General features: G+C 71.1%; 52 protein-coding genes (2 of these 52 only partly in view). 22 read left to right on the top strand and 30 right to left on the bottom strand.

Annotation, left to right across the window (positions count from 1 at the left end):
• The 5 genes from ACFVKT_RS26050 to ACFVKT_RS26030 all read right to left on the bottom strand — a co-directional run.
• Positions 1–316: the beginning of a 3-hydroxyacyl-CoA dehydrogenase NAD-binding domain-containing protein gene (locus tag ACFVKT_RS26050; RefSeq protein ID WP_385735465.1), read on the bottom strand. The gene continues 1,811 nt to the left of window position 1, outside the view; the window shows 316 of its 2,127 coding nt (coding positions 1–316); it begins with the start codon at positions 314–316; the stop codon falls past the left edge of the window.
• Positions 313–1,539, bottom strand: coding sequence for a thiolase family protein (locus ACFVKT_RS26045; protein ID WP_385735463.1), 1,227 nt, complete (start codon positions 1,537–1,539; stop codon positions 313–315). The genes ACFVKT_RS26050 and ACFVKT_RS26045 overlap by 4 nt, the downstream gene beginning before the upstream one ends.
• A gap of 309 nt (positions 1,540–1,848) precedes the next feature.
• The gene (locus tag ACFVKT_RS26040) at positions 1,849–3,126 is read right to left on the bottom strand and encodes a ribonuclease D (protein WP_385735461.1); all 1,278 of its coding nucleotides are present in this window, start codon (positions 3,124–3,126) and stop codon (positions 1,849–1,851) included.
• A gap of 330 nt (positions 3,127–3,456) precedes the next feature.
• Positions 3,457–4,119, bottom strand: a complete 663-nt coding sequence (locus ACFVKT_RS26035) for a LuxR C-terminal-related transcriptional regulator (protein ID WP_385735459.1) — start codon at positions 4,117–4,119, stop codon at positions 3,457–3,459.
• 369 nt (positions 4,120–4,488) lie between these two features.
• Entirely contained in the window at positions 4,489–5,115 is a 627-nt protein-coding gene (locus tag ACFVKT_RS26030) for a DUF3000 domain-containing protein (RefSeq protein ID WP_385735704.1), read from the bottom strand.
• 224 nt (positions 5,116–5,339) lie between these two features.
• Between ACFVKT_RS26030 and hemE the strand changes: the two genes are divergently transcribed.
• A complete protein-coding gene (gene hemE / locus ACFVKT_RS26025; RefSeq protein WP_385735457.1) occupies positions 5,340–6,407 on the top strand; it encodes a uroporphyrinogen decarboxylase in 1,068 nt (355 codons plus the stop codon).
• 4 nt (positions 6,408–6,411) lie between these two features.
• On the opposite strand, the gene ACFVKT_RS26020 is transcribed toward hemE, so the two are convergent.
• Entirely contained in the window at positions 6,412–7,227 is an 816-nt protein-coding gene (locus ACFVKT_RS26020) for a rhomboid family intramembrane serine protease (protein ID WP_385735456.1), read from the bottom strand.
• Between the two features lie 162 nt (positions 7,228–7,389).
• Here ACFVKT_RS26020 and ACFVKT_RS26015 point away from each other — a divergent pair, with 162 nt between their 5' ends.
• Positions 7,390–7,728, top strand: a complete 339-nt coding sequence (locus ACFVKT_RS26015) for a hypothetical protein (protein ID WP_385735454.1) — start codon at positions 7,390–7,392, stop codon at positions 7,726–7,728.
• Positions 7,729–7,756: 28 nt separating this feature from the next.
• On the opposite strand, the gene ACFVKT_RS26010 is transcribed toward ACFVKT_RS26015, so the two are convergent.
• Together ACFVKT_RS26010 and ACFVKT_RS26005 are read right to left on the bottom strand one after the other, a co-directional pair.
• On the bottom strand, positions 7,757–9,169 hold the full coding sequence (locus tag ACFVKT_RS26010) for an FAD-dependent oxidoreductase (RefSeq protein WP_385735453.1): 1,413 nt from the start codon (positions 9,167–9,169) through the stop codon (positions 7,757–7,759).
• A 27-nt stretch (positions 9,170–9,196) separates the two neighbouring features.
• The gene (locus ACFVKT_RS26005) at positions 9,197–10,201 is read right to left on the bottom strand and encodes a DUF4349 domain-containing protein (protein WP_385735451.1); all 1,005 of its coding nucleotides are present in this window, start codon (positions 10,199–10,201) and stop codon (positions 9,197–9,199) included.
• Between the two features lie 160 nt (positions 10,202–10,361).
• On the opposite strand from ACFVKT_RS26005, the gene hemG reads away from it, so the two are divergent.
• Positions 10,362–11,822 carry a protoporphyrinogen oxidase gene (gene hemG / locus ACFVKT_RS26000; protein ID WP_385735449.1) on the top strand — a complete coding sequence of 487 codons (1,461 nt, stop codon included), beginning with the start codon at positions 10,362–10,364 and terminating at the stop codon, positions 11,820–11,822.
• A gap of 4 nt (positions 11,823–11,826) precedes the next feature.
• Positions 11,827–12,546, top strand: coding sequence for a hydrogen peroxide-dependent heme synthase (hemQ, locus tag ACFVKT_RS25995; RefSeq protein ID WP_385735447.1), 720 nt, complete (start codon positions 11,827–11,829; stop codon positions 12,544–12,546).
• 24 nt (positions 12,547–12,570) lie between these two features.
• Here the strand turns inward: hemQ and ACFVKT_RS25990 are convergent, their stop codons facing one another.
• From ACFVKT_RS25990 to zapE, 17 genes are all read right to left on the bottom strand, one after another.
• Positions 12,571–14,214, bottom strand: a complete 1,644-nt coding sequence (locus ACFVKT_RS25990) for an alpha/beta hydrolase (protein ID WP_385735445.1) — start codon at positions 14,212–14,214, stop codon at positions 12,571–12,573.
• Positions 14,215–14,334: 120 nt separating this feature from the next.
• The gene (locus tag ACFVKT_RS25985) at positions 14,335–15,123 is read right to left on the bottom strand and encodes a TIGR04222 domain-containing membrane protein (protein WP_385735443.1); all 789 of its coding nucleotides are present in this window, start codon (positions 15,121–15,123) and stop codon (positions 14,335–14,337) included.
• Positions 15,124–15,232: 109 nt separating this feature from the next.
• On the bottom strand, positions 15,233–16,000 hold the full coding sequence (locus tag ACFVKT_RS25980) for a DUF4142 domain-containing protein (RefSeq protein ID WP_385735441.1): 768 nt from the start codon (positions 15,998–16,000) through the stop codon (positions 15,233–15,235).
• 252 nt (positions 16,001–16,252) lie between these two features.
• Positions 16,253–17,557, bottom strand: a complete 1,305-nt coding sequence (locus ACFVKT_RS25975; RefSeq protein WP_385735439.1) for a DUF692 domain-containing protein — start codon at positions 17,555–17,557, stop codon at positions 16,253–16,255.
• Between the two features lie 187 nt (positions 17,558–17,744).
• Positions 17,745–18,533, bottom strand: a complete 789-nt coding sequence (locus tag ACFVKT_RS25970) for a DUF4142 domain-containing protein (protein WP_385735437.1) — start codon at positions 18,531–18,533, stop codon at positions 17,745–17,747.
• A gap of 204 nt (positions 18,534–18,737) precedes the next feature.
• Complete coding sequence (locus ACFVKT_RS25965; RefSeq protein WP_385735435.1) at positions 18,738–19,346, bottom strand: TIGR03086 family metal-binding protein; 609 nt, start codon at positions 19,344–19,346, stop codon at positions 18,738–18,740.
• A 16-nt stretch (positions 19,347–19,362) separates the two neighbouring features.
• Positions 19,363–19,767, bottom strand: coding sequence for a hypothetical protein (locus ACFVKT_RS25960; protein WP_385735433.1), 405 nt, complete (start codon positions 19,765–19,767; stop codon positions 19,363–19,365).
• Positions 19,768–19,844: 77 nt separating this feature from the next.
• Positions 19,845–20,489, bottom strand: coding sequence for a TetR/AcrR family transcriptional regulator (locus ACFVKT_RS25955; RefSeq protein ID WP_385735431.1), 645 nt, complete (start codon positions 20,487–20,489; stop codon positions 19,845–19,847).
• An 82-nt stretch (positions 20,490–20,571) separates the two neighbouring features.
• Positions 20,572–20,901, bottom strand: a complete 330-nt coding sequence (locus ACFVKT_RS25950; protein WP_385735429.1) for an antibiotic biosynthesis monooxygenase family protein — start codon at positions 20,899–20,901, stop codon at positions 20,572–20,574.
• Between the two features lie 74 nt (positions 20,902–20,975).
• Positions 20,976–21,731 (bottom strand): peptidyl-tRNA hydrolase, encoded by a 756-nt coding sequence (locus ACFVKT_RS25945; protein ID WP_385735427.1) that lies wholly within the window; start codon positions 21,729–21,731, stop codon positions 20,976–20,978.
• Between the two features lie 91 nt (positions 21,732–21,822).
• Positions 21,823–21,999, bottom strand: a complete 177-nt coding sequence (locus tag ACFVKT_RS25940; protein ID WP_385735425.1) for a hypothetical protein — start codon at positions 21,997–21,999, stop codon at positions 21,823–21,825.
• Between the two features lie 35 nt (positions 22,000–22,034).
• Entirely contained in the window at positions 22,035–22,880 is an 846-nt protein-coding gene (locus ACFVKT_RS25935) for a polysaccharide deacetylase family protein (protein WP_385735423.1), read from the bottom strand.
• 81 nt (positions 22,881–22,961) lie between these two features.
• Positions 22,962–23,915, bottom strand: coding sequence for a PPK2 family polyphosphate kinase (locus tag ACFVKT_RS25930; protein WP_385735421.1), 954 nt, complete (start codon positions 23,913–23,915; stop codon positions 22,962–22,964).
• A 113-nt stretch (positions 23,916–24,028) separates the two neighbouring features.
• Entirely contained in the window at positions 24,029–24,952 is a 924-nt protein-coding gene (locus ACFVKT_RS25925) for a slipin family protein (RefSeq protein WP_385735419.1), read from the bottom strand.
• 112 nt (positions 24,953–25,064) lie between these two features.
• Complete coding sequence (locus tag ACFVKT_RS25920; RefSeq protein WP_385735417.1) at positions 25,065–26,519, bottom strand: SulP family inorganic anion transporter; 1,455 nt, start codon at positions 26,517–26,519, stop codon at positions 25,065–25,067.
• An 8-nt stretch (positions 26,520–26,527) separates the two neighbouring features.
• Positions 26,528–27,106: a carbonic anhydrase gene (locus ACFVKT_RS25915; RefSeq protein WP_385735415.1), complete on the bottom strand. Its 579-nt coding sequence runs from the start codon at positions 27,104–27,106 to the stop codon at positions 26,528–26,530.
• 557 nt (positions 27,107–27,663) lie between these two features.
• On the bottom strand, positions 27,664–28,803 hold the full coding sequence (gene zapE, locus ACFVKT_RS25910; protein ID WP_385735413.1) for a cell division protein ZapE: 1,140 nt from the start codon (positions 28,801–28,803) through the stop codon (positions 27,664–27,666).
• Here zapE and ACFVKT_RS25905 point away from each other — a divergent pair.
• From ACFVKT_RS25905 to ACFVKT_RS25885, 5 genes are all read left to right on the top strand, one after another.
• Positions 28,802–29,596: a pyrimidine reductase family protein gene (locus ACFVKT_RS25905; RefSeq protein ID WP_385735411.1), complete on the top strand. Its 795-nt coding sequence runs from the start codon at positions 28,802–28,804 to the stop codon at positions 29,594–29,596. The genes zapE and ACFVKT_RS25905 overlap by 2 nt on opposite strands.
• A gap of 133 nt (positions 29,597–29,729) precedes the next feature.
• Complete coding sequence (locus tag ACFVKT_RS25900; RefSeq protein ID WP_385735410.1) at positions 29,730–30,203, top strand: indole-3-glycerol phosphate synthase; 474 nt, start codon at positions 29,730–29,732, stop codon at positions 30,201–30,203.
• 253 nt (positions 30,204–30,456) lie between these two features.
• Positions 30,457–31,845 carry a UDP-N-acetylmuramate--L-alanine ligase gene (gene murC / locus ACFVKT_RS25895; protein ID WP_385735408.1) on the top strand — a complete coding sequence of 463 codons (1,389 nt, stop codon included), beginning with the start codon at positions 30,457–30,459 and terminating at the stop codon, positions 31,843–31,845.
• A gap of 31 nt (positions 31,846–31,876) precedes the next feature.
• Complete coding sequence (gene msrB, locus ACFVKT_RS25890; RefSeq protein WP_385735406.1) at positions 31,877–32,281, top strand: peptide-methionine (R)-S-oxide reductase MsrB; 405 nt, start codon at positions 31,877–31,879, stop codon at positions 32,279–32,281.
• Positions 32,282–32,397: 116 nt separating this feature from the next.
• On the top strand, positions 32,398–33,357 hold the full coding sequence (locus tag ACFVKT_RS25885; RefSeq protein ID WP_385735404.1) for an MHYT domain-containing protein: 960 nt from the start codon (positions 32,398–32,400) through the stop codon (positions 33,355–33,357).
• 16 nt (positions 33,358–33,373) lie between these two features.
• Here the strand turns inward: ACFVKT_RS25885 and ACFVKT_RS25880 are convergent, their stop codons facing one another.
• On the bottom strand, positions 33,374–34,438 hold the full coding sequence (locus ACFVKT_RS25880) for a YbhN family protein (protein WP_385735402.1): 1,065 nt from the start codon (positions 34,436–34,438) through the stop codon (positions 33,374–33,376).
• A 581-nt stretch (positions 34,439–35,019) separates the two neighbouring features.
• Here ACFVKT_RS25880 and ACFVKT_RS25875 point away from each other — a divergent pair.
• The 3 genes from ACFVKT_RS25875 (at position 35,020) to ACFVKT_RS25865 (ending at position 39,265) form a co-directional block, all read left to right on the top strand.
• Entirely contained in the window at positions 35,020–36,321 is a 1,302-nt protein-coding gene (locus ACFVKT_RS25875; RefSeq protein WP_385735400.1) for a YhgE/Pip domain-containing protein, read from the top strand.
• Between the two features lie 168 nt (positions 36,322–36,489).
• Complete coding sequence (locus ACFVKT_RS25870) at positions 36,490–37,503, top strand: alpha/beta hydrolase (RefSeq protein ID WP_385735398.1); 1,014 nt, start codon at positions 36,490–36,492, stop codon at positions 37,501–37,503.
• Positions 37,504–37,570: 67 nt separating this feature from the next.
• On the top strand, positions 37,571–39,265 hold the full coding sequence (locus ACFVKT_RS25865) for a helix-turn-helix domain-containing protein (protein ID WP_385735396.1): 1,695 nt from the start codon (positions 37,571–37,573) through the stop codon (positions 39,263–39,265).
• Here the strand turns inward: ACFVKT_RS25865 and ACFVKT_RS25860 are convergent.
• Entirely contained in the window at positions 39,243–40,175 is a 933-nt protein-coding gene (locus ACFVKT_RS25860) for a lytic polysaccharide monooxygenase (RefSeq protein ID WP_385735395.1), read from the bottom strand. The two genes, ACFVKT_RS25865 and ACFVKT_RS25860, sit on opposite strands and share 23 nt — an antisense overlap.
• A 479-nt stretch (positions 40,176–40,654) precedes the next feature.
• On the opposite strand from ACFVKT_RS25860, the gene ACFVKT_RS25855 reads away from it, so the two are divergent.
• From ACFVKT_RS25855 to ACFVKT_RS25845, 3 genes are all read left to right on the top strand, one after another.
• Positions 40,655–42,475: a S8 family serine peptidase gene (locus tag ACFVKT_RS25855; RefSeq protein WP_385735393.1), complete on the top strand. Its 1,821-nt coding sequence runs from the start codon at positions 40,655–40,657 to the stop codon at positions 42,473–42,475.
• A 125-nt stretch (positions 42,476–42,600) separates the two neighbouring features.
• Positions 42,601–43,764 carry a damage-control phosphatase ARMT1 family protein gene (locus ACFVKT_RS25850; RefSeq protein WP_385735391.1) on the top strand — a complete coding sequence of 388 codons (1,164 nt, stop codon included), beginning with the start codon at positions 42,601–42,603 and terminating at the stop codon, positions 43,762–43,764.
• Positions 43,765–43,854: 90 nt separating this feature from the next.
• Entirely contained in the window at positions 43,855–44,718 is an 864-nt protein-coding gene (locus tag ACFVKT_RS25845; RefSeq protein ID WP_385735389.1) for a TIGR03619 family F420-dependent LLM class oxidoreductase, read from the top strand.
• Between the two features lie 54 nt (positions 44,719–44,772).
• Here the strand turns inward: ACFVKT_RS25845 and ACFVKT_RS25840 are convergent, their stop codons facing one another.
• Complete coding sequence (locus ACFVKT_RS25840; RefSeq protein WP_385735387.1) at positions 44,773–46,020, bottom strand: endonuclease/exonuclease/phosphatase family protein; 1,248 nt, start codon at positions 46,018–46,020, stop codon at positions 44,773–44,775.
• A gap of 272 nt (positions 46,021–46,292) precedes the next feature.
• Here ACFVKT_RS25840 and cyc2 point away from each other — a divergent pair, with 272 nt between their 5' ends.
• From cyc2 to ACFVKT_RS25820, 4 genes are all read left to right on the top strand, one after another.
• Positions 46,293–48,476 carry a germacradienol/geosmin synthase Cyc2 gene (cyc2, locus tag ACFVKT_RS25835; RefSeq protein ID WP_385735385.1) on the top strand — a complete coding sequence of 728 codons (2,184 nt, stop codon included), beginning with the start codon at positions 46,293–46,295 and terminating at the stop codon, positions 48,474–48,476.
• 171 nt (positions 48,477–48,647) lie between these two features.
• Entirely contained in the window at positions 48,648–49,283 is a 636-nt protein-coding gene (locus ACFVKT_RS25830) for a PDZ domain-containing protein (RefSeq protein WP_385735383.1), read from the top strand.
• A 241-nt stretch (positions 49,284–49,524) separates the two neighbouring features.
• Positions 49,525–50,640, top strand: coding sequence for an aminopeptidase P family protein (locus ACFVKT_RS25825; RefSeq protein ID WP_385735381.1), 1,116 nt, complete (start codon positions 49,525–49,527; stop codon positions 50,638–50,640).
• Positions 50,641–50,698: 58 nt separating this feature from the next.
• Complete coding sequence (locus ACFVKT_RS25820) at positions 50,699–51,628, top strand: aminoglycoside phosphotransferase family protein (protein ID WP_385735379.1); 930 nt, start codon at positions 50,699–50,701, stop codon at positions 51,626–51,628.
• Between the two features lie 123 nt (positions 51,629–51,751).
• On the opposite strand, the gene treZ is transcribed toward ACFVKT_RS25820, so the two are convergent.
• The gene (treZ, locus tag ACFVKT_RS25815; protein WP_385735378.1) at positions 51,752–53,497 is read right to left on the bottom strand and encodes a malto-oligosyltrehalose trehalohydrolase; all 1,746 of its coding nucleotides are present in this window, start codon (positions 53,495–53,497) and stop codon (positions 51,752–51,754) included.
• A gap of 196 nt (positions 53,498–53,693) precedes the next feature.
• On the opposite strand from treZ, the gene ACFVKT_RS25810 reads away from it, so the two are divergent.
• The 3 genes from ACFVKT_RS25810 (at position 53,694) to ACFVKT_RS25800 (ending at position 56,374) form a co-directional block, all read left to right on the top strand.
• A complete protein-coding gene (locus ACFVKT_RS25810) occupies positions 53,694–54,245 on the top strand; it encodes an FHA domain-containing protein (protein ID WP_385735376.1) in 552 nt (183 codons plus the stop codon).
• A gap of 267 nt (positions 54,246–54,512) precedes the next feature.
• Entirely contained in the window at positions 54,513–55,880 is a 1,368-nt protein-coding gene (locus tag ACFVKT_RS25805) for a M14 family zinc carboxypeptidase (RefSeq protein ID WP_385735374.1), read from the top strand.
• A complete protein-coding gene (locus ACFVKT_RS25800; RefSeq protein ID WP_385735372.1) occupies positions 55,877–56,374 on the top strand; it encodes an SSI family serine proteinase inhibitor in 498 nt (165 codons plus the stop codon). The genes ACFVKT_RS25805 and ACFVKT_RS25800 overlap by 4 nt, the downstream gene beginning before the upstream one ends.
• A 4-nt stretch (positions 56,375–56,378) precedes the next feature.
• Here ACFVKT_RS25800 and ACFVKT_RS25795 read toward each other — a convergent pair whose 3' ends face one another.
• Positions 56,379–56,743, bottom strand: partial view of a M14 family zinc carboxypeptidase gene (locus tag ACFVKT_RS25795; protein WP_385735370.1) — the end only. It continues 886 nt past the right edge of the window; 365 of the gene's 1,251 nt are visible here — the last part of the coding sequence; its start codon lies beyond the right edge, outside the window; its stop codon occupies positions 56,379–56,381.

Below are 56,743 nucleotides of genomic sequence, written 5' to 3'. Positions count from 1 at the left end.
CGTCGTGGTTCTTGAGGAGCTCCACGCCCTTGAGGTCCGCGCCGACCGCGAAGATGAACGGCTTGCCGGTGACACCGACACCGACGATCTCGCCGGCCGCGGCCTCCGCCTCCACCTGGTCGATGGCGATGTCGAGCTTCGCCAGCGAGGCCGGGCCGAAGGTGGTCGGCTTGGTGTGGTCGAAGCCGTTGTCGAGCGTGATGAGCGCGAAGCGCCCGGCGCCGAACGGCAGGTCGAGGTGGCGTACGTTCGCCGAGGTCACGACCTCGTCAGGGAACAGCTCGGCCGCACCCTTCAAAAGCTCAGCGGTGCTCACTTGCTGCCTCCGGCGGACTCGAAGTGCGGGTTCTCCCAGATGACCGTCGCGCCCATGCCGAAGCCGACGCACATGGTGGTCAGGCCGTAGCGGACCTCCGGCTGCTCCTCGAACTGGCGGGCCAGCTGCGTCATCAGGCGGACGCCGGAGGAGGCCAGCGGGTGGCCGTACGCGATGGCGCCGCCGTACTGGTTGACGCGCGCGTCGTCGTCGGCGATGCCGTAGTGGTCGAGGAACGCGAGGACCTGGATGGCGAAGGCCTCGTTGATCTCGAAGAGGTTGATGTCCTCGATGGAGAGACCGGCCTTGGCGAGGGCCTTCTCGGTCGCCGGGATCGGGCCGTAGCCCATCACCTCGGGCTCGACGCCCGCGAAGGCGTACGAGACCAGACGCATCCTGACCGGCAGGTTGTTCTCGCGCGCGAAGTCCTCGGACGCGATGATCGACGCGGTGGCGCCGTCGTTCAGACCGGCGGCGTTACCGGCGGTGACCCGGCCGTGCACACGGAACGGCGTCTTGAGACCGGCGAGGTTCTCCAGGGTGGTCCCCGGGCGCATCGGCTCGTCGGCGGTGACCAGGCCCCAGCCCGTCTCACCGACCTCCGGGTTGGTGTTGCGCACCGAGATCGGCACCAGGTCCTGCTGGATCTTGCCGTTGGCGTACGCCTTCGCGGCCTTCTCCTGCGAGCGCACGGCGTACTCGTCGGCGCGCAGCTTGGTGATGTGCGGGTAGCGGTCGTGCAGGTTCTCGGCGGTCATGCCCATGAACAGGGCGGACTCGTCGACCAGCTTCTCGCTGACGAACCGCGGGTTCGGGTCCACGCCCTCGCCCATGGGGTGGCGGCCCATGTGCTCGACACCACCGGCGATGACGGCGTCGTACGCACCGAAGGCGATCGAACCGGCCGTGGCGGTGACCGCGGTCAGCGCGCCCGCACACATGCGGTCGATGGAGTAGCCGGGCACCGACTGGGGGAGCCCGGCGAGGATGCCGGCCGTGCGGCCCAGCGTCAGACCCTGGTCGCCGATCTGCGTGGTCGCGGCGATGGCGACCTCGTCGATCTTCTTGGGGTCGAGCCCGGGGTTGCGGCGCAGCAGCTCCCGGATGGCCTTCACGACGAGATCGTCCGCGCGGGTCTCGTGGTAGATGCCCTTCGGGCCCGCCTTGCCGAACGGGGTGCGGACGCCGTCGACGAAGACGACGTCCCTGACGGTACGAGGCACGATGGCTCTCCTCCAGATGCGGGATGGCACTGCTGCGCGACACACACGCCCTGAGCGCGCGCTCACCCCTCATGCTACTTGCGGGTAACCATGCTGCCCAGTCCCGGAGGCGGGAGCGGCGAAGGTCACACCCGGGATGGGTGTGCGTGAGGCCCCGGGAGGCCCGGGACGTCACGGTCTACGCCGACTTCGACACCCTCTGCCGCTCCGTTCCGCCCGATGATCTTGGCGTGATCTCGACGTCGCGGTGTGCCGCCGTACGGACCGGAGGCGGCCCTGGCGACCCGGCCGCCCCAGTTGTCGAAGCCGTCAGGCCTTCGCCGGAGTGAGCGCCGCCACGAGCACCGGGGTGACCTGCTCGACCTGCCAGGGCCGCGCCCCGTAACCGGCGAGCGCCGCCGCCACGGACTCCGCGTCCGGCTCGGCCGGCGGCTCCCAGCACACCCGCCGCACGGTGTCGGGGGTGATCAGGTTCTCCTGGGGCATGTTCAGCCGCTCGGCGAGTGCAGACACCTCGGCGCGCGCGGCGGAGAGCCGGGCCGCGGCGGCCGGGTCCTTGTCGGCCCAGGCGCGCGGCGGCGGGGGACCGGTCACCGGCTGGCCGGGCTGCGGCAGCTCGGAGTCCGGCAGTTCCTTCGCACGGTCGACGGCGGCCTGCCACTGCTCCAGCTGACGGCGTCCCATGCGGTGCCCGAAGCCGTTCAGCGCGGCCAGGGCGTGCACATTGGCGGGCAGGGAGAGCGCGGCCTCGACGATCGCCGCGTCCCCGAGCACCTTGCCCGGCGAGATGTCCCGGCGCTGCGCGACCCGGTCGCGGGTCTCCCACAGCTCCCGGACGACCGCCATCTGCCGGCGCCTGCGCACCTTGTGCATCCCGGACGTACGCCGCCAGGGATCCTTGCGGGGCGGAGCGGGATCGGCCTGCGCGATCGCGTCGAACTCCTGCCAGGCCCACTCCAGCTTGCCCTGCCGCTCCAGCTCCTTCTCCAGCGCGTCGCGCAGGTCGACAAGGAGCTCCACGTCCAGGGCCGCATACCGCAGCCACGGGTCCGGCAGCGGACGGGTCGACCAGTCGACCGCGGAATGCCCCTTCTCCAGTACGAAGCCGAGCACGCCCTCGACCATGGCGCCGAGGCCCACCCTGGGGAACCCGGCGAGCCGGCCGGCCAGTTCGGTGTCGAAGAGGCGGGAGGGGATCATGCCTATCTCGCGGAGACACGGCAGGTCCTGGGTGGCGGCGTGCAGCACCCACTCCACACCGGAGATCGCCTCGCCGAAGCCCGACAGATCCGGACAGGCCACGGGGTCGATCAGCGCGGTGCCCGCGCCTTCGCGGCGCAGTTGTACCAGGTAGGCGCGCTGACCGTACCGGTATCCGGACGCGCGTTCGGCGTCGACGGCGACGGGGCCGGATCCGGCGGCGAAGGCGGCGATCACCTCGGCGAGCGAGGCGTCGTCGGCGACGACGGGCGGAATACCGTCACGGGGCTCAAGCAAAGGGATCGGCGCCGGTTCGACGTCGTCCGGAGGGGCGCCTCCGGTGGTTCGCAGTGAGCTGTCTTCTGCGGTCTCTTGGGCGTCGGTCACGTGTCAAGGGTATCGGGATGTTCGAGCGGCTGACCTGCATCTTCCAGTCATTGGTCGGTTTACCTGGGAAAACACTGCTCAAGTGGATCTCGTGTCCGCCAGGTGCTTCCTGTCAGGTGTTCCCCCGCGTACTGCGATCGGGTTCCCGGCGTGCCGCGATCGGGCTCTCACGGCCCCCGCCCGGACCCGCAATGCCGCCCCGACAGAGAGCTCCTGGTCCCGTCGAGCCGGTCATGGAAGCGCCCGCCGACTGATGTCCAGTCGGCGGGCGCCGGGGTCGTGAACCAGTCAGGAGAGTGAAAGCTCTGGTTCAGAGGTGAGCGGTGTCGGTCAGTGGATGATTCCCGTGCGCAGGGCCACCGCCACCATCCCGGCGCGGTCGCCCGTGCCGAGCTTGCGGGCGATACGGGCGAGGTGGCTCTTGACGGTCAGAGCGGACAGGCCCATCGAGACGCCGATGGCCTTGTTCGACTGGCCCTCCGCCACCAGCCGAAGCACCTCGACCTCGCGTCCGGAGAGCTCGCGGTAGCCGCCCGGGTGGCTCGGGGAACCCGGGGGGCGGCGGTGCATCCGGGCGGCGGCCGAACCGATCGGCGCGACACCGGGCCGGGTGGGGAGCCCGACGTTGTTACGGGTGCCGGTGACGACGTAGCCCTTGACGCCGCCCGCGAGGGCGTTGCGTACGGCGCCGATGTCGTCGGCGGCGGAGAGGGCGAGGCCGTTGGGCCAGCCCGCGGCACGGGTCTCGGACAGCAGGGTGAGCCCGCTGCCGTCGGGCAGATGGACATCGGCGACGCAGATGTCGCGTGGACTACCGATTCTGGGACGGGCCTCCGCGACGGACGACGCCTCGATGACGTCGCGCACTCCGAGCGCCCACAAATGGCGGGTGACGGTGGAGCGGACCCGGGGGTCGGCCACGACCACCATGGCAGTCGGCTTGTTCGGGCGGTAGGCGACCAGGCTTGCGGGCTGCTCGAGGAGAACGGACACCAGGCCTCCTGGGGGTGCGGGACGGTACCGGCTCTGGGGATGAAGCCGGGACGAACCGTGCTTTCAAGGTCACAGACGTCTTCGGCACCAAACCCGTCCGCCTTTAGAGAATGATCACGATTTGGTGAGTAACAATCCGTGCAATTCGGACACGCGATCGATCATCCGAAGATCGAACCGAGTCGCTCGGCGTCATTCCTCGTCAATACGCGTCCGAAAGTGGGCGTATCGACAAAGAAGCATCGTGAACCGTGCGCGGGAGGAGACGGCGTGCGGAACGGCACGGCGCGCCGAGCCGGACCGCGTGCCGAGCCGGACCGCGCACTGAAGCTGAACCGCACCGCGTACTGAACAGGCAGGCCCGTGTGCTCAGCGGGACTGCGGCCCCCGGCGCTGCGGCAGGCTGACCACCGACGCCTCGCCCGGCGTCACCGGCGGAAGCCCGGCGACCTGGCACAGCAGATCGCACCAGGCGGCGAGATGCGCGGCCGCGTCCGGCACGCCGCCCATGCCCTCCCGTGGCGTCCAGGACGCCCGGATCTCGATCTGGGAGGCGGCAGGGCGCTCCGCGAGGCCGCCGAAGTAGTGCGAACTCGCGCGTGTGACGGTGCCGCTCGGTTCGCCGTACGACAGACCGCGGGCCTGGAGCGCGCCGGTCAGCCACGACCAGCAGACGTCGGGAAGCAGCGGGTCGGCGGCCATCTCCGGCTCCAGCTCCGCGCGCACCAGGGTCACCAGACGGAAGGTGCCCTGCCAGGCGTCGTGCCCCGCCGGGTCGTGCAGCAGCACCAGGCGGCCGTCGGCCAGATCCTCGTCGGCGGCGACAACCGCCGCTTCCAGGGCGTACGCGTGGGGGGCCAGCCGCTTCGGCGCGGGCGTCGGGTCGATCTCGATCTCCGGCCGCAGCCGCGCGCCCTTCAGCGCGTCGACGGCGGCCCGGAAGGGCGGCGGAGCCGTCGCCATCGCATCTCGGTTCCCCTCCTTCGAGTCGTCCATTCCGCCAGCGCCGTCCGACAGTCGTCCCTGAGCCGCAGCCATGCGGGGAAGATTAAGGGGAACGGAGCCTCCGCGCAGGGAGAGACACCCGTGCGTGGGACCACTGTCCGGATCACGCCGCACGAACATGCCTTCGTGCACCCAGGCGTACGGGGCTCTCGGGGCCCGCTCCGCACCGGGTGCCCGGGATTTGTCCGGCGGCGGGGCGTGCGAGACTTTCCGTCGTGAGTGCCAACGACCGCCCTGACGGGCAGCAGCCGCGAGCCACCTACGAATCCGCCTTCCTCAAGGCGTGCAGGCGCGAACCAGTGCCGCACACGCCGGTGTGGTTCATGCGGCAGGCCGGCCGCTCGCTGCCCGAGTACCTCAAGGTGCGCGAGGGCATCGCGATGCTCGACTCCTGCATGCGCCCCGACCTGGTCGCCGAGATCACCCTCCAGCCGGTGCGCCGGCACAACGTGGACGCGGCGATCTACTTCAGCGACATCGTCGTACCCCTGAAGGCCATCGGCATCGACCTCGACATCAAGCCCGGTGTCGGCCCGGTCGTCGCGAAGCCGATCCGCACCCGCGCCGACCTGGCCCAGCTGCGCGACCTGACCCCCGAGGACGTCTGGTACGTCACCGAGGCGATCGGTCTGCTCACGGCGGAGCTCGGCCCGACCCCCCTGATCGGATTCGCGGGCGCGCCTTTCACCCTCGCGAGTTACCTCGTGGAGGGCGGCCCGTCCAAGAACCACGAGCACACCAAGGCGCTCATGTACGGCGATCCGCAGCTCTGGGCCGACCTGCTCGACCGTCTCGCCGAGATCACCTCGGCCTTCCTGAAGGTGCAGATCGAGGCGGGGGCCAGCGCCGTACAGCTCTTCGACTCCTGGGTCGGCGCCCTGGCCCCCGCGGACTACCGGCGCTCGGTGATGCCGGCGTCCACGAAGGTCTTCGACGCGGTGGCGTCGTACGGCGTTCCGCGCATCCACTTCGGCGTCGGCACCGGTGAGCTGCTCGGCCTCATGGGCGAGGCGGGCGCGGACGTCGTCGGCGTCGACTGGCGGGTCCCGCTCGACGTGGCCGCCACGCGCGTCGGACCCGGCAAGGCCCTCCAGGGCAACCTCGACCCGGCCGTCCTGTTCTCCACGACCGAGGCCGTGGAGACGAAGACCTGCGAGGTGCTCGACGCGGCCGCCGGTCTCGAAGGCCATGTCTTCAACCTCGGCCACGGCGTCCCGCCGACCACCGACCCGGACGCGCTGACCCGCCTCGTGGAGTACGTCCACACGCACACCGCGCACTGAGAACTCAGGTGTGCCGCGCCTGTCTGCCCCACAGCAGGCGGCGCGGCTCCGGCGGGGCCGGGGTGCCCGCGCGCAGCGGCCAGGCCAGCAGCATCCCGGCGAGGAAGCCGACCACATGCGCCGCGTACGCCACCGTCCCGGCGTCGGAGACCCCCTCGCCGGACGAGTACACCGCCTGGAGCACGAACCAGAAGCCCAGCACCATCCACGCGGGCAGCCGCAAAGGCAGGAAGACCAGGAACGGGACCAGGACCCACACCCTGGCCTTCGGATAGAACACCAGATACGCGCCCAGCACGCCGGCGATCGCCCCGGAGGCGCCGATCAGCGGGTCGCCCGAGTCGTCGTTCAGGAACGCGAAGCCGTACGCGGCCGCGTAGCCGCAGACGACGTAGAACAGCGTGAACCGCACATGCCCCAGGCGGTCCTCTATGTTGTTGCCGAAGATCAGCAGGAACAGCATGTTGCCCAGCAGGTGCAGCCAACTGCCGTGCAGGAACATCGCGGTGAGCACCGACAGCGCCGGTGACTTGTCGTAGTCCGGCGGGCCCACCACACAGCCGGTGCCCCGCGGACCGGCTCCGGTCGCTCCCGTGGGTACAAGGCCGGGCATCCGATGGTGGATCAGCTCCTGCGGCACCACGGCGTAGTGCTCCAGGAACGCCTGCAGATGGCAGAACTGCGCCAGGCCGCTGTCACCCGCCACGGAGCCGGCCGCGCCGGGCGTGAAGAGGAAGACGAGCACGCTGGCGGCGATCAGCGCGTACGTCACATAGGGCGTACGCCGTACCGGGTTCACGTCATGGACGGGGATGACCACGAAGAAGTACTGCCCCCGATGGGGCGGGCGAATCCGCGGGTAGGCGGGGGCGCGTCGGTGTGGCCGGACAAGCGCGCCTCCACGCCGTTGAACACCTCCACAGCCCCGTGCGTATGTCTTCCCAACCGCCCGAAACGCGACGAAGACGTGAGGACACAGGCGATGAACGACCGAGTCAATCCGCCGATCCATGCCCTGCCCGACGGTGAGGCGGAGATCGCCCTGGTGCTGCACCTGCCCTGGGAAGATGTCGCCGCGCTCGGCCAGGAGGCCGGCCGGCTCGCGGCACGGATGCAGCGTCCGGTGACCCTCGACGAGGCCGTCAGTCACCGGCTGCGCTCCGCCCGGCCCGCCGCCACGCACGCGAAACCGGCCACGGCGATGCCCGCGGCCGCCTCGGCCTCCGTCTCCTCACTGCCCGGGCGGCCGCCCGCCGAGCAGGCCAGGCAGGCCATAGACCGGATCAACGGGTCGACGGCGCCCGGCCACGAGACGGCGTAAAGCGAGCTCCCGGGGAAGCGCCTCGGGATCACGCGCCACGCGCGCGTACCGCCGCGACCGCCTTGCGCGCCGCCACCAGGATGGGATCCCACACCGGTGAGAACGGCGGCGCGTAGCCCAGGTCGAGCGCTGTCATCTGCTCCACGGTCATCCCCGCCGTCAGCGCCACCGCGGCGATGTCGACGCGCTTCGCGGCGCCCTCCCGTCCGACGATCTGTACGCCGAGCAGCCGTCCGGTGCGGCGTTCGGCGAGCATTTTCACGGTCATGAGGTCTGCGCCGGGGTAGTAGCCCGCGCGGCTCGTCGACTCGATGGTAACGGTCTCGAACTGCAGGCCCGCCCTGTGCGCGTCCTTCTCGCGCAGCCCGGTGCGGGCGATCTCCAGGTCGCAGACCTTGCTCACCGCCGTGCCGACGACGCCGGGGAAAATGCCGTAACCGCCGCCCACGTTGGCGCCGATGACCTGCCCGTGCTTGTTGGCGTGCGTGCCAAGGGCGATGTGCCGTTCGCGCCCCGAGACCAGCTCGAGCACCTCGACGCAGTCGCCGCCGGCCCAGATGTTCTCGTGCCCGCGCACCCGCATCGCGAGGTCGGTCAGCAGCCCGCCGTGGTCCCCCAGCGGCAGCCCGGCGGCCCGGGCGAGCGTCGTCTCGGGGCGTACGCCGATGCCGAGCACGACCACGTCCGCCGGGTACTCCGCGTCCTCCGTGGCGATCGCGCGGACCCGCCCGTCCTCGCCGGTGAGCACCTTGGTGACCTCGGCGTCGTTCACCATGGTGATGCCCAGGCCCTCCATGGCGGTGTGCACGATCCGGCCCATGTCGGGGTCGAGCGTGGACATCGGCTCCTTGCCGCGGTTGACGACCGTCACCTCGTACCCGCGGTTGATCAGCGCCTCCGCCATCTCCACGCCGATGTAGCCGGCGCCGACGACCACCGCACGGCGGCCATCCGTCTCGGCCAGCGTGTCCAGGAGCGCCTGTCCGTCGTCCAGGGTCTGCACGCCGTGCACGCCCGGCGCGTCGGCGCCCGGCAGGTCGGGACGGATCGGGCGCGCGCCGGTCGCGATCACGAGTTTGTCGTACGGCGTCCACTCCTCGGCGCCGGACTCGAGGTCGACGGAGCGGACCCGGGCGCCCGCGACGTCGATCTCCGTGACCTCCGTACGCATCCTCAGGCCGATGCCGCGCTCCCGGTGCTCCTCGGGCGTCCGCGCGATCAGCTCGTCACGCTCGGCGACGTCACCGCCCACCCAGTACGGGATGCCGCACGCCGAGTACGAGGTGAAGTGCCCCCGTTCGAACGCCACGATCTCCAGCTCGTCCGGCCCCCGCAGCCGGCGCGCCTGTGACGCGGCGGACATGCCCGCCGCGTCACCGCCGATCACGACCAGTCGCTCTTTCGCCCCGCCGGTGGTACCGCTCGTACGGTTCATGCTCATACGAACACGCTACGGGGGCGCGGCATTTCAGTCCTGCTCGCGTCCCTCCTCGCGCTCCCGGACGGGCGGGGCGACCGGCAGCGTGCCGGCCGGGGAAGCCGCGGCCGGGGCCGGGCGGCGCGGCAGCCGGGTGCGCAGGAGACGTACCCACAGCACCCACAGCGCGAGGAGCAGCGCGGCGCCCGCCGCGAACGGGAGGATCGCGCCGAACGCCACGGCGATCCAGCGCAGCATCGTGACGAACGCGTTCCAGCCGCCCGTGAGCGCGTCCAGGAAGCCCGGGTCGTCGTCCTTCTCCACCTGCTTCACCGGGGTCTCGGACAGCGTCAGGGTGATGGTGGCCAGGCTGGTGCGGTCCTCCAGGGAGGCCTGCTGGGCGAGCAGGGACTCCAGGTCGGCCTGCCGGGTGTTCAACTCGCCTTCCAGGGTGACCACATCGCTGAGCTTGGTGGCCTGGTCCATCAGCTCGCGGATCCGGGCCACGCTGGCCTGCTGCGTCTTGATGCGGCTCTCCACGTCGACGACCTGGTCCGTGACGTCCTGCGCCTTGGCCGTACGTTCCAGGAGCTTGCCGGTGCCTTCCATGTCGGCGAGCACCTCGTCGTACCGCTCGGTGGGCACGCGCAGGACGACGCGGGTGTGCTCGTTGCCCTCCTCGTCCCGGGTGGTGGTCTCGTTGCCGACGAAGCCGCCCGCGTTCGCCGTGGTGGTGCGCGCGTGGTCCAGGGCGTCGGGTACGTCCTTGACCTGCACGGTCAGGGAGGCGGTGCGGATGATCCGGTTCGCGGTGAGGTCCGGGGCCTGGCTGGGAGCCTGAGCCCCGCTCTTACCGGCGTCATCGCCCACGGCACCCTCCTGGACCGCGGCCTTGTCCTGAGTGCCGGCGGCGGAATCGCTGGACGTGCCGCTGTCATCGGCGCCCGAGCAGCCGGTGAGCGCGAGGGCGGCGGCAAGAAGAATCCCGGCCAGGAGCTGAGCGGGGCGTGCGGGCCGTGCGAGACGTACGGGCCGTGCGGAGCTTTGTGTGCGCATCCTGGGCATCCCCCCGAGGGTCGTGACGACTGACGCTCCTTCGACGCCCGGAAGGGGCGGGACGTTGGGGGGATCCGGTCCCGATGCGGTCACGGTCAGGACTCGTGGAGGACACCGGGGGACCGGTGGGGGTGTCAGTGGGGTCTGCGAAAGTGGAGGCATGCGCGCACAGGACACTCGTACGGGTACGGGACACGTCGTTGTCATCGGGGGCGGGATCGCGGGTCTGGCCGCCGCCCACCGACTGCTGGACCGAGGCGTGCGCGTGACCGTCCTGGAGGCCTCGGACCGCGTCGGCGGCAAGCTGCTGCCCGGCGAGATCGCGGGCGCGCGCGTCGATCTGGGTGCCGAGTCGATGCTCGCGCGCCGCCCCGAGGGGGTCGCGCTGGCCCGCGAGGTGGGGCTCGCGGACGATATCCAGCCGCCTGCCACCGCGACGGCGTCGCTCTGGACCCGCGGCACCCTGCGCCCCATGCCCAAGGGGCACGTGATGGGCGTTCCGGGCACCGCCTCCGCCCTCTCCGGCGTCCTGTCGGACGAAGGCCTGCGCCGTATCGAGCGGGACGCCGAGCTGCCCCGCACGGAGGTCGGCGACGACGTGGCGGTGGGGGAGTTCGTGGCCGCCCGCCTCGGCCGCGAAGTGGTCGACCGCCTGGTCGAACCCCTTCTCGGCGGTGTCTACGCGGGCGACGCCTACCGCATCTCCCTGCGCTCCGCGGTTCCCCAGCTCTTCGAGGCCGCCCGCACCCACGACTCCCTGACGGAGGCCGTCCGCGAGATCCAGGCCAAGGCCGCCCGGAACCAGCAGGCGGGACCGGTCTTCATGGGCATCCGCGGAGGCATCGGTCAACTGCCGCTCGCGGTCGCGGAGTCCGTCCGCGCGCGGGGCGCCGAGATCATCACCGGGGCGCCGGTGACGGAGCTGCGCCGGGAGGCACACACCGGCTGGCGGGTCGTCGCCGGAGGCAAGGTCCTCCAGGCCGACGCCGTCGTCCTCGCGCTGCCCGCCCCCGCTGCCGCCACCCTGCTGCGCGCCGAGGCACCCGCCGCCGCGGCCGAGCTGGCCACCGTGGAGTACGCCTCCATGGCGCTCGTCACCCTCGCCTACCGGCGCAGCGAAATCGCCCTCCCCGAAGGGAGCGGTTTTCTCGTGCCGCCCGTTGACGGGCACACCATCAAGGCCTCCACCTTCTCCTCCAGGAAGTGGGGCTGGATCGCGGACGAGAACCCCGACCTCCTCGTCCTGCGGACCTCGGTGGGGCGTTACGGCGAGACGGAGGTGCTCGGACGGGAGGACGACGACCTCGTGGACGTGTCCCGGCACGACCTTCGCGCGGCCACCGGCCTGGACGCCGCGCCGGTCGCGACCCGCGTGACCCGCTGGGACGACGGGCTGCCGCAGTACCCCGTCGGGCACCACGCACGCGTGGCCCGCATCCGCGAACACGTCGGCAAGCTGCCGGGACTCGCCGTCTGCGGCGCGGCCTACGACGGGGTCGGCATCCCCGCCTGCATCGCGAGCGCGTACGCCGCCGTGGACCAGCTCGGCGGCGACCGCGGCGGACTGGACGCGCTGATCACCAACCCGGTGCAGAGCCTGCACGGCGGCGCGGGAGAATAGCCCCATGAGTGACGACGCCCCCGCCAAGATTCCGAACGCCGGCAAGAAGGCCAAGGACCTCAACGAGGTCATCCGCTACACCCTGTGGTCCGTCTTCAAGCTGAAGGACGTGCTCCCCGAGAACCGCGCCGGCTACGCCGACGAGGTCCAGGAGCTCTTCGACCAGCTCGCCGCGAAGGACGTGACCATCCGCGGCACGTACGACGTGTCGGGGCTGCGCGCCGACGCCGACCTCATGATCTGGTGGCACGCCGAAACAGCCGACCAGCTCCAGGAGGCGTACAACCTCTTCCGCCGCACCAAGCTGGGCCGCGCCCTGGAGCCGGTCTGGTCGAACATGGCGCTGCACCGCCCCGCCGAGTTCAACCGCTCGCACATCCCGGCCTTCCTCGCCGACGAGACGCCGCGCGACTACATCAGCGTCTACCCGTTCGTCCGCTCGTACGACTGGTATCTGCTGCCCGACGAGGACCGCCGCCGCATGCTCGCCGACCACGGCAAGATGGCCCGCGGCTACCCGGACGTGCGCGCCAACACGGTCGCCTCGTTCTCCCTAGGGGACTACGAGTGGATCCTCGCCTTCGAGGCCGACGAGCTGTACCGCATCGTCGACCTCATGCGCCTCCTGCGCGCCTCCGAGGCCCGGATGCACGTCCGCGAAGAGGTCCCCTTCTACACGGGCCGCCGCAAGGACATCTCCGAGCTGGTCGCGGGTCTCGCCTGAGCGGACCGGGAGCGCCGGTCGGTTTCAGGAGGCCTTCTTCTCGAGGTCCTTCTCCAGGTCCTTCGAGCGACTGCCCGGCGCCACCGGTTTCGGCTCCGCGTGCGGTGCGCACGCCGCGCGCCGTACCGGAAGCCTGCCCGCCAGGAGATAGGCGTCGAGGTAGCCGTTGACGCACTTGTTGGGGCCGCCGCCGATGCCGTGGGTCCCGGCGCCGTTCTCGGTCACCAGGACCGAGCCGGACAGCCGCCGCTGCAAGGCCAGGGCACCCTCGTACGGCGTCGCCGCGTCCCGCTCCGCCGCCAGGATCAGGGTCGGCGGCAGCGCGCCGGGCAATCTCCGTACGTCCAGGGGCTGTTGTCGGGGCACGGGCCAGTACGCGCAAGGCAGGTTCATCCACACGTTGTCCCAGGTCTCGAACGGCGCCTTGCGCGCGAGGCGTGTGTTGTCGCGGTCCCAGGTGCGCCAGTCGGTCGGCCAGGGGGCGTCGTTGCACTCGACGGCCGTGTACACCGCGTTGCCGTTCTCCTGCTCGGCGGCCGCCTCCGGATACGGTCCGGCCTGCTCGATCAGCGGCTTCGGGTCGCCCTTCAGATACGCGGACAGGGCCTGGGCGCGGTAGGGCCAGTAGTCGTCGTAGTACCCGGCCTGGAGGAACGCGCCCTGCAACTGCCCGGGCCCCACCTTGCCGCCCGCGGGCGAGGCGGCCAGCTGCGCCCGCGCCTTCTCGTAGCTGTGCAGCACCTCTTCGGGCGTGGCGCCCAGCCCGTACACGTCGTCGTGCCGGGCGATCCAGGCACGGAAGTCCGCCCAGCGGATCTCGAACGCCGCGGACTGGTCGAGGTTGTTCTGGTACCAGATCTGGTCGGGGTCGGGGTTCACCGCCGAGTCGAAGACCATCCGGCGCACGTGCGAGGGGAAGAGCGTCGCGTACAGGGCACCGAAGTACGTGCCGTACGAGGCGCCCATGAAGGTCAGCCTCCGCTCGCCGAGCGCGGCCCGCAGCACGTCGAGGTCGCGGGCGTTGTTGAGCGAGGTGTAGTGCTGGACGGCCTTGCCGGAGCGCTCGACGCAGCCGCGCGCGTACGTCTTCGCCTCCGCGATGCGCTCCTTCTTGTACGACTCCGAAGGGAACGTCGGCGACTGCGTGGGCCCCTTCCCGAGCTGCTTGGGGTCCTGGCAGGACAGCGGGGCGCTGCGGCCCACTCCGCGCGGGGCGTAGCCGACGAGGTCGTACGCCGCCGAGATGGGCTTCCACTCGGGGAGGAACCCGATCAGCGGGAAGAACATGCTGGAGGCGCCGGGGCCGCCGGGGTTGTAGACCAGGGCGCCTTGGCGAGGGACCTTCCGCTTCGAGTTCTTCGCGTCCTTGCCGGTGGCCTTCACGCGGCTGACCGTCAGCTTGATCTGCTTGCCGTCGGGGTGGGCGTAGTCGAGGGGCACGGTGACCGTGCCGCACCGGACGTTGTCCGGCAGGTCCTCCGCCTTGGCGCAGGTGCCGAAACGGACGCCGGCGGCCGCGGCGCGCTCGGCGGCGACAGCGGTGCCCAGGGTGTCGGCCCCGGATCCGGGAAAGTCGCCGGGGCGGCCGGGTTCGCCGCCCGCGGGGACGGTGACGAGGGCGGACAGGAGCAAGGATCCCGCTGTTCCGTAGAGGACGGCAGCTCTCATCGCGTATCCCTTCAGCGCACGGCAGCGACAAAGGGGATGTTTCGTTCGGCGGTTGGCGAAGTAAAGGACCGGGCCGCAGTGTCGGCTCCAATGACCCCGATGCGCCCCCCGGCGCGCCTGTCAGCCCCTTCGTTCCGGGCTTCGGTCGCGGTGCGTGAAGGCCGCGCGCAGGTCCGGCTCGCCGATCGCGCGGATGCCGCGTACGGCGACGGAGGTGAGGTACGTACGGTCGTCGCCCGTGCCGTCCGGGTGCCGCGCGAGGGTGCCGAGCAGGCGCTGTCCGGCCGGTGACGCCCAGCGCGAGTAGGGGTGCACCTCCATGCGGGCGATCGCGAGGCAGCTCAGCGTGAGAGTGAGCGGGAGCGCGAACCAGACGGCCACCGGTACCTCGTACTCGGTCGCCGGAGCCTGGGAGGGCAGCAGCAGGGCCACGGCCCCCAGGACGAGGACGGCCACCGCGGCGGCCTGGACCTGGCGGACGGCGGCGGCGACGGTGCCCCGCTCCCCGTCGGGCACGGCGAGGCCCGCGGCGACGAGACGGTCGGCGAGGCGGTGCACGGAATCCGCGGCGGCCGCGGTCGCCCGCACGGGCGCTATCCGGGACTGCCCCTCCGGGCCGATCGCTCCGATCACCGAGCGCTCCATCTCGTCGTGCCCACGCGGATCCACGACGGTCGCCCAGCCGGTGTGCGCGAGCAGCAGACGGCGCTGACGGGCCATCGACACCAGGGTCAGCTCGGCCACCCGGGCCGGGCCGCCGGACAGGAACGCCGCCTCGTACAGCGTGAGGCTGTGATCGCGCGCCGCCTTCGCGTCGAAGGCCGCCGTGCGCAGGGCCGCCAGGCACAGGCGAATGCAGGCGGTGCCGGCCGCGGCCCAGGCCAGGAGCAGGAGAAGTACCCAGAACATGGGATTTTTCTATGTGATGGACCGGGCGAGCGCCATGGATTGTTCACATGATGGACGGAGCGTTGCCGGTATGTGATGCTCCGCTTCCGCTCGTGCGACCTGAGAGGTGCTAGGGACTTGAGGACGTCTCGTCGCGCGAGACGGCCGGCGGGAGGGTGTAGCCCGGCGACGGGACCACCGGGATCGGCGAGTCCGGGGACTGCGTGGGGGCGGGCGGGGCCGGGGAGTTGGTGATCGGGGGCGGGGCGGCGGTGGCCGCGTCCTGGGCGAGGGCGTCGAAGTCGACGTATCCGGTGGCTTCCAGGACCTTGATGTGGTCGAGCACGGTGGTGTTCGCATCGTCGGCGAGGTCGCGCACGAGGGAGTTCCGGGTGTTCGCGCGGACCTGGGCGACGAGCGAGAAGACCTTGCCGTGGGCCGCGCGGAGGATGTTCGCGAACTCGCGGTCGTACTCCACGCCCTGTGCCTGGTCCAGCGTGGTCAGCCACTGGCGCTGCTGGTCGGTCGGCTGGTTGGGCAGTTCGAGGCCGAGGCGCGCCGCGACATTGCGGACGCGGGCGTCGAGGAACGCGTGGCCCGCGATGAGGTGCTCCCCGGCGGTCCTTACGGCCTGGGTGGTGCCGCGCTCCTGTGCCTGCTGGCCCGCGGGCAGCTCCCACAGCCCGGCCAGCCGGACCTTGGTGATGAAGTCCCGGTCCTGCGCCGACAACGGACCGAACTGCGTCGACACGGTCTGGGCGTTCAAGGTGGCCAGACCGGTTCCGGAGCGGTCCGCGTACGACCAGATCGGGAAGGCCAGTGCTGCCACGGTGGCCGTGAGGGCCGTGACGATGAGCCCTGTTCCACTGACCAATCCGGTGCGGTTGATGGATCGCATGGTGCCTCCTGTTGCGGCACAACACATAAGTGCGTTCCGCGTGCAGATTGGCATGCTACTGCGGGTGCCGCGCCAACTGCCGTACAGAAGGACAGGGTTGAGGGGTGGGTGGAAAGGGATGGATGTGGTGGTTCGGTCGTATGTCAGACCGCCTCAAAGGCGGTGAAACAGGGCGCGCACATCACCTTCACCGACGTTCGTGTTAGCCCGCGCACACTTCGCAGTGATGCAGCGCGGTCGCAGTGCGCGTCCTCAGCGGCGCAGCAGCACCCGGCGGGTGGCACGGGCGAAGCGGGCCGCGGGGTGCCCCGACAGCGGGGCGGGGCCCGAGCGCTCCAGCCACCAGTCGCGCAGCCGCCGCCGGGTCTCCGCGTCCTGCGGGCGGCCCGTCAGGAGCAGGTGCTCGGCGAAGTCCAGGGCGTCGCGCCGATAGCCGCCGGCCATCGGATGCCCCTGCGCGTACGCGAGGAACGCCGGCCGGTACGCCGCCGCCAGGATCTCCGGCAGCTCCGGTGCGGCCTTCGCCACGACATCGGCCCGCTTGGCGGCCAGTGCCCGTGCCTGCACCCCGAGCCGTACACGGTCGAACCCTTCGGGTACGGGGGTTCCCGCGACGAGGGCGGACAGCAGCGCGGTCTGCGCGAGGGCGAGGCGCTGGCGGGCGGGGTCGGTCTCCGTCTCGGGTGCTGTTCCGGTCGCTCCGGACGGCACGGGCAGACCGGGTGCCGCGGTCCGGGCCTTCTTCAGCGTCCCCCGGATCGCGTCCAACTCCCGCTCCAGCTCCCCGGGCGCCGGGAAGTTCTCGTCCCGTTCCAGGAGGACGCCCGGTGGGGTCACCCGGGAGGCGAGCTCGGACAGGATGTCGAGGACCGGCTGCGGGACGGGGTGGGCGTGGCTGTCGTGCCAGACGCCGTCCCGTTCGAAGCCGCCGGCGACATGGACGTAGGCGATGGCCTCGACGGGGAGCTCGTCGAGCGCCTTGACGGGGTCCTCGCCGCGGTTGACGTGGTTGGTGTGCAGGTTGGCGACATCGATGAGGAGTCGTACGCCGGTGCGGTCGACGAGCTCGTAGAGGAACTGGCCTTCCGTCATCTCCTCGCCCGGCCAGGAGATCAGCGCGGCGATGTTCTCCACCGCGAGGGGAACGGGCAGCGCGTCCTGCGCGATGCGGATGTTCTCGCACAGGACGTCCAGCGAGTCCCGGGTGCGGGGGACCGGCAGCAGGTGGCCCGCCTCCAGATGTGCGGAGGCCGTCAGGGGCCCGCCCGCGCGGACGAAGGCGATGTGCTCGGTGACGATCGGCGAGGCCAGCGCCTCGGCCCGCTCGGCCAGGGCCGTGAGGCGTGCCGCGTCGGGCCGGTCGGCGCCGCCCAGACCGAGGGAGACACCGTGCGGAATCACCGTGACCCCGCGTTCACGCAGCCGCAGCAGCGACTCGGGCAGATGCCCCGGGCAGAGGTTCTCGGCCACGGCCTCGACCCAGTCGATGCCCGGCATGCGCTCCACGGCGTCCGCGATCTCCGGCCGCCATCCGATGCCCGTCCCCAGTCGCTCCATCGTCCCCTCCTCCACCCCGCGTGCACGGCCTCACCGGGATCGGCTGTGTCCGTCCGCTTCGACGGTTCGCTGTTCCGGCGTGACGGGGGTATGGCCCCGGCGCCCGGCTCCGAACCTCGCGCTCGTCACGTTCAGAGCAACATTTGAGGTTCGGATCCGGGCGCCCGGAGGGTTCAGCAGGTGGCGGCTAGTTCAGCACGCCGTTCGAGTCCACCGGCTCCGGCCTGCCCGTGTTGACCGTGCCCGGCTCGCCTGGGGAGGGCTGGGACGTGGTCGAGACGTCGCCGGTCGCCTCGGCGGCCGGTGCCGAGGGCGCGAGCTGGCCGGGCACCGGCGGCGGGGGGCCGGTCGGGCTGGCGGTGGTCGCGTTCGCCGCGGTGTTGGCGATGGCGTCGAAGTCGACCAGCCCGGTCTTCTCCAGCATCGTGATGTGGTCGAGCACGGTCTGGTTGGCGTCCGAGGCGAGCTGGCGCACCAACGTGTTCCGCGTGGTGTTCCGGACGGTGCCGATGGCCGGGAAGATGGTTCCGTGCGCGGCCCGCAACAGGTTCACGAACTTGTACTCGTAGTCGGTGCCGGTCGCCGCGGTCATCTCCTTGAGCCAGCCGGTCTGCAGTTCGTTCGGCTGGTTCGGCAGTGCGACGCCGAGCTGGGCCGCGACGATCCGGACCCGCTTGTCGAGGTCGGTGTGACCGACGATGAGGTGGTCGGCAACGTCCTTGATCGCCTGCGAGGGCGCGCGTTCGAGCGCCTGCTGGCCGGCCGGCAGCTCCCACAGCCCGGCGAGCCGCACGCGGACGATCAGATCGCGGTCCTGGGCGGTCAGGGGCCCCCATTGGGTGTTCACGGTGCCCGCCGCCACGTTCGCCTGTCCGGTGCCTGAGCGGTCCGCGTACGACCATACGGGGAACGCGAGCGCGCCGACGGTGGCGACGAGTGCCGCAAAGACGAGGACGGTACCGTTGATACGCCGCATATTGAGCCTCCCGGGAACCCAACTGTTCGTTGAGTATCTGTACTTGGCCAGCGCCAAGAGGTACGTGCGGGACGGATGTGTTGTTCAACGCCCACTCAAACCTCTTTGCGATCAGCGATCAATGATCCGCCCTTGGCTCGCTCTTGGGCTCCGCATGGGGCTACGGCTACGGCTACGGCTTCGGCCTTGTGTCGTCCCGCGTGGTCAGCTCGGCAGCGGCCATGCTTCCAGAGCGCGGCCCAGCAGGCGCAGCGCCTCGTCCAGGGGGTCCGAGCCGGCCGGTACGCCGAGTGCGGGCGCGAACGCGAATCCCGGCCCCCGCCCCGCCGGGTCGGTGGGCACCAGCCGGGCGACGGCCACCGCCGCGTCCAGGACGTGCCCCGGCAGGTCGAGCCCGGCGCCGAGCGAGGCGGCCACGTCCCATGCGTGCACCACGTAGTCGATGAAGTGGAAGCCGACGGCCATCCGCCCGGGAAAAGCACCCCCGAGCTCGGGCAGCATGAACTCCCGGCCGATCACGCCCGGTTCGGCGAAGGCGTCGAGCAGTGTCGCCGTCGCTCCCCGGTACGTACGCCCCGGCGCGCTCATGTCCTCCGGCTCACGCCAGTACGCCGCCTCGCCCCCTGTGCCTCGCGCGGCCGCCGCGAACCCATGGTGCTGCGCGGCCATGTGCGCCACCAGCCGCCGCAGGGTCCACCCCGCGCAGGGCGTGTCCCGCTCCCAGTCCGCCTCCTTCGCCAGCTCCACCACCCTGAGCGACTCCTCTACGGCGATCCGGTCGAGCGCGACGATGTCCGGTGCTGTGACTGTCATATGCCCTCCTCGGTGTTCAGGCGTCCTTGCTGATCAGGCGCCGCGCGTACGCCCATGTCTCCGCCGAGTCGAACCCGTCGGTCGCCCATTGCTCCGACCGCAGCACGCCATGGCCTCGGTACGTCCGCACGATCCGTATGTGGTCGGGCCGGCCGACGAACTCCCTGAGCCGCGCCTCGTCGGCCCAGACGGCCAGCGAGCCCGAGCGGCGCCGCAGCGGATCCGCCCACAGCCACATGCCGATCGCGCCCGGGGTCCCCGGCCAGGTCCGGCGTAGCCGCAGCCCGTCCAGGGCGACGGACCACGACCGCCGGAAGGTGTCGGAGGTGAAGTCGGTGTAGCTGACCACGGCGGGGCCGTCGTGGGAGCCGGCCGCAGGGCCGGGCTGCCAGGGCGAGCGAAGAATCGTTGGGCGTCGCATGACCCGAGCATAAAACTAAGCGAACGATCGTGCTACTTGTTTCCCTCGACGAATCCGAGGCTCAATATCCATCCGCATCAGGGGACTTGGGGCACCCGGTCCGGATCCGTCGCCGCCACGCGCAGCCGGGCGGCGATGGCGACACGGGCCCTGCGGTAGGCCGTCGTCTCGTCGTGCAGGACGGAGACGGCGTTGGCCGTCTCCATCAACGCGATGAGCTCGAATGCGAGTTGAGGGGCGTCCGTGTCGGGGTGCAGGTCGCCGAGGTCACGGGCCTCGGTGATGGTGCGCTCCACGTGGTCCGTCCAGTCCCGCTGGGCGCGTACGACCGCGTCGTGCACGGGGCCCGGCCGGGCGTCGAACTCGGCGACGACCTCGTAGAAGAAGCAGCCGCCCGGGAAGACGCGGCCCTGGGAGTAGTCCAGCCAGAGCGTGCACAGCTGCCAGAGCCGGGTGATCCCGGCCGGGGTCTGTGCCGCGGGCCGGATGATCCGCTCGACGTAGACGCGCGCCGCCTCCCGCACGGTCGCCAGCTGGAGCTCCTGCTTGGAACCGAAGAGCGCGAAGACACCGCTCTTGCTGAGTTCGAGCTCGGTGGCCAGCCGGCCCACGGACAGCGCCTCGAGTCCCTCGACCGAGGCGATGTCGACGGTACGCCCGAGCACCAACTGCCGCGTACGGTTGCCGCGTTCGACCCTGCCGTCCAGCCGGGTCCCGGCCATGGTGACCTCCACACGTCGAGAACCTGCGGCAAGCCTAGAGCTTGTACGCGCGCACTTGCCTGCCCGGCCCGCGACGACCTGCCTACTCGCTCTTGGGCGCCGCCTGCTGCACGACCTCGAAGGACCACAGCGTGGACGCGCTCGCCGCGGGCTTGGGACGCTCACCGCTCTGCGCGTCACCGTGCTGGTGGGCCGCCTTCATGGGGCCCTCCGCCCAGGCCTGGAAGGACTCCTCGTCACGCCACCGCGTGTAGACGAGATAGGTGTCGGTGCCCTCGACGGGACGAAGCAGCTCGAACCACTCGAAGCCGTCGGAGCTCTCCACCGTGTGGGCACGGGCGGAGAAGCGCTTCTCCAGCGTCTCGCGCTGCTCGGCGGGGACGGTCAGTACGTTGATCTTGACTACGCTCATGGCCCCATCTTGCCGCTTATGTGCGTCCGGGGAAGCCGTGGGGGGTGCTCTTCAGGTGCGAGATGCACCCCCGGTCACGTCCGCCGCGTGCCCGGCAGAGCCTGGAGCCGGTCGACCCCTTCGACCGCGATCGTCGTGCCGGGTGCGATCTCCGTGAAACCCGCGTCGCGGACCAGCGGGAACCCGGAGGTGGTGAGCTCGGGCCAGCGGGCCGGGTCGGCGGTGCGGACGCTCAGCGGGAAGCCGGCGTCGCGCCAGGCCGCGCGCTCCTCGTCGGACAGCTCCCACCAGGCGAGTTGGGCGCCGTGGCCCGCCTGGGCCATCGACTTGCCGGCCGACATCTCGAGGCCTGGGTTGAGCCACAGCACGGGCCCCGTCGGGTCGGCGTCCGCCGGCGGCTCGGGGTCGTCGAGCTCGGTGCCAGAGACCTGGAGCTTGGCGAGTTCTCTGGGCCAGCCGTCCAGCGGGACCGGCGGGAAGACCCGCACCTCGGCGGACTTCCCGGTCACCGTGATCCCCGGCAGCTCCTCGGCCCGCCGCCACTCGGCGCCACGGGCCCGCCGTACGACCTTGCGGATGCGGGCGTCCTGCCAGTCGTGGATGGCCCGCGCCCACTCGCCCTCTCCGAGGGAGCGCTCGTCGCTGAGGATGGTCAGCACCGCGCGGGCCGCGGTCTCCAGCGCGTCGGTACGGGCCGGGGGAGCGGCCTTCTCGATGTGTACGACCAGGGGCAGCACGAACTGCGGTGCCTCGTCGCGCGCGGTGCGCTCGGAACGGAAGGGGCCCTCGCCCGCGGGGGCCGGATCAACTGCGGTCGGGTCGCTGCTCACACCCTCCAGTCTGCCAGGCGGAAGATCCGTCCAGCCGAGGGTGCCGGTACGTCCGAGGAGGGGACCGAGCGCAACCTGGGGCTGCGTCCGGTCAGCCCGAGCAGGCCGTGCGCTGTGCCTCCTGCCACTCGCAGACAGGGCACAGGGTGATCCCCTTGTACGACTCCGGGTACTCCGTCGGCTTCCGGCACAGCACGCACTCGGCGAACGGCGGCCCCTCCGCGGTGGGGGCCGGGTCCGCACGGGTGCCGCAGTAGTCGTCACTCATGGTTCCAGCGTAGAACGGACAACCGGCCGAGCCGCCTACCGGTGGTGGGCCGCCGTCCCGATCAGCTCGGACACCCTGACGAAGCGGAAACCCCGCTTGCGCAACTCGGGCACGATCGTCCGCAGTGCCTGCTCGGTCGCCGGAGCCGCGCTCCGTGTGCAGTGCATGACGACGACGGAACCGGGCCGTACGCCGTCCAGCACATCCTGGGCCACCGCGTCCGCGTCCGTCGCGAACGCGTCACCGCTGACCACGTCCCACTGCACCGCGGTCACCCCGGCCGTGCTCAGTGTCCGCAGCGCCCGCTGGTCGTAGCACCCGCCCGGAAAGCGGAAGTAGGGCATCGCACGGGGCACACCCGCCTTCTTGAAGGAGGCGTACGCCCGCTCCACGTCCGCCAGCATCCTGTTCTCGGGCACGGTCGGCAGGCCGTAGCAGTCCTCCGTGAAGGCGTAGTGGCTGTACGAGTGGTTGGCCACCTCGAAGAGGGGGTCCCGTCCGATGGACCTGGCCTCCTGGGGGTACTCCTCGGCCCACCGTCCCGTCATGAACACGGTGGCCGGAACCTTGAACCGCCGCAGGGTGGCGATGAGCCGCGGGTTGTCGAAGCGCTCCCCGGCCGCCGCTCTGTCCCCCTGATCCGCGGTCATGTCCGCGTCGAAGGTCAGCGCGACCGTCTTGTCGCGCGTTCGCGGGCCGTTCTTGAAGACGGGGGTCAGGCGGGTCGGCCCCGGAGCGAGCGTCGGGGGCCGCGACGGCACGGCGCCGGCGGGTGCGGGGCGCTCCTTGCGAGGGGCGGGCGGGGCGTCGGGGGCCCCGCAGGCGGCGAGCACAGCGCCCAGGGCGCAGATCGCGGCGAATCGTGTTACTGAAATGATCACCCGATGAAGATATCGGGGCAAATATGGCTATTTACGTATCATTCGCGTGTGCCGCAGGAGCGCGCCCCTGAAGTCACCCGCCTAGAGCCCCGTGGGCGGGCTCAGAGTCTGTGCGAGCAGTCTCTTCCGGCTCTCCTCCACGTCGAAGTCCGCCTTCGGGTACTGCGGGTCAAGGGCGACGAGGTGTTCCAGGAGGAGCTTGCTGATCGCCCAGTTCCGGTACCACTTGCGGTCGGCGGGTATCAGGTACCAGGGCGCCTCCAGAGTGGAACAGCGGTCCAGGGCGATCTCGTACGCCTTCTGGTACGCGGGCCACAGCGCGCGCTCGTCGATGTCGCCGACGTTGAACTTCCAGTGCTTGTCGGGGTTGTCCAGGCGTTCGAGGAGACGGCGGCGCTGCTGGTCGTACGAGATGTGGAGGAAGACCTTCACGACCGTGACGCCGTCGTCCGCGAGCGACTTCTCGAAGCGGTTGATCTCGCCGTAGCGGTCGTTGATCTCCTTATGCGGGGCCAGCTCGCGGACCCGGGCGATCAGGACGTCCTCGTAGTGCGAGCGGTCGAAGATGCCGATCTCGCCGGCCTCGGGGAGTGCCCTCCTGATCCGCCAGAGGAAGGGGTGCTTGCGCTCCTCGGAGGTCGGGGTCTTGAACGACCGGATGCGGCAGCCGGAGGGGTTGAAGTGCCCGATGACGTGCTTGACCGTGCCGCCCTTGCCGCTGGTGTCCATGCCCTGGAGGACCAGAAGGACGCGCCGCCGGTCGCCGGCCGTGCTCGCGGCCCACAGGCGTTCTTGCAGGTCGGCCAGGTGTTCGCCCATTCGGGCGGTGGCGGCGAGGCCGGCGGCCTTGTCCTGCGGACCGGTGGGCGTGGCCCCCGCCTCGTAGGAGGAGAGGTCGGTCTTCGCGCCGCCGGGGACACGCAGGAGTTCACGGAGCGGAGCCGGAGCTTTGCCGTCGTCCCGCCGCCCGGCGTCCTTCCCGCCGCTCCTGCCGCCGTGCTTCTTGCCGTCCTTCTTGCCATCCTTCTTCGCCACTGTGTGTCCCTTCCGGCCGTGTCCCTCGATGGTGCGGGGAGCGGCCGGGAGCCGCTACTCGCGGTCGGGCCTTCTTTGCTTCTCCGGCCATTCCTGTCGACGAACCGCACCTGTCACCCGGCGGCCCCGGGACCGGCGTCACCAGGCGGCAGGGCCTCCGTCTCGGGGGCACGGAACACGGGTGCGGGCCCGACGTCGGCCGGAAGGGCCGCGGCGCGCGGCTGGGCGGGCTCCGGCCGCGTCTGCCCCTGCGTCGGCTCCTGAGCCGGCCCCTGCTGTGGCTGTGCCCGCTCCAGGAACCGCAGCAGCTCCACCGGGAAGGGCAGGACGAGCGTGGAGTTCTTCTCGGCGGCGACGGCCACCACCGTCTGCAGCAGCCGCAGTTGGAGCGCGGCGGGCTGCTCGGACATCACTCCGGCAGCTTCTGCCAGCTTCTTGGAGGCCTGAAGTTCCGCGTCGGCGTTGATGATCCGGGCGCGGCGCTCGCGGTCGGCCTCCGCCTGCCGTGCCATCGACCGCTTCATCGTCTCCGGCAGGGACACGTCCTTGATCTCGACGCGGTCGATCTGCACACCCCAGCCCATCGCCGGGCTGTCGATCATCAACTCCAGGCCCTGGTTGAGCTTTTCGCGGTTGGAGAGCAGATCGTCGAGATCGCTCTTGCCGATGATCGAGCGGAGCGAGGTCTGCGCCATCTGCGAGACCGCGAAGCGGTAGTCCTCGACCTGGATGACGGCGTCGGCCGCGTCGATCACCTTGAAGTAGATGACGGCGTCCACCCGGACCGTGACGTTGTCCCGCGTGATGCCGTCCTGCGCGGGCACCGGCATCGTCACGATCTGCATGTTGACCTTACGCAGCTTGTCGACGCCCGGGACGACCATCGTGAACCCCGGGGCGCGGACTTCACCCCGGAGCCGCCCGAGCCGCAGGACCACGCCTCGCTCGTACTGCTTGATGACCCGGGCAGCCGCACCGACGTACACCAAGCCAGCGGATCCGACCGCCACGCCGGCGATCAGCAGCTCCTGGAGCATGACGACCCCCTTTCGAGCCGCCCAGTATGACCAATATGTCCACTGTACGTCGAGGGGCTGGGCTCGCGGTGAAGCGAGCCCAGCCCTCGTCGATCGGGACACCGTCCCGGGGTCAGGACCCCGAGGTGACCTTCACCGGTTCGGTCCCCGCCGAGCTGTGCCTGGCCGACCAGTTTTCCAGTGCGGTCCGGCACGCGTGGTCGAGGTGGTGCAGGCCGGAGAGGTCCAACTCGATGGGCCGGTCCTGCGGGAGCGCCTCCAGGCTGCCGAGGATCTTCGGGAGCCGGAGGAACGTCGCGTTGCCCGAGAGGTACGCCTGGACGGGCCCGGCCCCCTTGTCTATGACGTCGAGGCGGACGTGCGAGGCCTCCCATGCCGTCTTCGCGACGGCCAGCGCGAGCCCGATCAGAACGCCTTCGAACATGCTGACCGAGACGATCGACACCGCGGTGACGATGAGGATCAGCGCCTCGCCCCGGTGCTCACGCCACAGCGACACGATCTCCCGCATCGGGATCAGCTTCCACCCCGCGTACACCAGGATGCCCGCGAGGGCGGGCAGCGGGATGACGCCGAGCGCTGCGGGCAGCAGCGCCGCGAACAGCAGCAGCCACACGCCGTGCAGCACCCGGGACGCCTTCGTCCGCGCGCCCGCCTGGACGTTCGCCGCACTGCGTACGATCACCGCGGTCATCGGCAGTGCGCCGAGCAGCCCGCATATGGTGTTGCCCGCGCCCTGCGCCATCAGCTCCTTGTCGTACTCGGTCCGCGGGCCGTCGTGCAGCCGGTCCACGGCAGCCGCGCTGAACAGCGACTCGGCGGAGGCGATCAGGGTGAAGGCGAGGATCGTGGCGAGCACGCCCACGCTCGCGAGTTCCCCGAAGGCGTCGAGGGACGGCAGTTGGATCGAGCCCAGCAGTCCCTGTACCTCGACCTTCGCCACGGGCATGCTGAACGCCCACGAGACGAGGGTGGCCAGCGCCACCGCACCGAGCGCCCCCGGCACCGTACGCACTCGCTGTGGCAGCAGCTTCCACAGCACGAGGACGACTATGGTCCCCGCGCCGAGCCCGACCGATGCCAGTGCGTCCGGGCTGCGTACGGCGTCCACGAGTGCCGCCGGCAGCCCTGCGATTTTGCCGAGACCGGAGACCGGTGCTTTCAGGCCCGCCATCGAGTAGAGCTGGCCCGCGATCAGCACGAGGCCGATCCCGGCCAGCATGCCTTCGACGACGGCCACCGAGATGGCCCGGAAATAGCGCCCCAACTTCAGGGCACCCATGAGGAGTTGGAGTACGCCGGTGGCGAGCACGATGACTCCGAGGACCGCGAGGCCGTACTCCCGCACGGCCTCGAAGACCAGCACGGTCATCCCCGCGGCCGGGCCCGACACCTGGAGGCTGCTGCCACGCATCAGCCCGGTGACGATACCGCCCACGATGCCGGTGACCAGGCCGAGTTCGGCCGGGACCCCGGAGGCGACGGCGACGCCCACGCACAACGGCAGGGCGACGAGGAACACGACGACGGACGCGGCGAAGTCCTGCCGCAGGTGGGGGAATTTCATCGCGCGGCTCACAGCGCCTCGAAGGTGCCGGTGTCCGCACTGTGCACCTGGACGGCGCCGGTGTGGACTTCGTAGTACCAGCCGTGCAGGCGCAGTTCACCTGCCGCCAGGGCTCGCTCCACACAGGGGTACGCGCGGAGCCTGAGGAGTTGTGCGCGGACGTGGTTCTGCACCGCGTTGGCCACGGCGGGGTCGTCGTCCGGTGCGTCGGACGGGGGTTCGGCCTGCGCCAGCCAGTCGCGTACGGCGGGTACGGCGGTCAGGTCGTCGCCCCGCACCATGGCGCCGACAGCGCCGCAGTGCGAGTGCCCGCAGACCACGATCTCGGAGACGCCGAGCACGTCCACCGCGTACTCGATGGTGGCCGCTTCGGCGGACGGGCGGCCGGGGGTGTACGGCGGGACGATGTTGCCCGCGGTGCGCAGCTCGAAGAGCTCGCCGGGTCGGGCGCCGGTGATCAGTGCCGGGACGACACGTGAGTCGGAGCAGGTGATGAACAGGACTTGGGGGGACTGGCCTTGGGCCAGCTGTGCGAACCGCTCGGGGCGCTTTCCGTGCGCGCGGGCGTGTTCGATGAGGGGCTGCATCTGTCAGTTCCTCCTGGCGCGCCTCAAATGGCGCGTCGGCCTACAGAACGGAGCGTGGGGGGAGATGCGCTCGGCTCAGCAGCGGAAGACCTGGAGTGTGGCTGGGGAAAGGGCTGTTGAGGGTCTCGACGGTGTGCGGAGGAAGTCCGCGTCCGGCGTGGCGAGGGGGTGAGCGGCTGCCGGATCGCACTCCAGCAGGGCACGGGAAGGTGATTCGGGAACGAGATCCTCGTCGCGGTTCCGGTCGCGGGACCGGAGTGGCGGCGCCAATTTCTGCTTCTGCTGATGCTCGGACTCGCCGCAGGAGGCGATCTCGTTCTTCTGCGCGGAAGCGAACGTCTGTACGGGAGCGAAGAACTGAAGGCTCATCAGGATCGTGGCGAATGCCACGAACAGGGACCGGGCCGTCCTACCTCGCAACGCAAGCCCCCTCCCGGCTGCTCACACAGGTCAACAGTCAGCGTCAAGATCTAATGTAACGCGGCCAGTTGTTTGCAGGGTTAATTCTACGTTTCACCCTGAAGAGAGCCTCAAAAGGGAGGGGCGCTTGGCGAAATTCAGTCCTTTACGAGCGATTTGGCGTCCCGCGCCAGGGCGGTGAGCCGGGAAATCGCCCGAAAGTACTTCTTGCGGTAGCCGCCGTTCAGCATCTCCTCGCTGAACAACTGGCTGAAAGGCATTCCGGAGGCGAGCACCGGCACCTCGCGGTCGTACAGCCGGTCCGCGAGCACCACGAGCCGCAGTGCCGTCGACTGGTCCGGTACCGGCTGGACGTCGGTGAGGCAGACCGCCTTGAGGCCGTCGGTCAAGGCACCGTAGCGGCTCGGGTGGACGCGTGCGAGGTGGTCGAGCAGATGCGGGAAGTCGTCGAGGGACGCGCCTTCGGTGGCGTACGCCGCCTTGGTGACCTGCTCGTCGGAGAACGGCGCCGGGGCCTCGGGCAGCCCGCGGTGGCGGTAGTCCTCGCCGTCGATGCGCAGCGGGCGGAAGTGCGCGGCCAGGCCCTGGATCTCGCGCAGGAAGTCGGCGGAGGCGAACCGGCCCTCGCCGAGCTTGCCCGGCAGGGTGTTCGAGGTGGCCGCGAGCGCCACACCCGCGTCGACCAGCTTGCCGAGCAGGGTGGAGACCAGGACGGTGTCGCCGGGGTCGTCGAGCTCGAACTCGTCGATGCACAGCAGCCGGTGGCCGCTCAGCGTCTGCACCGTCTTCTGGAAGCCCAGCGCGCCGACCAGGTTCGTCAGCTCCACGAACGTGCCGAAGGCCTTGAGCTCGGGCTCCGCGGGGGTCGCGTGCCACAGGGAGGCCAGGAGGTGGGTCTTGCCGACGCCGTAGCCGCCGTCCAGATAGACGCCGCGGGGGCCTCCAGGGGCCTTCTTGGGGGCCTTCCCGAAGCCGAACAGCCCGCGCCTGCCCAAGCTCGCCGAGTGTGGCGCGCCGAGACCGGCCGCGAAGGCGCTCAGGACGCGTACGGCCTCGGGCTGGCTGGGCTGGTTCGGGTCCGGGATGTACGTGGCGAAGCGGACCGAGTCGAAGCGTGGCGGCGGCACCATCTCGGCGACGAGCCGGTCCGCGGGGACGTGCGGCTCGCGGGCGCACAGGGACAGCGGGGTCGCTTCGGCTATCGGGCCGAACCCGGCGGAGGTGGTGGAGGTCGACACGATTGCCCAGTCTAGGGGCCGTGCCACACTGCACGTCATGCGACGGCTGTTCCCTGTGATGTACGAAACACCGGCCCAAGCCTCCGACGGGGCGACGGACGCGGACGTGACGGACCACGAGTGGGGGCTCCAGGAGCTGGCGGAGGCGTACGCCTATCCGGACGTCCGGGAGCCCTGGCTGCGCGCCAACATGGTGTCGACGCTGGACGGCGCGGCCCAGCACGACGGTCGCTCCCAGCCGATCTCCGGCGCCACCGACATGCGGATCTTCGGCGTGCTGCGCGCGCTGGCGGACGTCGTCCTGGTGGGTGCGGAAACGGTACGCCAGGAGGGTTACCGTCCGGCACGCGCGCGTGAGGACTTCGCGGAGCAGCGGGAGGCGGCCGGACAGGGGCCGGCGCCCGCGATCGCGATCGTGACGGCCAGTCTCGACCTGGACTTCTCGCTTCCGCTTTTCACCTCGCCCCTGGTGCCCACGCTGGTCCTGACCGGCGCCGGGGCGGCCCCGGACCGGGTGGCGACCGCCGAGAAGGCCGGCGCGCAGGTCGTGATCGCGGGGGACGGCATGGGCGTGGAGCCGGCCCGGGCCGTACGCGCGCTCGGTGAGCTCGGCATGACCCGGCTGCTCACCGAGGGCGGCCCGCGACTGCTCGGCCAGCTGATCGCGGCCGGAGTGCTCGACGAGCTCTGCCTGACCGTCTCTCCGACGCTCACCGCCGGGAACGCGCAGCGGATCGCCGGAGGGCCTACGATCGCTGTCCCGAAGCGGTTCGAACTGATGTCCTTGCTGGAGGAGGCCGGGTTCCTCTACGCCCGATACGGACGGCCCTGACAAGTCAGCGGAATACTCCGTTCCGTTTTTCTTCGGCTGGGCACACTAAATCTCGCAGACCCCGTGCGGTTACGGGGCAGGATGGTTTCCGCAGGGGCCTGGGAACGGCCCACGGAGGAGAAGGGCGCCTGTCGTGTTCACAAGCGTATTGATGATCGAGAAGGCCCTGACGTCCGCTGACGTGGAGTTCGTCACCACCTTGCACGGTGACGAGGCGGTCGGCTTCCACGTGCTGCTCCAGCCCCGGGGCGACCAGGCGGACCGGCTGCTGAGGGCCATCGACGACGTCGCGCTCGGCGAGCTGGACGAGGCGGCTCACGAGGACGAGACCCCCGAGGGCGACGAGGCGGCCGGGCAGGGGCAGCAGGCGCTGGACGTGTCGCTGGTGGCGCTGCGCTCGACCGGCAATCAGGCCGAGGGGCGGCTCATCGAGGATCACCCGCTGGACGCCCTGAAGGCGCTGGTGGAGGAGATCGACGCCGACGAGGTCATCGTGCTGACGGATCCCCACTACGTGGAGGAGTTCTTCCATCGTGACTGGGCGTCGCGGGCGCGGCACAAGGTGGGCGTGCCGGTGCTGAAGCTGTTCTCGCACAGCAAGGTCTAGGCGCTTCCGTTCGATTTGCCGCGGGCGCCGTGGGGGGTGAGGTGCTGTTCGGGTGCGGGGGCTTCGTGGCTGGTCGCGCCCACGCGGCGGAGCCGTCCACGCGACGGAGCCGCAGAATGTCACAGCCCCGCGCCCCTTCCCGGCATCCCGTGGACGCCCCTTGCGAGGTGCCGGACGCCATACGGAATAGGCTGGGGACGCGCTCTCCTCGTGGGGGCGCTCAGCCTCATACCGCATCTTGGGAGACACACGCATGGCACCCGGCCTTCCTACCGCCATGGACCGACCGCACTTCATCGGCATCGGCGGCGCCGGGATGTCGGGGATCGCGAAGATCCTCGCGCAGCGCGGGGCCACGGTGGCGGGCAGTGACGCGAAGGAGTCCGCGACCGCCGAGGCCCTGCGCGCGCTGGGTGCGACGGTGCACATCGGGCACGCGGCCGAGCACCTCGCCACCGACGCCACCTGTGTCGTCGTCTCCTCCGCGATCCGCGCGGACAACCCGGAGCTGGCCCGCGCCGCCGAGCTCGGCATCCCGGTCGTCCACCGCTCGGACGCCCTCGCCCGCCTGATGGACGGCCTGCGCCCGATCGCGGTCGCGGGCACCCACGGCAAGACGACGACGACCTCGATGCTGGCCGTGTCGCTCTCGACGCTGGGTCTGGAGCCCTCGTACGCGATCGGCGGCGACCTCGACGCCCCCGGCTCGAACGCCCTGCACGGCGAGGGCGACATCTTCGTCGCCGAGGCCGACGAGTCGGACCGCAGCTTCCACAAGTACGCGCCCGAGGTGGCGATCATCCTCAACGCGGAGCTGGACCACCACGCCAACTACGCGTCCCTGGACGAGATCTACGAGTCCTTCGAGACGTTCGTGGACCGCGTCACCGAGGGCGGCACGCTGGTGATCTCGGCGGACAACGAAGGCACGCGTGAGCTGACCCGGCGGCTGCGGACCACCGACATCGAGGTGGTGACGTACGGCGAATCCGCGGACGCCGATGTGCGTGTGCTCTCCGTCGTGGCTCATGGGCTGAAGAGCGAGGTGACGGTACTGCTGGACGGCGCCGAGCTGACCTTCGCGGTCTCGGTACCCGGCCGCCACTACGCGCACAACGCGGTGGCCGCGCTGGCCGCGGGCGTCGCGCTCGGCATCCCGGCCGCCGAGCTGGCCCCCGCGCTCGCCTCCTACACGGGCGTCAAGCGCCGCCTCCAGCTCAAGGGCGAGGAGGCGGGCGTCCAGGTCGTCGACTCGTACGCGCACCACCCGACCGAGATGACGGCGGACCTGGAGGCGATGCGCGCGGGCGCCTCCGGCCGCATCCTGGTGGTGTTCCAGCCGCACCTGTTCTCCCGGACCCAGGAATTGGGCAAGGAGATGGGCCAGGCCCTGTCCCTGGCCGACGCCTCGCTCGTCCTGGACATCTACCCGGCCCGCGAGGACCCGATCCCGGGCGTCACGAGCGAGCTGATCATCGAGGCGGCGCGGGCGGCGGGCGCGGATGTGACGCCGGTCCACGACAAGGCGGACGTGCCGTCGGTGATTGCGGGAATGACGAAGCCCGGTGATCTCGTTCTCACCATGGGCGCCGGCGATGTCACGGACCTCGGTCCCGAGATCCTGGCGCGTCTGCCGAAGTAGTCATCACCGTTTGTGCGAGGGGTTGAGCATCATGTCGTACGACATCGAGAAGCCGGACGAGCAGTGGCGCGCGGAGCTGACCCCGGCCGAGTACAAGGTGCTGCGCAAGGCGGGCACGGAGCCGGCGTTCACCGGTGAGTACACCGACACCAAGACGACCGGCGTCTACTCCTGCCGTGCCTGCGGCGCCGAACTCTTCACCTCCGGGGAGAAGTTCGAGTCGCACTGCGGATGGCCGTCCTTCTTCGATCCGAAGGACACCGACGCGGTCGAGCTGATCGCGGACAGCTCGCTCGGGATGGTGCGGACCGAGGTGCGGTGCGCTCGGTGCGGTTCGCATCTTGGGCACGTGTTCGAGGGGGAGGGATATGCGACCCCGACCGATCAGCGGTACTGCATCAACTCCATCTCGCTGCGGCTGACGCCTGAGGACTGACGCCACGCCTGAGGCCCGAAGTTGAGGGCGAATAAGCTGAAACCGCTTGCTTCCCAGTAGGTATGCCAAGTACACAGGTCCCCCACAGAGGCCATATTCCGGGGGGATGTTGGCGTATGCAGGGCACAGTCGACGGTTTCAGTTACGGCCTGGTCACACCGGTGACCGCCTATGTGATGGCATGTCTGGGAGCGGCGCTGGGGCTGCGCTGCATCACGAGATCACTGCGCAACTCGGGTTCCTGGAAGCCCGGTTGGCTCGCGCTCGGGGCCGCATCGATCGGGTGCGGCATCTGGACGATGCACTTCATCGCCATGATCGGCTTCCAGGTCGAGGAATCGAGCATCCGCTACGACGTCGGTCTGACGATTCTCAGTCTCGCGGTGGCGATTCTCGTGGTAGGCCTCGGTGTTTTCGCGGTCGGTCACTACGGAGGGAGCACACCGGCTCTCCTCATCGCGGGGACGTTCACCGGTCTCGGGGTCGCGGTCATGCACTACGTGGGCATGGAGGCCATCCGGCTGAACGGCACTCTGACTTACGACGCCGTCACCGTCGCGCTGTCGGTCGCGATCGCCATCGGCGCCGCGACCGCCGCGCTCTGGGCGGCCGTCACGATCCGCGGCTTCATGGCGAGTCTGGGAGCCAGCCTCGTCATGGGCGTTGCCGTCTCCGGTATGCACTACACGGGCATGGCGGCCGTCAGCGTGCACCTCCATAACGTGTCCGGCACGTCGTGGGCCGGCGGTTCCGCCTACTCGCTGCTGCTTCCCATGCTCATCGGGCCGACCACCTTCCTGCTGCTGGCGGGTGTGGTGGTGATGTTCGATCCGCTGCTGGTGCTGGGCGACGGGGACTGGAGCCGTGCCGGCGCCTCGGGGCAGCGCGCCGTCACTGCTCCGGGTCGACGCGCCGACACTGCCTTGGGTCGGCGCGCTGACACTGCCTTGGGTCGGCGCGCTGCCACCGCCCCGGCCAAGTCGCCGCCGGCGCCGCCGGGTTCGCGTTTCGAGGAACCGGACGACAGCGGTCGGCGGACGTACGGCCAGGGCCCGTCGTCGCGGTACCAGTGGTGAGCGGGCGGTCAGTGGCTTACAGCACCTTTCGCCGTACCAGTGCCGACAGTACGAACGCACCCGGGAGCAGCGGCAGCCAGACGCTCAGGACGCGGTAGCCGATGACAGTCGCGGTGGCGAGTGTCATCGGCGCGCCGAACACGACCAGGGCGATCACCAGCGCCGCGTCCACCGGCCCAATGCCGCCCGGCGCGGGTACGGCCCCGGCCACCGCGCTGGCCGCGAGGTACGCGAAGACCACGTGCGGCCAGGGCAGGGGCAGGCCGAGCGAGGCACCGACCGAAGCGAGCACGCCCGCCTGGAAGAGGGGGAAGACGGTCGCCCCGCCCCACAGGGCGAGTACCCGGCTGGGCCGGGTGTGCAGGATCCGCGCGTCGGTGAGAGCGGTGCGGACGAACTCGAACAGCGGACGACGCAACCGGCGTACGACCGTCAGAACCAGGGCCGTCGCGGCGATGCCCACGAGAAGGCCCGCGGCGACCAGCAGCAACGTCTGCTGGTCCGGGACGAGTTGACCGATAGGCAGGGTGCCGGGGAAGGCGACGAGGAACGCGAGGATCAGCACTATCTTCGCGATCGGTTTGACCAGCGAGTACAGGGCGAGCGAGGCGGTGGCCCGGGCGAGGGATATGCCGCGGCCCTGGAGGAAGCGCAGGGTGACGGCGTGGGCGCCGATCCCGGCCGGCAGTACGTGGTTGGCGGCGCCGGCGGCGAACTGCGAGGCGAGCAGCTGCCCCGGCGGAAGCCTCTCCGGTATGGCTCCCTGCCGGGTCACGGAGGCGCCCACCCAGCACAGGCAGGTGAACACCGTCCCGGCCAGTAGCCACCAGGGGTCGGCGGAGGCCAGCCGGGCGGTGCCGTCGTGCACCGCACGCCAGTCGACCGCGGCCCACCCGCCGATCAGCAGCAGCGGGACCAGGCTGAACGCCAGGCGCAGATGGCGGGCGGGGGAGGTGAGGGAGGAAGCGGAGGAGGGGGAGGAAGCGGAGGAGGGGGAGGAGGGGGAGAGGTCAGGGCAGGGGGAGGGGGAGTGTGTCAGGGTGAGCGGCCCTGGCAACTCGTCGATCCGGATCTGGGACACGGCGCACGTCGTCCTTCCGCGTCGCGTCCCGCGCGGTCGCGGGCCGGACGGATACAAGGCGAGGCAAGAGGGGACGCGGGGAGCGTTCCCCTTCCGCGTGACGGCAGGGTGTCCGGGAGCCGAAGCGATGTCGGAGGATGGACGACGCGGCCACCCCGGCCTGTCGGCCGGACAGGTTCCGGATACGCGTCGAGCGATCGGTATGCGGCTATTTGTTGGCAGAACGGCCATTTTCTCCGTCGTGCTGTGGCTTCCCGGGCGCCCGCGCGGCTGTTTCGCCGCTCCGTCGTGCTGCGGCGTCCGTGCGTCCGCGCGGTTGTTTCGCCGCTCCGTCGTGCTGCGGCGTCCGTCGTCCATATGCGGGCTGTCTCGCTCCGCCGTGCAGCGGCCTCCCTCCGCCCTGTGGTCGGTTCCTTCCGCTGTAGGGTCACTGCCTCCGCCGTACGGCCGCGGTGGCGCGCCCGTCATGGCGTCACCGACCGTGATCGCGCGGCGCTCACCGCGCGGCATTGTCACCCTGTGTAGAAGAATGGTCACGATCACCGCTGGTCGCATCAACCCAGGTCCACCCAGGGAGAGCCATGGCCGACGACAGCGAGCGCCGCGAGGCCCGCACACAGGCGCCGGCTCCCGCGTCGGCACGGGCCGTACAGTTGCTGCGCCGTCCCAAACTGTGGCTGATGCCCACCGTCCTGACCGGGCTGCTCGCCCTGCTGCTGTCCCTGCTCTACATGGGCGGCATCGTCAATCCCAACCGCGCCCTGCACGACCTGCCCATCGGCATCGTCAACGCCGACCGTGGCGAGCCGCTGCCCGGTCAGCAGGAGAACCTGGGGACGCAGATCACCCGGTCCGTCACCTCCGGCACCTCCGACACGGTCGACTGGCGCCGGCTCACCGCCGCGCAGGCACGGGACCAGCTGGCCTCCGCGAAGATCTACGGCGCCCTGGTCGTCCCCGCCGACTTCACCGGCTCGGTCGCGGCGCTCACCACCACGAACGCCACGACCCGACCGGCGATCACCGTGCTGACCAACCCCGGCATGGGCAGCTTCGGTTCCTCACTGGCGAGCAGGATCACCCAACAGGCCGCCCACCAGGCCTCCTTGACCATCGGCAAACAGCTGACGGCAGCTCCCGCCGTCGCGAAGGCCGCCTCCACCGAGCGGCTGCTGCTCGCCGACCCGGTCACCGTCACCACCCAGGTCGGCCACCCCATCGGCGACAACACCGGCCTCGGCCTCACCGCGTTCTACTACACCCTGCTGCTCGTGCTGGCCGGCTTCATGGGCGCCAACATCATCGGTACCGGTGTCGACAGCGCCCTCGGCTACGCGGACACCGAGATCGGCCCCTGGCACACCCGCCGCCCGACCGTGCCCATCAGCCGTACCCAGACGCTGCTGCTGAAGATGGCCATGACCGCCGGGATCACCGTTCTCACGACCACCTTGATCATGGTGGCCACGGTCGCGATCCTGGGCATGGACGCCTCCCACCTGCCCCTGCTGTGGATCTACTCGTACTGCGCCAGCTTCGCGGTCGGGCTCGGCGTCCAGGCCATCAACGCCGCGTTCGGCGGGATCGGCCAGCTCGTGGCCATGTTCGTGTTCATCGTCCTGGGTCTGCCGTCGTCCGGCGCCACCGTTCCACTCCAGGCCGTTCCGGGCTTCTACCGCTTTCTGTCCCTCTTCGAGCCCATGCGCCAGCTCAGCGACGGCGTCCGCGCCATCCTCTTCTTCGACGCGCGCGCCGACGCCGGCCTCACCCGCGCATGGCTGTGGATCGTGATCGGCGCCGCCCTCGCGCTGCTCTTCGGCTTCGCGATGACCCGCTACTACGACCGCAAGGGCCTGCGACGCCTGACTCCGCAGCCTGTCTGAAGCCGGGGTGGGTGGTTGCCGCGGTTTGCGGGGCGGGGGAAACCGCGGCAATGGTGCCCCGCCGTTCGGCGGGGGATTCCAGCCGAACGGCGAGTACATGGGTGTCCGTCCGCGGGGCACCATGAACGCACTGGTCACACCGCGGTGGCCAGAATGCGAGGAGCCGCCATGACTGCCGAGCCGCCGCCCGCCACTGCACCGGCACACACAGGTCCCGTACCTCCGGCGCCGCCCTTCGACCCGGAGCTGGCCGCCGCCCTGGCACTGGTCGCGGAGTTCCTGCCGACCACCTTCACACCGGAGGTGATTCCTCAGCTCCGGGAGGGCGCGAGCGCCATGCGGCCCTCGGACGAGGACCTGCGGCGCGACGGCGCCTTCCAGGTCGAGGAGCGGTCGGTGCCGGGGCCCGACGGAGCGCCGGACGTTTCGCTGCTCATCTGCCGGCCGGTCGGGGTGAGCGGACCTCTGCCCGCCCTGTACTACATCCATGGCGGCGGCATGGTCGTCGGCGGCAACCGGATGGGTGTGCCGGAATTGCTCGGGTGGGCCGAGGAGCTGGGGCTGGTGGTGGTGTCGGTGGAGTACCGGCTCGCGCCCGAGCACCCGCACCCGGCCCCGGTCGAGGACTGCTACGCGGGTCTGGTGTGGACGGCCAAGAACGCCGACGAGCTGGGGATCGACCCGGAGCGCATAGTCGTCACCGGAGCCAGCGCGGGTGGCGGGCTCACCGCGGCCCTCGCTCTGCTGGCCCGGGACCGCGGCGGCCCGGAGCCGGCCGGCCAGCTGCTGATGTGCCCGATGCTGGACGACCGCAACGACTCGGTGTCCGCCCACCAGATGACCGGGCTCGGCCTCTGGGACCGTACGGCCAACGCGATGGGCTGGGGCGCGCTGCTCGGGGAGGCGAGCGGGGGGCCCGACGTCTCGCCGTACGCGGCCCCGGCCCGGGCCACCGATCTGTCCGGGCTGCCCCCGGCCTACATCGACGTGGGTTCGGCGGAGACCTTCCGCGACGAGGACGTCGCGTACGCCGCGCGCCTGTGGCAGGCGGGCGGCCGCGCCGAGCTCCATGTGTGGCCGGGCGGCTTCCACGGCTTCGAGGAGTTCGCCCCGCAGGCTCAGCTGTCCCAGGACAGCCGGGCGGCCAAGCTGCGCTGGCTGCGTCGGCTTCTGGGCGCCTGAGCCGCAGGTCCGAGGTCCGCGCTCCCAGCGCTTGGCAGCGCGGGCCCACGGTCGCAGGATGGTGTCCGTGAGAGAGCTGGCAGGACGGCTCGCGGAGCTCGACCCGGACGCGGGCGCCGCGCTACAGGCCATCGCCTACTTCGACCGTCTGATGGAGGGCCGCGTCGGGCTGGAGGCGCTGGTACGGGGTGCCGCCGTACTCTCCGGCCACCCCGCCCGGCTGGTCGACGAGCGGCGCGGCGTCCGGATCCGGGTCGAGCCGGACGGACGGCGCGCGGACGCGGGAGGGCCGGTGGATCCGGCGTGGCCCTGGGTACCGCTCGACGCCTCCGCGGTGGCCCGACCCTCGGCTGCGCCCGACACGCCCGGTGCCGCCCCGTCGCCGGGTTCGCTCGACGCGACTGAGGACTCCCCGGCGCGCTTGCCGGTCGATGCGTCCGGTGTGGGTCGTCCGCGGGGGCGGGCGGGTGCTTCGGGGGCTGTTTCGGGGGCGGCGGTGTTTGATGCGGCTGACGTCGTACCTGAGCCGGTGCCGGTCGATGTGTCTGGTGTGGGTCGTCCGCGGGGGCGGACGGGTGCTTCGGGGGCTGTTTCGGGGGCGGCGGTGTTTGATGCGGCTGACGCCGTACCTGAGTCGGCGTCGGTCGATGTGTCTGGTGTGGGTCGTCCGCGGGGGCGGACGGGTGCTTCGGGGGCTGTTTCGGAGGCGGCGGCGCTTGATGCGGCTCGCGGCGCCTCGGCGCGCGTGCCGCTCGATGCGTCAGGCGTAGGCCGGCAGAGGGGGCGGGTGGGTACTCCCGAGGCTGACTCGGCGTCGCTCGACACCTTCCGTGCTGCTCCGCCCGGGGTGCGCGTCGACACCCCCCGTGCCACCCCGCTCGGGGTGCCGCTCGACACCTCTCCAGCCGCCCAGCCGTCGGCCACCGCCAGTTCCCCTGTGGCGGGCACGCGTGTGGACATGGCGGATGTGGTGGTTCCGGAAATCGTCGCCGCCCTCTGGCTGGAGCTGCCCGGTCCGCCCGACGGCGTGCGGGCCATGATCCTGGAGCGGGCCGCGGGTGCCGTACGGGCGGTTCTGGAGCGGACGCGTGGGTTGGCGCGCCCGGCCGCACCCGCCCCCGACCCCGCGCTGGTCGAGGTGGTCCTCGACGCCTCCGCACCGGATGCCACGCGTACCCGGGCCGCAGCGCAACTGGGCCTGAAGCGGGGCCAGTCGGTGCGGGCGGTGGCGCTGCAAGGGGGCGGCGCGGAGATCGTGCCCGCCGGGCGGCCCGGGACCGAGGCGCGGCGGGCCGGTGTCGGGCCTGCCGTGGAACCGGCCGAGCTTCCGCGGTCGTGGGCCGCCGCGCGGACCGCACTCCGGCTCACCGCCGAGGGCACGGCGCATGATCCAGGGCCCCGCACGGTGTACGCCGACGAACTCGGCGGTCTGACACTGCTCGCGGCGGCGGTGGGCCCGGACACCCCGCCGATCCCCGACGAACTCGCCCTGGAACGCGCCCTCGCGGAGGCTTCCTGGGCGGCCTCGACACTCCACGCGGTGGCCTCCGCGCCCAGCCTGCGCGCGGCCGCCACCGAACTGACGGTGCATCACTCGACGCTCCAGGAACGCCTCGTACAGGCCGAGCGCATTCTCGGCTGGGACGTGCACTGCCCGCAGGGGCGCCTGCGTCTGCAACTGGTACTTGCCGTACGGAAGTTGCGGCGCACGGGCGCGGCCGGTCAGCCCACCGAGGGGTTCAGCGGCGCCGCCAGGCAGTGAAAGCGACGCCCGCGGCGAGGAGAAGCGCCGCCGCTCCGCCCGCGACCAGGGGGAGCCCGGTGCCGCCGCCGGAGTTGCTGTCGGCGACGGGGGCGAGATCGTCAGGGGCGGTCTCCTGGGCCGGTGAAGGGCTCGTCTGCGTGGGTGTCGGCGTCTGCTCGGCCGGAGAGGCCGACTTCTCCGGCTCCGGTGTCTTCGACGCGGCCGGCGACGGTGTCCGCCGGGCAGCAGTGGAGGCCGTCGGCGTGGCGGCCCCGCCCCCTCCGGTGCTCTTCGCCGGGAAGACCACGTCCGAGCATGAGTAATAGGTGTCCGAGGTGCCGGAGTTCTGCCAGATCGTGTAGAGCATCTGGCGGCCGGTCCGGTCGGAAGGCAGCGTGGCCTTGATGCGGTAGGCGCCGTTGACGAGAGCCGGGTCGGTGGCGGTGGCGAACGGCTGCGTGGGCAGGTCGGACCACTTCAGCGGAAACCTCGGGTCGTAACCCGCCTTGGTCAGATACAACTTGAAGGTCCCGGTGTGCGGAATCGTCGAGCTGTACGTGAGGGTGAAGGACGCGCCGGGAGTCAGGTTCGTCGCGGGCCAGTCGGCGCGGGCGAGGTCGAGGCCCTTGTATTCGGGGATGCCCCCGCTGCAGAGCTGCCCGTCGGGGATCACCTCGCGGTCGCGGCCGTTGACATCGGCGACCCTGAGGTTGTCCCAGGCCGTGAAGGGCGCGCCGTTCGCGGCGATCGCCGCAGCGCAGGCCGGTGTGCTGGTGTTGCCCTCGCCCATGGGCGAGCACGCCGCCACCCTGCTGACCGGATCCGTCGGCGCGCCGTGCGCCTGGGCGGGTGCCGCGGCCAGGGCGGTGAGCAGCAGGGGCAGCCCCACGGCGACGGCGGCCGCGGTGGCGGTGCGGTGTGCGGTCATCGGTGGGTCTCCTCGGCGGGTCGGGAATGCGGGTGAGGCGGTAAGGAGCGTCAAGCGGGACGGCGGGACAGCGGGACGGCGGGACAGCGGGACAGCGGGACAGCGGGTCAAGGGGGAAAGCCGGTGCGGCCGCACCGCATCACTTGAGCGGCCGCACCGCACGGTGAAGTACGGGAACCAGCCGCGCCGCGTTCAGATGCCCAAGTCGGGCGAACCAGGGTGTTCGCGGCCAACTGCTCGCACCTGAGGGTTGGTTACCGGCCAGATCGAGGGTTTCCCCTGTATCCCTCTCACCTGCGGTTTGCCTATCGTTCGACCACAGCTACCCCATAGGAAACCCCTGACCGGGTCGCTTGCGCATGGTCGGCCACCGCGCCACTTTCTGGTTCTGCACCCCCCGCCGCTTCGACGACGAAGCGAATCGACCGCTGCTCCGCCTCGCATCGTCCTGCCCGGAGCCGGCCCCGAAAGGCAAGCCCTTGCGTTCCTCGTCCCCGTCCTCGAACTCCCCCTCCAGCGGTGCCAGACGGAAGCTGATATCCGTCGCCGCGATATCCGCAGCGCTGCTGGCCGGTACGACCACCTCGGTCGCCGTCGCCCAGACCCCCGCGGACACCATCGGGGCCACCCCCGCCGCGCAGGCCGTCGCCGCGCCGGCGGAGCGACTGATCGTCGGCTACAAGTCCGGCGCGGCCGAGGCCAAGTCCAACACGGCCGCCGATGCCGACGCCCAGGCCAAGGGCGAGGAGGCGGGCGAGGACCTCGACTTCCAGCGCCGCCTCGGCACCGGCGCGGCCCTGGTCGACCTGGGCGCGGAGCTCAAGAAGGCGGACGTCGCCGACGTCATCGCGCGGTACCAGGCGGACCCGCAGGTCGCGTACGTCGTACCGGACCGCCTCAACAAGCCGCAGGCGGACCCGAACGACACCGAGTACAGCAAGCAGTGGGACCTGTTCGAGTCCACGGCGGGCATGAACGTCCCGGGTGCCTGGGCCACCTCCACGGGCAGCGGTGTGACGGTCGCCGTGATCGACACCGGCTATGTCACCCACTCCGATGTCGCCGGGAACATCGTCGCCGGGTACGACTTCATCTCCGACACGGCGGTCTCGGTGGACGGCGACGGGCGTGACAGCAACCCGGCCGACCCGGGCGACTGGTACGCGACCGACGAGTGCGGCACCGGCACCGGTTCCAGCAACTCGTCCTGGCACGGCACGCATGTCGCGGGCACCATCGCGGCCGTCACCAACAACGGCAAGGGCGTCGCGGGCATCGCGTACAACGCGAAGATCTCCCCGCTGCGTGTGCTCGGCAAGTGCGGTGGTTACGACTCCGACATAATCGACGCGATCACCTGGGCGTCCGGCGGCACGGTTTCCGGCGTTCCCGCCAACGCCAACGTCGCCAAGGTCATCAACATGAGCCTCGGCGGCTCCGGCGCCTGCACCTCCGCCACCCAGACCGCCATCACCGCCGCCGTGAACCGCGGTACGACGGTCGTCGTGGCCGCCGGCAACGAGAACTCCAACACCTCGGGCTTCTCCCCGTCGAGCTGCAGCAACGTCATCAACGTCGCCGCGACGAACCGCACCGGCGCCCGCGCCTCGTACTCCAACTACGGCACCCTCGTGGACATCGCGGCCCCGGGCGGCCAGACCAGCACCGGCACGGCCAACGGCATCCTGTCCACGCTGAACTCCGGTACGAAGACGGCGTCCACCGAGTCGTACGCGTACTACCAGGGCACCAGCATGGCCACCCCGCACATCGCGGGCCTGGTCGCGCTCATGAAGTCGGCGAACTCCTCCCTGACCCCGGCCCAGATCGAGTCGGCCATCAAGACCAACGCCCGTGCCCTGCCCGGGTCCTGCACCGGCGGCTGCGGCGCCGGTCTGGCGGACGCGACCAAGACGGTGCAGGCGGTGAGCGGGTCCGGTGGCTCCACGGGGGGCACCACCTTCACCAGCACGTCGGCCGTGTCCATCCCGGACGCGGGTGCCGCCGTAGAGTCACCGATCACCGTCAGCGGCCGCACCGGCAACGCGCCCGCCGCCCTCCAGGTCGGCGTCGACATCACCCACACCTACCGCGGTGACCTCGTGATCGACCTGGTCGCCCCGGATGGTTCGACCTACCGCCTCAAGGCCGCCAGCTCCTCGGACTCCGCGGACAACGTCAGCACCACCTACACGGTCGACGCCTCCACCGAGACCGCGAACGGCACCTGGAAGCTCCGCGTCCAGGACACCGCGGCGCAGGACACGGGCACGGTCAACAGCTGGAAGCTGACCTTCTGACGATCACCCGCCCTCCTGTCGTACGACACCTCGCGGCGCCCCGGATTCCGGGGCGCCGCGAGGCCGTGGCACGCCGGATAGTGTGCCTGCCGAGGCCCTGCCCAGCCCCGGAGGAACGCACCGCCATGCCTGAAGCCCCCGCACCACCCGTGATCCTGAGCAACGTGCGGGGCTCGTTCCCCTGGAGCGTGCTGGCCGAGCGGCACCCGGCGCTCATCCGCAAGGTGCGGGACGCCTTCCCGTACGGGCCCGAGCAGCAGCGCGCGCTCGACGCGCTGCTGAAGAACTGCACCGAGGGTGTCATCGAGCCGCTCGGTGCGCGGGCGCAGGGGCGGGAGCAGTGGGAGGTGTGGGGGCGGGAGTACTTCGGGCGGTCCTGGTTCGATGTGCCGTTCCTGTGGTCGGAGAGCTACTTCTACCGCCAACTCCTGGAAGCGGTGGGGTACTTCGCTCCCAGGCCCTGGCGAGGTATCGATCCCTTCCGGCCCTTCAAGCTCGCCGAGCTCGACACCCCGGAGGCGGACGAGGAGCTTGCCGCGCTCGACGAACTCGCTCACCGGCCTGTCGAGGAGCAGGAGTTGGCGCTGCTGCACGGCTCGCTGTGGGGCAACCGCGCGGACCTCGGCTTCCGCCTGGCCGGCGCCGACGGTGGAGCGGCCGGCGACTCACAACTCGTAGCCGATGAGAGCGAGTTGCTGCGGTCGCTGTCTGCCGGGGGCACCCTGTGTGTGGTGGCGGACAACGCGGGCCGCGAACTCATCCCCGACCTGCTCCTCATCGACCACCTCCTCCTTCACCGCCGCGCCGGGCGGGCCGTCCTGCACGTGAAGCCGTATCCGTACTACGTCTCCGACGCCACGACGGCGGACGTGGTCGACGCCCTGCGCCGCCTCACCGCCGCGAAGGGCGCCGCCGGTGCGGCCGGTCAGCGCCTCTGGTCGGCCATGGCCGACGGCCGGCTGACGGTCCGCGCTCACCCCTTCTCCTGCGCGCCCCTGCCGTACGCCGACATGCCGGACGACCTGCGCGAGGAGTTCGCCGCGGCGGACGTGACGGTCATGAAGGGCGACCTGAACTACCGCCGCCTCATCGGTGACAGGCGCTGGCCCGCCACGACACCCTTCGCGACCCCCACCGCGTACTTCCCCGGCCCGGTCGCCGCCCTGCGCACCCTCAAGTCCGACGTGACCGTCGGTCTCGACGCCCGCACCGAGGCCGCGCTCGACGCCGCCGAGGAACAGCGCTGGCGCACGAGCGGCACGCACGCGCTGATCCAGGCCAGGGGGTGAACGGCGAACCGCTGTCAGGGCGTTGGCCCTGACAGTAGTGTCGGAGCCCTGACGTCTCGGCGTGCGACGGGAATCCAGAGGAGCTGAGGGATGCGGATCGGAGTGGGCGCGCACCGGCTGTGGCCGGGGCGGGAGAGCGAGCTCGACGGGGTCCTGGAGACCGCTCGCACGGCCGAGCGGCTGGGCTTCGACCATCTCATCGCCGGGAGCCATGTGCTCGCCGGCGAGCAGGGGGTGAACGCGGATCCGCTGGTGCTCCTGTCGGCGATCGCGGGCGCGACGGACCGGATCCGGGTGGTGACCAGCGTCCTGATCCTGCCGCTGCACAACCCGGTCGTCCTCGCCCACCAGGCAGCCACCCTCGACCGCGTCTCCCGCGGCCGTTTCACGCTCGGCGCCGGCACCGGCTGGGACGCCAAGGAGTTCGCCGCCGCGGGGGCCTCGCTCGCCGGACGCGGCAAGCGGATGGACGAACAGCTGGCTGTCATGCGGGAGTTGTGGGAGGACCGGGCCGAGAGGATGCGGCTCGGAGTACGGCCGCTCACCCCCGGTGGACCCGAGGTGTGGATCGGCGGCGATAGCGACGCGGCCCTGCGCAGGGCGCTGCGGTACGGCGACGGGTGGCACGGCTCGGGCGTCGACGCGGCCGCCCTGACCGCCGTACGGGAACGGCTGGCGACGCTCGGCAAGGAGGCAGGGCGGGATCCCGGCACCCTCGCGCTGACGTCGGGCGCGTTCCTGGTGCCGCCGGGCTTCTCCCCGGCGGTGGACATGCCGTGGCGGCCGCTCGGCGGGAAGACGGCCACCGCCGACAGCGTGAACGACGAACTCCGCCTGCTCGCGGAGGCCGGTCTCGCCGTCTGTTCGCTGTGGCTTCCGGTGACGACGGAGGCGCTGCCTGACGCGCTCGCGTGGGTGGCGGAGGAAGTGCTGCCGGTGGTTTCCGCCGGCTGAGGCCCGGGGCCGAAGGGGGCGGAGCCCAGGAGGCCCGCCCCCGCCCGTCCGAGGTCAGTCGACGCGTACGTCCTGCCACACCAGCCGGTGGTCGGAGGTCGGCACGGTGGTGCCGTTCCCGACGAGCCGGTACAGGGGACTGTCCGAGGTGGGCCAGAAGATCCCGTTGGACAAGGGGGTCAGCCCCTTCGACGGGAGGACGTGGTCCACCCGCAGGTTGCCCGGCGCGACGTCGTTGAAGTCGCTGGTGTCGTACGCCGGGTTCCCGACGTGCGAGGTGTTGGCGCCGCCCTGGAGCTTCGCGGCCTCGACACCCCCCGCGCTAGCCGGCGGGGTCTTCGGCAGCCGCACCGCCGGGTGGTCGAGGAGCTGCAGGATCGCTTCGTCGTAGCTGTCGCCGTCGTGCGGGTCGGCGTTCTGGTCACCCGCGATGACGAACCGCGCCCCGGGCCGCAGCCCGCCGCCTACCCCCTTGTCGTCGTACAGGTAGGCGCTGCGCCTGCGGCCCCCGATGTAGTCGGCCCACAGCCGGATCTCGTCGTGGTTGCGACGCCCGTTGCGGTCCTCCGTACCGTCGAAGCTGGGCGGGGTCGGGTGCGAGACCAGGAAGTGCACCGTGTCGTGGCCGACGCGGACCGGCACGTCCCAGTGGCTCTTGGAGGACAGCCGCAGGATCGTGCGGGCCTCGGCGCTGTAGTAGCCCTCCGGGATGATGTTGCCGGGCATGTCCTTCCACAGGAAGTGCTGGAAGGTGCGCACCGCGCGGGTGTCGATCGGGTACTTGGAGAGCACGACCATGCCGTACTGGCCCGGGAACCAGCCGTATCCGTAGGCGTCCTGCCCGTACGCGTCCGAACCGGGCGTGGTGACCGCCCCGTTCTTGCCGTCGAGGTCCACCCCGGTGGCGACACCCGTGTTCACGGGAGCGGTGAAGTGGTACGGGAAACGGATCGGCTTGGAGCCGTTGTGGCCGACGGCGAGGTAGTTGCGCAGGAACAGGCTGACCGAGGTGCCGTTCGCGTCGTAGTCGAACTCGTTGATCAGGACGATGTCGGGGTCGACTCTCTGGATGGTCTCCGCGACGTTCTGCGCCTGGACGTTGCCAGGCGTCGACAGGTCCGTGATCAGCGCGCCCTGGGTGCCGCGGTTCAGGGAGGCGTTGAAGGTGGCGAAGCGTAGGGAGCGACTGCGGTCGGACGCCGAGGCGGTGAGCGTGGTCGATCCGGCCAGCGCCGCTCCGGCGAGTCCGGCGAGGGCGGCACGGCGGGAGAACGGGCGGTGCGACGGGCTCGGCTGGTTCATCGGGACTCCGGGAAGGGGGAGGGACGCGTGAACCCCCGCAGTCTCTGCGCGTAGACGCGGCCGCCACAAGGGTTGACGGCGACTTGAAGGTACGAGGAGCGATCGGTCGGAAGCCGGTGAGGTTCCGTCCAGGTAATGTCCTTTGGCCGTACACCGTGCCGTTACGCACGGCGTCTGCCGGTATGGCGTACGGTCACCTGCTGATTCACGCGATGGTGTGATCATGTCCCGGCCCTTGGATGCCCCCGGAGGGCCCTGGGTAGGGCCGGGCCATGACGCAGCCTTTCCAACTCCCGCACTTCTACATGCCGTATCCCGCGCGGCTGAACCCGCATCTCGACGAGGCGCGGGCCCACTCGGTCGAATGGGCCCGCGGAATGGGCATGCTGGAAGGCTCCGGCATCTGGGAACAGTCCGACCTCGACGCGCACGACTACGGCCTGCTCTGCGCGTACACACACCCCGACTGCGACGGCCCGGCGCTCTCGCTGATCACCGACTGGTACGTGTGGGTGTTCTTCTTCGACGACCACTTCCTGGAGATCTTCAAACGCAGCCAGGACCGCGACGGCGGCAAGGCCTACCTCGACCGGCTGCCGCTCTTCATGCCGCTCGACCTGTCAACTCCCGTACCGGAGCCGGAGAACCCCGTCGAGGCGGGGCTCGCCGACCTCTGGGCGCGCACGGTGCCCTCGATGTCCGTCGAGTGGCGCAGGCGGTTCGCGGTCTCCACCGAGCACCTGCTGAACGAGTCGCTGTGGGAGCTCTCCAACATCAACGAGGGGCGGATCTCCAACCCCGTCGAGTACATCGAGATGCGCCGCAAGGTCGGCGGCGCCCCCTGGTCTGCGGGGCTCGTCGAGTACGCCACCCGTGAAGTGCCCGCCGCCGTCGCCGGGTCGAGGCCGCTGCGGGTGCTGATGGAGACGTTCTCCGACGGGGTGCATCTGCGCAACGACCTCTTCTCCTACCAGCGGGAGGTCGAGGACGAGGGCGAGCTCAGCAACGGCGTCCTCGTCCTGGAGACCTTCTTCGGCTGCACGACCCAGGAGGCCGCCGAGACCGTCAACGACGTGCTCACCTCCCGGCTCCACCAGTTCGAGCACACGGCGTTCACCGAAGTGCCCGCGCTGGCCCTGGAGAAGGGACTCACCCCGGACGAGGTCGCGGCGGTCGCCGCGTACACACAGGGGCTCCAGGACTGGCAGTCCGGCGGCCACGAGTGGCACCTGCGGTCCAGCCGCTACATGAACGAAGGCGCCCAGTCGCCGGGGGAGCCCTTCGGCGCCGCCGGGCTCGGGACGTCCGCCGTCGACATCGGCGCGCTGCTCTCCGCGGCCGGGGCGGAGCGGCTGCGCTCGTACACCCATGTCCCCTTCCAGAAGGTCGGCCCTTCTCAACTCCCCGACTTCTACATGCCGTTCGAGCTGACACTGAGTCCGCATCTGGGCGGGGCACGTGACCGGCTCACCGGCTGGATGCACGACATGGGGATGCTTCAGGAGGGCGTCTGGGACGAGGACAAACTCCTCGCCTACGACCTGCCGTTGTGCGCGGCGGGCATCCATCCGGACGCGACGCAGGACGCCCTCGACATCAGCTCCCGGTGGCTGGCCTGGGGCACCTACGGCGACGACTACTACCCGCTCGTCTTCGGCAACCGCCGCGACCTGGCCACCGCCAAGCTCGTCACCGCGCGCCTGTCGGCCTGCATGCCCATCGACGGCGAGGAGGTCCCCGCCCCGCTCAACGGCATGGAGCGCGGCCTCATCGACCTCTGGCAGCGCACCGCCGAGGGCATGAACCAGGACGAGCGGCGCCAGTTCCGGGGCGCGGTCGACGTGATGACGGAGAGCTGGCTGTGGGAGCTGTCCAACCAGATCCAGCACCGCATCCCCGACCCCGTCGACTACCTGGAGATGCGCCGCGCCACTTTCGGCTCCGAACTCACCATGAGCCTGTGCCGCATCGGCCACGGCCGGAAGGTGCCGCCGGAGGTCTACCGCAGCGGTCCCGTCCGGTCACTGGAGAACGCGGCCATGGACTACGCGATGCTCATGAACGACGTCTTCTCGTACCAGAAGGAGATCGAGTACGAGGGCGAGGTGCACAACGGAATCCTCGTCGTGCAGAACTTCTTCGGCTGCGACTACCCGACCGCGCTCGCCGTCATCCACGATCTGATGACCCAGCGCATGCAGCAGTTCCAGCATGTCGCCACCCATGAACTGCCCCTACTCTACGAGGACTTCAAGCTCTCGGAGGAGGTGCGCGGGATCATGCAGGGCTATGTGGCGGAGCTGCAGAACTGGCTGGCCGGCATCCTGAAGTGGCACCAGGACTGCCACCGTTACGGCGCCGCGGACCTGGCCCGCCGTGCCCACGGCTTCCTGCCGGACCAGGCGCCCGCGATCCCGTTCGGCCGGTCGGGGACCGCGGTATCCGCGTCGGTCTGACGCTCGCCCGCGCCGCCCCGGAGAGTCCCGCGCATTCAGCGGCGGTCTCCGGGGCGGGCTCTTTTTCGAACGTCCTTGGCAGTCTCACTCGTTCGTGAATCGTCGCGTGCCCGGGCGCCGGGTAGAGCAACAGCCGGGGGCGATCCACAGAGCAGCTGCCGGAGGCGATCCATGGAACAGACCGCGTTGCGTCCCAAGCCGATGCCCGGTCAGGAGCGGGGCGGTGGCCGTCCGGCCGGCGGCAACAAGCGTCCGCACGCCGCGCGGCGACGCGGCAAACGGCTGATGACTCTCCTCTTCGGCCTCTTCGTGGGGACCGTCCTGGTGCTGTCGGGCGTCGGGCTCGGCACCGTGGGCGCCACCGTGATCGGGATGAGCAAGCTGGCGGATCTGCAGAAGCAGGCGGCCGCGGCCCCGCCTCCGGCCGGGTCCAAGCCTGCCCCGGGCGGCGGGAGCCCGACCCCGGCGAAGGAAACGGCGAAGGAACCGGCGGAACAACCGGAGAAGCCGGACGACCAGCCGGAGGAGAAGGAGTCCGTGCGGGCCACGCTCGCCGTCGAGGCCGTCGACGTCCCCGAGGGTGAGGGCGCACTCGTCGTCGGTGTCCATGTCCCCGGCCCGGGTTACTCGGCGGGCCTGGTCCGCGGCGACGTCCTGCTCGCCTTCGGCGAGACCCGTATCGAGGCGGCCGCCGACCTGGCACGGGCGGTCGCCGCCGCGCAGCCCGGAACCGCCGTCACCCTCACGGTGCGGCACGCGAACGGCAACCAGCAGCAGCTGTCCACGACCCCTGGGGTGGTGACCTGAGCCGCCGCCGGCCGCCTGGCAAGCAGTGCCCCACCCTGGTCGCCGTAATGAATGAGTGGGACCTGGCCATTGGAAACCATTGGATCTAATGGAAAGGTAATGGCTGACCATTGTTTTCTGGTTCCTGGAAGGGGGCCGGCTGACGCGACGGCGCCAACCGGCTCGCGCCCGTCCCGTCGGAGGGGCAGGATGCTGCCCGTAGCCCCCTGAGGAACCGGACCAGGGACAGACGGAGGCATGGATGACCGGCACGCCCGCGCCCTTCACCACCGGTGACTACGAGGCCCGTATGCGGCGCACGGCCGAGGCCGCCGCGGACGCGGGGCTGGACGGCGTCCTCGTCGCGCCGGGGCCCGATCTGGTGTGGCTGACCGGATACCGGCCCGTGGAGACCGAACGGCTCACCGTGCTGGTGCTCCGGCCCGGTCAGGACCCCGTCCTGGTCGTGCCCACCCTGGAGGCACCGGACGCGGCAGCGGCGGCCCCCACGCTGGCCCTGCGCGACTGGACCGACGGCAAGGACCCGTACGAGGCGACCGGCGCCCTCCTCACCGGCCACGGCCGATATGGCGTCAGCGACAACACTTGGGCCCTGCATCTGCTCGGCCTCCAGCAGCGGCTGCCGGACACCCGCTACCTCGCCCTCACCGAGGCCCTGCCGATGCTGCGGGGCGTCAAGGACGCGGTGGAACTGGACCGGCTCGCGGCCGCCGGCGCCGCCGCGGACGCGACGTACGAGGAGATCCGGAAGGTTCCCTTTGCGGGCCGCCGGGAGACGGACGTGGCTGCCGATGTCGCCGCCCTGCTGCGGCAGTTCGGGCACTCCCAGGTCGACTTCACCATCGTCGCCTCGGGGCCGAACGGAGCCAACCCGCACCACGAGGCAGGCGACCGCGTCATCGAACGCGGCGACATGGTCGTCCTCGACTTCGGCGGCCTCAAGCACGGCTACGGCTCCGACACCTCCCGCACCGTCCACGTCGGCGAACCGGACGACGAGGAGCGCAGGGTGCACGACATCGTGCGCGAGGCACAGGAGGCGGGCTTCCGGGCGGTGCGGCCCGGCGCCGCCTGCCAGGACGTCGACCGGGCGGCCCGCGCCGTCATCACCGAGGCCGGTTACGGCGAGTACTTCATCCACCGCACCGGGCACGGCATCGGCGTCACCACCCACGAACCGCCCTACATGATCGAGGGCGAGGAACTGCCCCTCGTCCCCGGAATGTGCTTCTCCGTGGAGCCCGGCATCTATCTGCCCGGCCGCTTCGGAGTGCGCATCGAGGACATCGTGACGGTGACCGAGGACGGCGGACGCCGCCTCAACACCACTTCCCGCGAGCTGGTGATCGTCGACTGACCGCCATTCCCCCACGAACTTCTGTCCTCCCATCTCCCCGAACGACAGCGGCGCGACCATGACCCAGGCACCGACACCGACCGCGGACACCGTCCGCAGGCTGGTCCGTTCCCTGCTCACCGACGCCCCCACGCCGGGCCCGGGCCCCGACGTACGGCCCGTCGCCGAGGACGGCGGACAGACCACCTGGTGGGTCGGTACGCGCCATGTGCTGCGGCTCGCCCCTGACCGCGAGGCCTCCGCACGCCGGCGCCGCGAACTGCGACTGCGCGACCTGATCCGCCCGTACGTCCGGGTCGCGGTCCCGGTGAGCGTCGCGCACGGCGAGTGGGCCGCCGGCCTCGGCTACACCCTCGACACCAAACTGGCCGGAGTCACCAGCGAGGAGCAGGACATCTCCGCCATCGGCGAGGCCGACCTCGCCGCGCTGCTCACCGGGCTGCGCGAGGTGCCCGTACGCCAGGCCGAGGCACTCGGCGTCCCGCGCGCCGCGCCACGCTCCCTGGAGGCGCTGCGGACGTCCGCCGAACGGGCTGCCCAACAGCTCGCCGCAGCCGACGAGTTCGACCCCGCCCGCCTCGCCCAGCTCACCGCGGCCGCCGCCGTCCAGCTCGCCGGACAGCCCGGGGCCGCCGTCCTCGTCCACCACGGCCTCAAGGGCGAACACCTCGTCGTCAGCGCCGACGGCCGGGTGCGTGGCGTCCTCGACTGGACCGACGCCGTGCTCGGCGACCCCACCGAGGACATCGCGGGGCTCGCCGTCGCCGTCGGCGCCCCGGCTGCCGTACGCGCCGCCACCCTCGCCGGGTACGGCGCCCGCCCCTGTCTGCGCGGCCTGTGGCTGTCCCGCTGCGACACCGTGATCCGCCTCGCCGACCGCCTCCAGGGGCGCGGCGACAGCCCCGTGACCCTCCTGCGGATCCAACTGCGCCGCGCCTGGGAGGCGATCCTGCTGGAACGGGTCACGGAACTGACGGACGACGACTGAGCCGCCACGGGCTCAGCACCACATGTGAGACGACTGAGCCGCCACGGGCTCAGCACCACATGTGAGACGACTGAGCTGCCACGGGCTCAGCACCACACGTGAGACGACTGAGCCATCGCGGGATCACCCCTGCCGCAGCACCACACATGACTCGCCCGGCACGCTCAGCACCCCGTCCTCGTCCGGCGCCCGGACCGGCTCCCAGGCGGCCAGCACGTGCGCGTTGCGGACGCCGAGGGGGATGGTAGCGGTCTCCTTGCCGAGGTTCACGGCCACCCGGACGTCACCGCGCCGCAGGGCGAGCCAGCGGGCCTCCTCGTCGTAGGCGACCTTCACCGCGGCGAGGTCGGGGTCCGCGAGGTCGGCCTGCCGTTGACGCAGGGTGATCAGGTCGCGGTACCAGGCCAGCACGCGCGCGTGGAGGGCCTTTTCGGGCTCCGACCAGTCCAGACAGGAGCGGTCCCGGGTGGCCGGGTCCTGCGGGTCCGGCACGTCCTCCTCGGCCCAGCCGTGCGCCGCGAACTCCCGGCGCCTGCCCCGCCGTACGGCGTCGGCGAGTTCGGCATCGGTGTGGTCGGTGAAGAACTGCCAGGGCGTGCTCGCCGCCCACTCCTCGCCCATGAACAGCATCGGTGTGAAGGGGCCGGTGAGCGTCAGTGCGGCGGCGCAGGCCAGCAGACCGGGGGAGAGGGAGGCCGAAAGGCGGTCGCCCTGGGCGCGGTTGCCGATCTGGTCGTGGGTCTGGGTGTAGCCGACCAGGCGGTGCGCCGAGACGCGCGTACGGTCGAGCGGGCGGCCGTGGGAGCGCCCGCGGAAACTGGAGTACGTGCCGTCGTGGAAGAAGCCGGACGTCAGCGTTTTCGCGAGCGCCGGCAGCGGGGCGCGCGCGAAGTCCCCGTAGTAGCCCTGCGCCTCACCGGTCAGCGCGGTGTGCAGCGTGTGGTGGAAGTCGTCGTTCCACTGCGCGTGCAGACCGAGGCCGCCCTCCTCGCGGGAGGTGATGAACCGAGGGTCGTTGAGATCCGATTCCGCGATCAGGAAGAGCGGCCGGCCCAGATCGGCGGCGAGGCCGTCCACGGCCGTCGACAGCTCCTCCAGGAAGTGCAGCGCGCGCGTGTCCCGCAGCGCGTGCACCGCGTCCAGCCGCAGCCCGTCCAGCCGGTAGTCGCGCAGCCAGGCCAGCGCGCTGCCGATGAGATAGGCGCGCACCTCGTCCGAGCCGGGCGCGTCGAGGTTCACCGCCGAACCCCAGGGCGTCTGGTGGGTGTCCGTGAAGTACGGCCCGAACGCGGGCAGGTAGTTTCCGGATGGCCCGAGGTGGTTGTGCACGACGTCGAGGACGACACCCAGGCCGAGTTCGTGCGCCCGGTCGACAAAGCGCTTCAGCGCCTCCGGACCGCCGTACGGTTCGTGCACGGCCCACAGCGACACGCCCTCGTATCCCCAGCCGTGCCGCCCCGGGAAGGGGCACAGCGGCATCAACTCGACGTGCGTGACGCCCAGTTCCTGGAGATGACCGAGCCGGTCGGCGGCCGCGTCCAGGGTGCCCTCGCGGGTGTACGTCCCCACGTGCAACTCGTACAGGACCGCGCCCGGCAGCGGTCGCCCGGCCCACTGCGCGTGCCAGTCGTAGCCCTCCGGGTCGACCACCGCGCTCAGCCCGTCGGGGCCGTCCGGCTGTCGCCGTGAGCGGGGATCGGGCAGCACGGGGCCGTCGTCCAGCGCGAAGCCGTACCGCGTCCCGTCCCGTGCCTCCGCGTCACCTGTCCACCAACCCGCACGCTCCGGATCGCGCTCCAACGCGCGCGTGGTGCCCTCGCAGTGGAGTGTCACCTGCTCGGCCTGCGGTGCCCACACCTCGAACCGCACAGACGGTTCCCCCTTGTCCGCTCACCGTGATCTGCTTGCCGTGACGTAGCTCGTCCATGGTGCAAGACGTGAGATCAATTCGCTTTCGAATCTCCCGTTTTGCCGCGTGTCCGCCGCCACGAACGGTCCGGTCGGACGCAGCGGCGGTTTCCGTGTGTTCTGGACACCCCGCCCGCGCTGCCCGACAATCACCAACGTGACGTCGTCCTTCGAGTTCCACACGTACCCCGCGCGGCTGTCCGACGCGGAGCGCGACCGGGCGCTGAAGGCGCTCCGTGACGGCGTCGCCCTCGGGCGGCTCTCGCACGACACGTTCATCCGGCGCATGGAGCTGGCGCTCACCGCCCGGCGGTCCGACGAACTGGCCGTGCTCACCGCCGACCTGCCCACCGAGAGCCGCTGGTCGAAGGTGGTGTTCGGCACCGTCGAGGCGGTGTCCGGCTTCTCCGTACGGGTGCGCAGGGCTTGGCAGGCCGAGAAGCTCCCGAAGCTGCTGCTGCCCCACCCCGCGGGCATGTACCCGCTGCGGATCGGGCGCGACCCCGCCAGCGGTCTGCGGCTCAACCACGAGACCGTGTCCCGGGTACACGCCGAACTGAGCCGGCAGGGCGGGTTGTGGGTCCTGCGAGACCTCGGCTCGACCAACGGCACGACCGTCAACGGGAGGCGCGTCATCGGTGCCGCCGTCGTCCGGGACGGCGACCAGATCGGCTTCGGACGGATGACGTTCCGGCTTGCGTCGGACTGATGGGCCTGGCGGCGCTGTGGCTTGCGTCGGACTGATGGGCCTGGCGGCGCTGTGGCTTGCGTCGGACTGATGGGTCCGGCGGCGTTGCGGCGTGCGTCGGACTGAGGGTTCGGACCGTTTTCACCGGTGCGTCCGACCGACCCCTGGCCTGGGTTTCGCACACCGTTTTCCTCGACTCTCCTTACCTTCCATGGTGTTGACGTACCCCCAGAGGCGTGACTGACTGTGCGTACACCATGCACATCAGGTGAACCGACGGCACCACATATGTGGAGGTGTGCCCTGCCGCCGCTCTCCCGCTACCCGACCGTGGACGAGCTGGGAGCCCGTGCGGCTGCGCTCGTCTCCCGCCATCCGCGCGACGCCCGCCTGCGCCGAGTCGGCACGTCACGGGCGGGAACGCCCCTGTGGCTCCTCTCCGTCGGGCACGGCAGCCGTCAGGCCCTCGTCGTCGCCGGACCGCACGCCAACGAACCGGTGGGCGGCGCCACGGCCCTGCGGGTGGCCGAACGGGCGCTCGCGGACCCCCGGTTGTGCGAAGGCGCGGACGCCACCTGGAACCTGCTGCTCTGCCTCGACCCCGACGGCGCCCGCCGCAACGAGGCCTGGCTGTCGGGCCCGTACACCCTCGGCAACTACTTCAGGCACTTCTTCCGGCCCGGCTTCCTGGAACAGCCCGAGTGGCTGCCCGAGGGCGCGGACGCGGCCACCCTGCCCGAGACCCGCGCCCTCCTCGACCTCCAGGACGAACTGCGGCCCTTCCTGCAGTGCTCCCTGCACGGCGTCGACGTGGGCGGCGCCTTCGTCGAGCTCACCAGCGAGCTGCCCGGCATCGCCGAGCGCGTCGCGCACACCGCGACCCGCCTCGGCATCCCGCGCGAACTCGGCCCGTACGACACCCTGTACTGGCCGACGCTGGGCCCCGCCGTCTACCGCATCCCGCCGCCGCGCCGGGGAGACCTGGCTGCCGCCATCACCGAGGCCGCGGTCGAGTCCACCTGGTTCCACCCACACCCGTACGGCACCGTGACAGCGGTCGTCGAAGCCCCCATGTGGGGCGTGGCCGCCGTGGAGGACCCCGCACCGCCCGCCGACGCCGACGCGGCGCTGCGCACCGTCAGCCACACGCTGCGCCGCGACACCCGGCTCCTGGAAGGGATCCTCGCGCGCGTGCGCCCCGCTCTCGGCCGCTCCCCGGACGCGGCCCGCCTCCTCGCCCCCGTGGACGACTATTTACTGGTCGGCCCCGGTCTCGCCGACTCGTGGGACCCCGACCTGTGCCACGGCGGAGCGCGCCCCCTGCCGCCGCTCACCGTCGCGCGCCTCACCGCCCTGCGCCTCGCCGGACGTCGGGTCGCCCTGCGCACCGCCGGACTGCTGCACCAGCTCGTGACCGGCTCGGGACACGACCCGCGCGGAGTGCTGCCGGAGCTCGACCGGCTGATCGACGAGTGGTGCGCCGACTACCGCGACGGCTGCGGCGCGCGCTGGATCCCCGTCGCACGTCAGGTCGAGTACCAAGCGCGTGTGGTGCTCGCGGTGTTCGACCTCGCAGGGCGGCACGCGCGCGTGCGGTCCCGTTCGGGTGAGACAGGGTGGGGTTCGCAGGCCGCGGTGCCGATGCACCGGGAATGACGAAAACCACTCAAGCGGTACGGGGCGGTCTGCTCGCGGCGGTCGCCCTCCTCACCGTGGGCGCGGTACCGGCTCAGGCGGCGCCGCAGCAGACCGTCCAGGGCAACTGGCTGTACCTCACGGTCAGCAGCGGCGACGCCCGCTCCAGCGACACACGCGGCACGCTGCTGCTCTGTGATCCACCCCAGGGGCACGCCCACGCGACACAGGCCTGCGCGGAACTCCGCACCGCGGAAGGGGACATCACCCGGATCCCGGTCAGGGCCGACGTCCTCTGCCCCATGGTCTACGCACCGGTCACCGCCTCCGCGCGCGGCGAGTGGAACGGCCGACGGACCGAGTACACCCGGACCTTCTCGAACACCTGCATGATGGGAGTCGAGACGGGCTCGGTGTTCGCCCTCGGGGGTCCCGGGCGCTTCGGAGGCTTCGAGGGCTTCGGAGACCACGAAGGCCACGAAGGCCTCGGACGCCTCGGGAGCCTCGGGGGCTGATTCCTCAGGCCGAGGCGTCGCGCGCGTGCCGGGCGGCCGCGATCACCGTACGGGCCTGGTGCTCGACCTGGTGGTCCAGCGGAACCCAGCGGGCCCGGAAGCGGTCGGCGAAGGCGGCGCTCCAGGTGGCGACGAGCCGTTCCAGGTGCGGCGCCTCGCGGTCGCCGGTCTCCCTGAGAACCCGCAGCAGCATCGCGGCGGCCCGCAGCGGAAGCCGGCGCCCGAACGCGTCGACACTGCCGACGTACGCCATCGTCGTGTCCGGAGGCGGTGTCCTGACCCAGTCGTCGGCCAGGCCCGGCACCAGTTCCAGCGCCCACTTGGCGGCGCGCAGCAGCGGCCCGTCGGGGCCCTGGAGCCGCGGCAGTG

It is taken from the genome of Streptomyces sp. NPDC127595 (genome assembly GCF_042671685.1).
Taxonomy (GTDB): domain Bacteria; phylum Actinomycetota; class Actinomycetes; order Streptomycetales; family Streptomycetaceae; genus Streptomyces.
This window is presented reverse-complemented; position numbering and strand designations above follow the sequence as displayed.

Coding starts and splice junctions, on each gene's coding strand:
- ACFVKT_RS26030 (WP_385735704.1), bottom strand. CDS start 5,115: ATGGACGACTCGAAGGAGGGGAACCGAGATGCGATGGCGACGGCTCCG.
- ACFVKT_RS26015 (WP_385735454.1), top strand. CDS start 7,390: ATGAACGACCGAGTCAATCCGCCGATCCATGCCCTGCCCGACGGTGAG.
- ACFVKT_RS26010 (WP_385735453.1), bottom strand. CDS start 9,169: ATGAGCATGAACCGTACGAGCGGTACCACCGGCGGGGCGAAAGAGCGA.
- ACFVKT_RS26005 (WP_385735451.1), bottom strand. CDS start 10,201: ATGCGCACACAAAGCTCCGCACGGCCCGTACGTCTCGCACGGCCCGCA.
- hemG (WP_385735449.1), top strand. CDS start 10,362: ATGCGCGCACAGGACACTCGTACGGGTACGGGACACGTCGTTGTCATC.
- hemQ (WP_385735447.1), top strand. CDS start 11,827: ATGAGTGACGACGCCCCCGCCAAGATTCCGAACGCCGGCAAGAAGGCC.
- ACFVKT_RS25990 (WP_385735445.1), bottom strand. CDS start 14,214: ATGAGAGCTGCCGTCCTCTACGGAACAGCGGGATCCTTGCTCCTGTCC.
- ACFVKT_RS25985 (WP_385735443.1), bottom strand. CDS start 15,123: ATGTTCTGGGTACTTCTCCTGCTCCTGGCCTGGGCCGCGGCCGGCACC.
- ACFVKT_RS25980 (WP_385735441.1), bottom strand. CDS start 16,000: ATGCGATCCATCAACCGCACCGGATTGGTCAGTGGAACAGGGCTCATC.
- ACFVKT_RS25975 (WP_385735439.1), bottom strand. CDS start 17,557: ATGGAGCGACTGGGGACGGGCATCGGATGGCGGCCGGAGATCGCGGAC.
- ACFVKT_RS25970 (WP_385735437.1), bottom strand. CDS start 18,533: ATGCGGCGTATCAACGGTACCGTCCTCGTCTTTGCGGCACTCGTCGCC.
- ACFVKT_RS25965 (WP_385735435.1), bottom strand. CDS start 19,346: ATGACAGTCACAGCACCGGACATCGTCGCGCTCGACCGGATCGCCGTA.
- ACFVKT_RS25960 (WP_385735433.1), bottom strand. CDS start 19,767: ATGCGACGCCCAACGATTCTTCGCTCGCCCTGGCAGCCCGGCCCTGCG.
- ACFVKT_RS25955 (WP_385735431.1), bottom strand. CDS start 20,489: ATGGCCGGGACCCGGCTGGACGGCAGGGTCGAACGCGGCAACCGTACG.
- ACFVKT_RS25950 (WP_385735429.1), bottom strand. CDS start 20,901: ATGAGCGTAGTCAAGATCAACGTACTGACCGTCCCCGCCGAGCAGCGC.
- ACFVKT_RS25940 (WP_385735425.1), bottom strand. CDS start 21,999: ATGAGTGACGACTACTGCGGCACCCGTGCGGACCCGGCCCCCACCGCG.
- ACFVKT_RS25925 (WP_385735419.1), bottom strand. CDS start 24,952: ATGCTCCAGGAGCTGCTGATCGCCGGCGTGGCGGTCGGATCCGCTGGC.
- ACFVKT_RS25920 (WP_385735417.1), bottom strand. CDS start 26,519: ATGAAATTCCCCCACCTGCGGCAGGACTTCGCCGCGTCCGTCGTCGTG.
- ACFVKT_RS25915 (WP_385735415.1), bottom strand. CDS start 27,106: ATGCAGCCCCTCATCGAACACGCCCGCGCGCACGGAAAGCGCCCCGAG.
- ACFVKT_RS25905 (WP_385735411.1), top strand. CDS start 28,802: ATGCGACGGCTGTTCCCTGTGATGTACGAAACACCGGCCCAAGCCTCC.
- zapE (WP_385735413.1), bottom strand. CDS start 28,803: ATGACGTGCAGTGTGGCACGGCCCCTAGACTGGGCAATCGTGTCGACC.
- murC (WP_385735408.1), top strand. CDS start 30,457: ATGGCACCCGGCCTTCCTACCGCCATGGACCGACCGCACTTCATCGGC.
- msrB (WP_385735406.1), top strand. CDS start 31,877: ATGTCGTACGACATCGAGAAGCCGGACGAGCAGTGGCGCGCGGAGCTG.
- ACFVKT_RS25885 (WP_385735404.1), top strand. CDS start 32,398: ATGCAGGGCACAGTCGACGGTTTCAGTTACGGCCTGGTCACACCGGTG.
- ACFVKT_RS25875 (WP_385735400.1), top strand. CDS start 35,020: ATGGCCGACGACAGCGAGCGCCGCGAGGCCCGCACACAGGCGCCGGCT.
- ACFVKT_RS25870 (WP_385735398.1), top strand. CDS start 36,490: ATGACTGCCGAGCCGCCGCCCGCCACTGCACCGGCACACACAGGTCCC.
- ACFVKT_RS25860 (WP_385735395.1), bottom strand. CDS start 40,175: ATGACCGCACACCGCACCGCCACCGCGGCCGCCGTCGCCGTGGGGCTG.
- ACFVKT_RS25850 (WP_385735391.1), top strand. CDS start 42,601: ATGCCTGAAGCCCCCGCACCACCCGTGATCCTGAGCAACGTGCGGGGC.
- ACFVKT_RS25845 (WP_385735389.1), top strand. CDS start 43,855: ATGCGGATCGGAGTGGGCGCGCACCGGCTGTGGCCGGGGCGGGAGAGC.
- ACFVKT_RS25840 (WP_385735387.1), bottom strand. CDS start 46,020: ATGAACCAGCCGAGCCCGTCGCACCGCCCGTTCTCCCGCCGTGCCGCC.
- cyc2 (WP_385735385.1), top strand. CDS start 46,293: ATGACGCAGCCTTTCCAACTCCCGCACTTCTACATGCCGTATCCCGCG.
- ACFVKT_RS25830 (WP_385735383.1), top strand. CDS start 48,648: ATGGAACAGACCGCGTTGCGTCCCAAGCCGATGCCCGGTCAGGAGCGG.
- ACFVKT_RS25825 (WP_385735381.1), top strand. CDS start 49,525: ATGACCGGCACGCCCGCGCCCTTCACCACCGGTGACTACGAGGCCCGT.
- ACFVKT_RS25820 (WP_385735379.1), top strand. CDS start 50,699: ATGACCCAGGCACCGACACCGACCGCGGACACCGTCCGCAGGCTGGTC.
- ACFVKT_RS25805 (WP_385735374.1), top strand. CDS start 54,513: ATGTGGAGGTGTGCCCTGCCGCCGCTCTCCCGCTACCCGACCGTGGAC.
- ACFVKT_RS25800 (WP_385735372.1), top strand. CDS start 55,877: ATGACGAAAACCACTCAAGCGGTACGGGGCGGTCTGCTCGCGGCGGTC.